The 53,972-nt window shown below is 69.0% G+C and carries 32 protein-coding genes and 1 tRNA gene; 16 read left to right on the top strand and 17 right to left on the bottom strand.

Annotated features, from left to right (window positions below):
- Window positions 1–202: 202 nt before the first annotated feature.
- Window positions 203–562, bottom strand: coding sequence for a GntR family transcriptional regulator (locus AB0F41_RS22505; RefSeq protein WP_357426809.1), 360 nt, complete (start codon window positions 560–562; stop codon window positions 203–205).
- Between the two features lie 29 nt (window positions 563–591).
- Complete coding sequence (locus AB0F41_RS22500) at window positions 592–1,863, bottom strand: arginine deiminase (protein WP_357426807.1); 1,272 nt, start codon at window positions 1,861–1,863, stop codon at window positions 592–594.
- 129 nt (window positions 1,864–1,992) lie between these two features.
- Here AB0F41_RS22500 and soxR point away from each other — a divergent pair, with 129 nt between their 5' ends.
- Complete coding sequence (soxR, locus tag AB0F41_RS22495) at window positions 1,993–2,565, top strand: redox-sensitive transcriptional activator SoxR (RefSeq protein ID WP_357426805.1); 573 nt, start codon at window positions 1,993–1,995, stop codon at window positions 2,563–2,565.
- Here soxR and AB0F41_RS22490 read toward each other — a convergent pair.
- Window positions 2,489–3,400 carry an SDR family oxidoreductase gene (locus tag AB0F41_RS22490; RefSeq protein WP_357426803.1) on the bottom strand — a complete coding sequence of 304 codons (912 nt, stop codon included), beginning with the start codon at window positions 3,398–3,400 and terminating at the stop codon, window positions 2,489–2,491. The genes soxR and AB0F41_RS22490 overlap by 77 nt on opposite strands.
- Window positions 3,401–3,518: 118 nt before the next feature.
- Window positions 3,519–5,684 carry a hypothetical protein gene (locus AB0F41_RS22485; RefSeq protein ID WP_357426801.1) on the bottom strand — a complete coding sequence of 722 codons (2,166 nt, stop codon included), beginning with the start codon at window positions 5,682–5,684 and terminating at the stop codon, window positions 3,519–3,521.
- A 504-nt stretch (window positions 5,685–6,188) separates the two neighbouring features.
- Here AB0F41_RS22485 and AB0F41_RS22480 point away from each other — a divergent pair.
- The 12 genes from AB0F41_RS22480 (at window position 6,189) to AB0F41_RS22425 (ending at window position 40,053) form a co-directional block, all read left to right on the top strand.
- Window positions 6,189–6,632 (top strand): GyrI-like domain-containing protein, encoded by a 444-nt coding sequence (locus AB0F41_RS22480; protein WP_357426799.1) that lies wholly within the window; start codon window positions 6,189–6,191, stop codon window positions 6,630–6,632.
- Window positions 6,629–7,084: an AraC family transcriptional regulator gene (locus AB0F41_RS22475; RefSeq protein WP_357426797.1), complete on the top strand. Its 456-nt coding sequence runs from the start codon at window positions 6,629–6,631 to the stop codon at window positions 7,082–7,084. Before AB0F41_RS22480 ends, AB0F41_RS22475 begins: the two co-directional genes overlap by 4 nt.
- Window positions 7,085–7,350: 266 nt before the next feature.
- Window positions 7,351–8,124: a hypothetical protein gene (locus tag AB0F41_RS22470; RefSeq protein WP_357426796.1), complete on the top strand. Its 774-nt coding sequence runs from the start codon at window positions 7,351–7,353 to the stop codon at window positions 8,122–8,124.
- A complete protein-coding gene (locus AB0F41_RS22465) occupies window positions 8,114–10,264 on the top strand; it encodes an Rv1355c family protein (RefSeq protein ID WP_357426795.1) in 2,151 nt (716 codons plus the stop codon). The genes AB0F41_RS22470 and AB0F41_RS22465 overlap by 11 nt, the downstream gene beginning before the upstream one ends.
- Before the next feature lie 16 nt (window positions 10,265–10,280).
- Entirely contained in the window at window positions 10,281–12,143 is a 1,863-nt protein-coding gene (locus AB0F41_RS22460; RefSeq protein WP_357426793.1) for an EAL domain-containing protein, read from the top strand.
- Window positions 12,144–12,232: 89 nt separating this feature from the next.
- Window positions 12,233–13,360, top strand: coding sequence for a glycosyltransferase (locus AB0F41_RS22455; RefSeq protein ID WP_357426791.1), 1,128 nt, complete (start codon window positions 12,233–12,235; stop codon window positions 13,358–13,360).
- Window positions 13,361–13,477: 117 nt separating this feature from the next.
- Window positions 13,478–15,133 (top strand): hypothetical protein, encoded by a 1,656-nt coding sequence (locus AB0F41_RS22450; protein ID WP_357426789.1) that lies wholly within the window; start codon window positions 13,478–13,480, stop codon window positions 15,131–15,133.
- Between the two features lie 2 nt (window positions 15,134–15,135).
- Complete coding sequence (locus tag AB0F41_RS22445; protein ID WP_357426787.1) at window positions 15,136–20,982, top strand: hypothetical protein; 5,847 nt, start codon at window positions 15,136–15,138, stop codon at window positions 20,980–20,982.
- 226 nt (window positions 20,983–21,208) lie between these two features.
- The gene (locus AB0F41_RS22440; RefSeq protein WP_357426785.1) at window positions 21,209–22,603 is read left to right on the top strand and encodes a hypothetical protein; all 1,395 of its coding nucleotides are present in this window, start codon (window positions 21,209–21,211) and stop codon (window positions 22,601–22,603) included.
- Window positions 22,604–22,749: 146 nt separating this feature from the next.
- Complete coding sequence (locus AB0F41_RS22435; RefSeq protein WP_357426783.1) at window positions 22,750–24,408, top strand: hypothetical protein; 1,659 nt, start codon at window positions 22,750–22,752, stop codon at window positions 24,406–24,408.
- On the top strand, window positions 24,408–38,528 hold the full coding sequence (locus tag AB0F41_RS22430) for a Fic family protein (protein ID WP_357426781.1): 14,121 nt from the start codon (window positions 24,408–24,410) through the stop codon (window positions 38,526–38,528). The genes AB0F41_RS22435 and AB0F41_RS22430 overlap by 1 nt, the downstream gene beginning before the upstream one ends.
- A gap of 127 nt (window positions 38,529–38,655) precedes the next feature.
- Complete coding sequence (locus AB0F41_RS22425) at window positions 38,656–40,053, top strand: hypothetical protein (protein ID WP_357426779.1); 1,398 nt, start codon at window positions 38,656–38,658, stop codon at window positions 40,051–40,053.
- Window positions 40,054–40,105: 52 nt separating this feature from the next.
- Here the strand turns inward: AB0F41_RS22425 and AB0F41_RS22420 are convergent, their stop codons facing one another.
- From AB0F41_RS22420 to AB0F41_RS22395, 6 genes are all read right to left on the bottom strand, one after another.
- A complete protein-coding gene (locus tag AB0F41_RS22420; RefSeq protein WP_357426777.1) occupies window positions 40,106–40,549 on the bottom strand; it encodes a DUF4254 domain-containing protein in 444 nt (147 codons plus the stop codon).
- A gap of 719 nt (window positions 40,550–41,268) precedes the next feature.
- Window positions 41,269–41,341: transfer RNA gene (locus AB0F41_RS22415), tRNA-Ala, on the bottom strand.
- 87 nt (window positions 41,342–41,428) lie between these two features.
- On the bottom strand, window positions 41,429–42,514 hold the full coding sequence (gene glpR / locus AB0F41_RS22410; protein ID WP_357426775.1) for a gephyrin-like molybdotransferase receptor GlpR: 1,086 nt from the start codon (window positions 42,512–42,514) through the stop codon (window positions 41,429–41,431).
- 263 nt (window positions 42,515–42,777) lie between these two features.
- Window positions 42,778–43,428, bottom strand: a complete 651-nt coding sequence (locus tag AB0F41_RS22405; RefSeq protein ID WP_357426773.1) for a GNAT family protein — start codon at window positions 43,426–43,428, stop codon at window positions 42,778–42,780.
- An 11-nt stretch (window positions 43,429–43,439) separates the two neighbouring features.
- Window positions 43,440–44,699, bottom strand: coding sequence for a gephyrin-like molybdotransferase Glp (gene glp / locus AB0F41_RS22400; protein WP_357426771.1), 1,260 nt, complete (start codon window positions 44,697–44,699; stop codon window positions 43,440–43,442).
- A 33-nt stretch (window positions 44,700–44,732) separates the two neighbouring features.
- Window positions 44,733–45,698, bottom strand: coding sequence for a UTP--glucose-1-phosphate uridylyltransferase (locus AB0F41_RS22395; protein WP_357426769.1), 966 nt, complete (start codon window positions 45,696–45,698; stop codon window positions 44,733–44,735).
- Window positions 45,699–45,808: 110 nt separating this feature from the next.
- Between AB0F41_RS22395 and AB0F41_RS22390 the strand changes: the two genes are divergently transcribed.
- The 3 genes from AB0F41_RS22390 to AB0F41_RS22380 all read left to right on the top strand — a co-directional run bounded on the left by AB0F41_RS22390 (window position 45,809) and on the right by AB0F41_RS22380 (window position 47,658).
- On the top strand, window positions 45,809–46,393 hold the full coding sequence (locus tag AB0F41_RS22390) for a 5-formyltetrahydrofolate cyclo-ligase (RefSeq protein WP_357426811.1): 585 nt from the start codon (window positions 45,809–45,811) through the stop codon (window positions 46,391–46,393).
- A 115-nt stretch (window positions 46,394–46,508) separates the two neighbouring features.
- A complete protein-coding gene (locus tag AB0F41_RS22385) occupies window positions 46,509–46,850 on the top strand; it encodes an FmdB family zinc ribbon protein (protein ID WP_357426767.1) in 342 nt (113 codons plus the stop codon).
- Window positions 46,851–46,962: 112 nt separating this feature from the next.
- A complete protein-coding gene (locus AB0F41_RS22380; RefSeq protein WP_357426766.1) occupies window positions 46,963–47,658 on the top strand; it encodes an SAF domain-containing protein in 696 nt (231 codons plus the stop codon).
- A gap of 153 nt (window positions 47,659–47,811) precedes the next feature.
- On the opposite strand, the gene AB0F41_RS22375 is transcribed toward AB0F41_RS22380, so the two are convergent.
- The 7 genes from AB0F41_RS22375 to AB0F41_RS22345 all read right to left on the bottom strand — a co-directional run bounded on the left by AB0F41_RS22375 (window position 47,812) and on the right by AB0F41_RS22345 (window position 53,764).
- Complete coding sequence (locus AB0F41_RS22375) at window positions 47,812–48,486, bottom strand: MspA family porin (RefSeq protein ID WP_357426764.1); 675 nt, start codon at window positions 48,484–48,486, stop codon at window positions 47,812–47,814.
- 71 nt (window positions 48,487–48,557) lie between these two features.
- A complete protein-coding gene (locus AB0F41_RS22370; protein ID WP_357426762.1) occupies window positions 48,558–49,232 on the bottom strand; it encodes an MspA family porin in 675 nt (224 codons plus the stop codon).
- A gap of 318 nt (window positions 49,233–49,550) precedes the next feature.
- Complete coding sequence (locus AB0F41_RS22365; protein ID WP_357426760.1) at window positions 49,551–50,225, bottom strand: MspA family porin; 675 nt, start codon at window positions 50,223–50,225, stop codon at window positions 49,551–49,553.
- An 80-nt stretch (window positions 50,226–50,305) separates the two neighbouring features.
- Entirely contained in the window at window positions 50,306–50,980 is a 675-nt protein-coding gene (locus tag AB0F41_RS22360; RefSeq protein WP_357426758.1) for an MspA family porin, read from the bottom strand.
- Window positions 50,981–51,593: 613 nt separating this feature from the next.
- Complete coding sequence (locus AB0F41_RS22355) at window positions 51,594–51,791, bottom strand: hypothetical protein (RefSeq protein WP_357426756.1); 198 nt, start codon at window positions 51,789–51,791, stop codon at window positions 51,594–51,596.
- Window positions 51,792–51,806: 15 nt separating this feature from the next.
- The gene (locus tag AB0F41_RS22350) at window positions 51,807–52,361 is read right to left on the bottom strand and encodes a MogA/MoaB family molybdenum cofactor biosynthesis protein (protein ID WP_357426754.1); all 555 of its coding nucleotides are present in this window, start codon (window positions 52,359–52,361) and stop codon (window positions 51,807–51,809) included.
- Entirely contained in the window at window positions 52,361–53,764 is a 1,404-nt protein-coding gene (locus tag AB0F41_RS22345; protein ID WP_357426752.1) for a trypsin-like peptidase domain-containing protein, read from the bottom strand. Before AB0F41_RS22345 ends, AB0F41_RS22350 begins: the two co-directional genes overlap by 1 nt.
- Window positions 53,765–53,972: the final 208 nt, after the last annotated feature.

Below are 53,972 nucleotides of genomic sequence, written 5' to 3'. Positions count from 1 at the left end.
ACGCACCTACCCCACCTTGGCAAGCAACGCCACCTACCCCACCTTCGCGAGCAACGCCACCTACCCCACCTTGGCAAGCAACGCCACCTACCCCACCTTCGCGAGCAACGCCACCTACCCCACCTTGGCAAGCAACGCCACCTACCCCACCTCGGCAAGCAAGCCCGCTCAAACAGTTTCCCCCGCGAACCCCGCCGACTGTTCAAGTGGCGAGGGCGGCCTCCACGTAGCGGATCGCGGCAGCGTCGTCCAACCCCAGGCGACGGATCGTGGCGACATAGTCGGAGGCCGCCCGGCCCGCGGCGTCGGCCGTGGGGTCGCCCGAGGAGGCGATGAACGAACCCAGGCGGCCCCGGGTTTCCAGCACCCCGTCCTGTTCCAGCTCCCGGTAGGCGCGGGCGACCGTATTGGGGGCCAGGCCCAGCTGGGTAGCCAGGGCGCGCACCGTCGGGATCTTCGTGCCCGCGGTCAGTTCCCCGGCCCGGACCCGCGCGATAACGGCGAGCCGTAGCTGTTCGTAGGGTGGGACGCCCGAATCGTGCGACACCGTGATCTCGAGCATGGCTCGTTCTTACCGCATCCGGTCGGTTTTCATAGCGGATCCCGGGCAAGCGGGCAGGACAGGCAGCGTGGCCCGCCGCGCCCCGACCCCAGCTCCGAGCCGGGAATGCGCAGCACCTCGACGCCGGAGTCCTCCAGCCGGGCATTGGTCATCTCGTTGCGCTCGTAGGCCACGACCACACCGGGGGCCAGGGCGAGGGTGTTGTTGCCGTCGTCCCACTGTTCGCGTTCCGCGGTGACCCCGTCCAGCCCGGTGTCGATCACCCGCAGTTTCCCGATCCCCATGGCCGCCGCCGCGGCGGGCAGGAAGGGCTCGGGACCGGTCACCACGCAACTGCCGGAGTCGTCGTCACTGCGCAGTGTGTAGGCGGTGAGGCTTTCGCGCACACCCGGGTACATCACCACCGCGTCGGTATCGACCATGGTGCATAGGGTGTCCAGATGCATGGTGGCGCGGTTCTGCGCGATCGGCACCACCAGCACGGTATGGGCCAGCCGGTCGTCGAAGAGGCTGCGCGCCAGGGCTTCCGCGCCGGCCGGGGAGGTACGCTCGCCTACTCCCACCGCTACCACGCCCGGGGCCAGCAGCAACACATCGCCGCCCTCGATCGGGGCGGTATGTGATTCGTAGGCCCGCCGCACACCGAGGAAGCGCGGATGGAATGCGTAGATCAGATCGGTCAGCGAGGTCTCCCGGGCCCGGGCGGGTAGCGCCAGCGCGGTGATGGCCACCTTCGGGCCGATCCAGAACGAGGAGTCCCGGGTGAACAGCAGATTGGGCAGCGGGTCGATCACGAAATCGCCGCCGTGGTGCATCCGGCGCACCAGGGAGGTGTTGTCGGCGGCGAAGGGTAATTCGTCGAAGGTCATACCCGCCATCAGGACCCGGGCCAGTTCGGGTGCGGGGATCCCGCGCAGATGGGCGGCGAGATCACCGGCGAGGGCATGCCCGAGCCGGCGGGTGTGCACCGCGGCCGAAATACCCTGGATACGCGCGGCGCCGCTGACCGCGAGGGTTTCGGTGAGTACATCGGCGAGCAGCACCACCTCGACTCCGTGCTCGCGCAGCACCCCGGCGAAGGTGTCGTGTTCCTGCTGGGCACGCTCCACCCAGGGAATTCCGTCGAACAGCAACTGGTCGTTGTTGCGCGGGGTCAGCCGGCGCAGTTCGTCGCCGGGGCGGTGCAGCAGAACCGCGCGCAGCCGGCCGACTTCGCTCGTGACCCCGTAGGCGGCGGAGGCGTGGTTCTCGTTCCGAGTTCGGGCGGCGGCGACCGGATCGGGAGCGGCATCAGATCCCATGACCCGAGATTAGTGCGCGCACGTACCGCGGGCACGGCGGCGCCGCGAGATGTTCGCGGCGCAGTTGCCCCGATTCCGCCCGCGCCCCCGGCAACCTGAAGTATTGTTCAGGATGAAGGAGGAGTATCGATGCCGACACCGGATTGGACCACGAAGGAACTGACGCCAGGTCAGCTTTCCGAGCGTAGCGGAGTCGCCGTGTCCGCGTTGCATTTCTACGAACGCGAAGGCCTCATCTCCAGTCGCCGGACCAGCGGAAACCAGCGTCGCTACACGCGCGAGACACTGCGCCGGGTGGCATTCATCCGGATCTCCCAGCGCGTCGGGATCCCACTCAGTGATATCCGCGCCGCGCTGGATCGTTTGCCGGAAGGTCGCACGCCCACCCGGCGCGATTGGGAGACGCTGTCCACGGCCTGGCGGGTCGACCTCGACGAGCGGATAACCCAGCTGGTCCGGCTGCGCGACAACCTCACCGGCTGTATCGGTTGCGGATGCCTGTCACTCGGTAGCTGCAAACTCGTCAACGAATACGACCGGCTGGGCGCCGAGGGACCCGGCGCCCGCGTCCTCGACGTTCATCTGAACTGCCCGGACACCGGCCTGCCGGACGCCTGCGATCCGCTCACTGCGGCTGCGGCGTCTCCGGATCCGCAGCTGTGCGCGCCCGATCCTGATTCACCGACCGCTTCAGCGTGCTGAACTGCTGGTTGGCCTGTCGCATGAGCAGTTCGTAGGGGAACGCGAATTTTCGCTTCCACCAGTAGCCGAACCGGATATCGAATGAGCTGTACACCAGGAATCGGTTGCGCTCGATACCCTTCAGAATGGCGGCGGCGACCTTCTCCGGCGCCACCGCGTGCCGGGTGAACAGCGAGGTCACCTTCTGTACCCGTGGATGCTCCTTGTCCACCCCGACCAGGTCGAAGGTCCGCACCAGCGGTGTCGCCACGGCGCCCGGCGTCACCACGTGCACCGAGATTCCGTGCTCGGCGAGCTCGAACCGCAGCACCTCGGAGAGTCCGCGCAGGCCGTACTTGCTCGCGCTGTAGGCGGCGTGCCACGGCAGCGCCAGCAGCCCGGCCGCCGAGGAGACGTTCACCAGCGCACCGGGCCGGCCCGCGCGCACCATCGGCGGGACGAATCGCTCGATTACGTTGATCGGTCCCATCAGGTTGATATCGACCATCCGCTGCCAGTGCCGGATCTCCAGGCTGTCGACAGTGCCCCAGATCGACGTACCCGCCACGTTCATCACCACATCGAGGCTGCCGAATCCCTCGTGCACGGCCGCGGCGAACTCGGCGACGGCGTCGTAATCGGAGATATCGAGTGCCCTGGCGAGCAGTACCGTCCCGCCGCCGCGTTCCACCTCGGCGACGGTCGCGGCCAGGCCCTCGGCGTCGATATCGGTGAGTACCAGCTGCGCCCCGCGAGCGGCGCAGGCCAGCGCGCTGGCCTTGCCGATCCCACTGGCGGCGCCCGTGATCAGCGTTTTCGCGTCCTGCACCGATTTCCTGCGGTCGACCCGCCCCATGCTGATACTCCCGATCGTCGGACTGCGCTGTCGGCTGCAGCGTACCGATCCGGAGGCGGCGCGGCACCACAGAAGCTGCCGCGCTTCCTCGGCCGGCGGATCCGCCGCACCATGCCGGTCACAGGCTCCAGGGTCCCAACCCGAGTTCGGGCGCGGCGTGCTCCAGATTCACCAGTCGCCTGACCGAGGCAGCAAGGGCGCCCAGATTCTCCGCGGACGGAACACTCTCGAACGCTCGCGTCAACGCGTAGTGATCGGTGGCCAGCTCGAAGGCGATCGCGGTGCGGGTGTCGCGGCCCACCGAACTCCATTCCTCGGCAGAGATGTTGACCCGCAGTTCCCGATCGGAATGCCAGTGCCGGCGCACCCGGGCGATGAACTCCTCGTTCAGCGCCGCTCCGGGAACCGGTGCCAAGGTATGGCGAGCCAGGCTGTCGCCGTCGCTGACCGCCTGCGCGGCGAAGGCCGGCTGGGCGTCTGTGCCGGCATGGTTCAACACAGCGTTTCCGGAGGCGATCGCCGACTGCAGTGGCGTGAAGCTGTTGAGATCGCGCGAGCGGGTGTTGTCGCGTACCGAACGGGCGCGCAGCGCCCCGTTCACCCGGTCATCGGTTGCACCGGCGTCCAACAGGACCGCGGACAGATGCCGGTTGGGCACCCGATTGTTGATGAGATAGCTGAGTGCGCGGGCCAGCCCGAGATCGGTTTCGATCCCACCCCACGCGTCGGCCTCCCGTCGTGCCAGCAGCCGCCAGTTCTGCCGGGCCATTGTCTGCCACTGGTGCCCTTGCAGCCGGCTGGCAGCGGTGGTGATACTGACCCGATCGTTGAGCATCCGAACGGCGGACAGCGGACTCAGCGGGTTCAGGGTGCGACCCGCCGCCCAGGCGGTCAGTGGGGAAGCGTTCACCGTGTTGAGCGCGGCCAGGCCGGCCACGGTCCCGGCCACCCCACCACCGCCGGAGCCGCGCCCTCCGGTGCCGCCCATTCCGAGCGCGGTCCCGGCCGGCCCACCGGGCGCACCCTGCAGGGTTCGCGCGATCCGATTCGCCACGAATCCGGAGCCCCGGGTCATAGCCCCGGCCAGTCTCCGCAGCTGGAGGATCGCGACGACCTGAACGACCGCCGCGACCACCAGGACCGCGATCACCTGGCCGCGGGCCTGCTGGAAGAGGTTGCCCAGGAACAACAGATAGACACCGATGAACACCGTGTAGGCGCACATCCGGGCCGCCGAGATCCCCGCGTTCACCAGATTGCGGACCAGCAGCGTCTGAGTGGGGCCGAAGACGAAACCGCCCGCGGCGAACCCGAATATCGCGAGGAAGCATTGATAGATCGCGTCCAGCGCCGCCCGTATCAGCCGCACCGACAGCACCACCGCGAACAGCAGCAGAACCGCGGCCGAGACCAGGAGCAGCAGACCGGTGCCGATCTGCCCGACCCGCGGATGGGTGGCAGCGTGCGCCGCCGCGGCGTCGCCGCAGTCGTCCAGCGCGCGCCGCGTCCCGTCGGTATCGCCCGCGGTAACCCCCGCCGACCACGCGTCCGCGCAGGCGGAGCGGTTGTCGACGATATGCCCGAAATTCCAGACCTGCACCGGGCGGCGCACGAAATTGTCGGCCATATCGCCCTGCAGGTCGGTCAGCATGAGATCGGGGTCGCGGGTACCGGACCCGTCGAGTCCCGCGGTGACCGCCATCCCCACATCCCGGCCCTGCGAGAGCAGACCGTCGGAGTCCAGCACCGCTCCCAGCGGCGCGGACAGGAACAGCGGGCCCAAGATCGCCACCGCCAGCAAGGTCAGTGTCTGTACGACCGCGCGGGCGGGGAACCCGCGCACGATGAACCAGGCGACGAAGAAGGCGCCGATACTCGCCGCGGTCACCAGCATCATCGGCGTGGCGATCTGCGCGGCGAGGGCGTTCGCGGTGCCGCGTAGCGCGTCCGCGAACAGATCGAGCCAGGTGAAGCTCAGCGCGAATCCGATGAACCAGATCGCGGTGGTCACGATGACCATGTATCCGACGAATTCCACGCCCAGGACCGTCCACACGACGGTGGCGCCGGGGTCGAGCAGCCCGCCGTCGTCACCGACGAACATGTAATCGGCCAGCGAGACCCCGGCGGAATCCCGAATATTCATCCAGGCGACCCCGTCCATCCGGCTCGGCGCGGCGGCACCCGAACCGTCCTGGGCGACGGCCACGGCCCCGAGCACGCCGGGGAACCCGACCGCCAGCAGGAAAACGACGAGACAGCGCCTGAGACGCCGCCGGACCACTGCCGTCCGTGGCGTTTCCGCACCGCGCGTGCCGAACGAGCGCACAGCCGCCGGTCCGGATTACCGGGCCGCGCGCGCTGCGCGTACGGGCCGGGCGGGCGTTGCCCACCGAACTATTCTGCCGATCATGCTGGCATTGGTATCGACGCCGGATGAAGTTCCGCTGAACGATCAATGGCGGATCACGCCCACACCGATGAACTGCGGAACAATATCCGGTGCGCCATCCAGTCCTGGGAATAGCGGTAAAATGCGCGAATCACCTTGTGGAATGCGACTACTCGACCGCCTCGCCGAATTCGATCGGCGGAGATCGGCGGGTGGCGCGAATATTGCCGGGAAGCCATGCTGGTCGGCTGGGCACCGTACCGCCGCCGGCAGACCACCCGCCACGCGCGCGGCCTGCGCGCGCACCGGCCGCGGCGCGGCCGGTTGATAGCATGGCGAGCCGGCCGACCAATCGGTCGGCTTGTCGGCCAGGAGACATCTCGAAAGAGTCTTTCCATGCAGTTTGAAATCGTCGAGCGGGACGAGACGTGGGTCGCCGGACTCCCGGTACGCAGCCCCAAGCGAGCGCTCGGTGAGCTGCGCGACCGGGACCTCGAGGGCGCATGGTCCTCGGTCCTGCATCACGAGCTCGGCGGTCCGCTGGCGACGGCCTATACGGACTACTCACCTGATCTGAGCACCTACAACACCCAGATCGTCGGCTATCAGTGCAGCTCGTTCGACGACGTCACCCGCGGACATCTGGTCGCGCGACTTCCGCGTGGCAGCTACGCGAAGTTCAGCTCGGTGGGTAACTTTCCGCAGATCATGATCAGCTTGTGGACGCAGATCGCGTACGCCGAGGAAAACAACCAGATCAAACGGACCTTCTCCGGCGATTTCGAGTTCTATCCGCACGCGTACAAGATCGACCTTTACCTGGCGGTAGAACCTCGATGAGTTACACGATCGTGGTACGCGGCGAGTCCGTGTACGCGGGCCTGGTATTTCCCAAGGTCCGGCCCAGTTTCAAGGTGAGCAACAGCGAACTCATCGAGTTTCTCAAGGACCGGTTGCGCGAACGCGCCGCCGACAGCACCGAACCGGCCGATTCCGGGCGTCCCATGTACACGGTGTACGTGCGCACCCCCACCGGGACCTACAACGCGCTGGTGTGTTTCGAATACGCCGAACCCGGCGCGGCCCAGGTCGGCGATGTACTGGTCCGGGTCCCGCGGGGTGTCTTCGCCCGGTTCGTACCCAACGGCGACTATCACGACCCGGTCGAGGACGTGTGGGCGCAGGTCGACGATGCCACGGCCTCGGCGGAGATCACCCGCGCCTATCGCGAGGAGATCGAGATCTGGCACGGCTCGGAGTCGGTCGAGTTGTTCATCTCGATCACTGCCTGACCAATTCGGCAACCTATCGTTGCCAACCGGTAACCAACCCAGAACCAACCGGTCTGGTGGTAACTCCACATTCTGGAATCGACCGGGCTGACCTGCGATAACAAATCGGGCGCGGATCAGTTTTCGGAAGAGTAACCAGAGTTCTGGTCAATTGTGTTCCGATGACGGATACTGCACAGGGCACGTCGACGAGCCGGGGCGTCCGACGAGCTGCTGAACGAATAATCCGCGCAGCACCGCGTGCGCGGCGAAAGAGTAGGAACTGCATGACTGTCGAAACAATCGCAGTCGGCCTGGAAGACCCGTGCCGCGGCCGCACTGCGGGATTTCGCGATAACGCATCCGGTTACGAAATCTGCGTTACCACCCCGCACCGCTCCCCCGAACTCTGGCGAAAATACTTGAACGGCGCGCGGGAATCCTACCGCCACTTCGGCAACGAATCCGCACTGGAATACGACACCGTCCGCGACGGCTCCTCCACCGCGCTGTTCTTCGCCGCCACCGACGCCGCCGGCGAGGTGGTCGGCGGAGTGCGGGTCCAGGGCCCCTACACCTGGGTCTCCGATGCGGCCTCACTCACCCCCTGGGCCGGCCGTCCGGGCGCCTCCGAACTGAGTCTCATGATGGCCCGGCGGATCCCACACGGAGTGGTCGAATCGCGAGCCGCCTGGGTGGCCCGGGACGCGCCCCGGCGCCACGATCTGGCCGCCGCGATATCGCGCTGCATGGCGCACGCACCCCACCTGCTCGACGCCCGCTACGGGTTCGCCACCGTCGCCTCGTTCACCACCGATCGGCACCGCGCCAGCGGCGGAGTGGTCGCACAGTTGATCGCGCCGGTGCCGTACCCGGACGAGCGGTACCGCACCCTGCCGATCTGGTGGGATATCCGGACATATCGCATATTTGCTGATAAGTTGCAGTATCTGCTCATGCGTGGTGAACTTCGCGCTATGGGATTAGCTGAGCCGCGGACGAGGCGGTCGGATCGACCTTTCGGCCACGGTGGGGAGGAATGCTACGCATATGGTCGGTGAGGCAGATCTCGGGGTGGAATACCGTCCACTGATCCTGAATCCGGGGGATCCCGAAGACGAACGGGCACTGGCGGGGCTGCGCGGCACCCCGCATATCGAAACCAATGATCTACGGGGGCTGCTGGCCGCCGAATTCGACCGTCTCAACGACCCGCCGGATACCGGGGAAACCGCCGACGACGATCGCTGGATCTACTACCCCTGGCGGCGCAGCGTCCTCGTGCTGCCGGGGCCCCGCACCTTCCGGACGATCCGGCTGGACCGCAACCGCAACAAGCTCACCCGGGCCGAACAGGAGCGTCTGGCCACTCTGACGGTCGGGGTCCTCGGCCAGAGCGTGGGCCATGCCATCGCCTACACCCTGGCGCAGGAAGGGGTCTGCGGCGCACTGCGACTGGCCGATTTCGACGAACTCGAACTCTCCAACCTCAACCGCGTACCCGCCACCCTGTTCGATATCGCCGTGAACAAGGCGATCGTCACGGCCCGGCGGATCGCCGAACTCGACCCCTATCTCCCGGTGGAGGTACGCGGCGCCGGCGTCGACGCCGATTCCGCCGACGAATTCCTCGACGGGCTGGGAGTCGTTGTGGAGGAATGCGACTCCCTCGATATCAAACTGCTCATCCGGGAAGCGGCCCGGCGCCGGCGGCTCCCGCTGATCATGGAGACCAGCGATCGCGGGCTCCTCGATGTGGAGCGGTTCGACCTCGAACCCGAGCGCCGCCCATTCCACGGTCTGCTGGGCGAGACCGCGGCCGAACAACTACGCGGGCTGTCCACCCGCGACAAGGCTCCCTACGTCGTGGGCCTGCTCGGCGCCCGGGACCTGTCGGCGCGGATGGCGGGCAGCCTGGTGGAGGTCGGCGAGACCTTGAACAGCTGGCCGCAACTGGGCGGCGATGTGGCGCTCGGCGCGGCCAGTGTCGCGACGGCCGTCCGCCGGATCGGTCTGGGCCGGCCGTTACGGTCGGGTCGCACCCGGCTCGATATGGAACAGGCGCTGGACGGCCTCGCCGACCCCGAGATCGATATCGAGATATGCGACGCCGACGGCGAGCCCGAACCGCTCCCGGCCGCGACGACCGACCGCATCCTGGCCTGCGCCCAGCGAGCGCCCTCCGGCGGCAATATCCAGCCCTGGTCGCTGCGGGCCTCCGACGACGAGATCCGGATCCGGCTCGACACCCGGTACACGACCGCGATGGATATCGGCTACCGCGGCAGTGCGGTGGCCCTGGGCGCCGCGCTGTACAACGCCCGCGTCGCGGCCGCCGCGCACAATGTGCTCGGCCCGTACGAATTCCTCGAGGACTCCCACGCCGATATTCCGCTGGCCGCGATCCTGCGGCCCGGAACCGGCACCGATCCGGTACTCGCGGCCGACTACACCTACACGATGTCCCGCGAGACCAACCGCAGGCTCGGTTACGGCGGGCAGATTCCCGCCGCGGTTATCGACGGTCTGAGCACGGCCGCGGCGGCCGAGGGAGCGCGAATACGGATGGTCAGCGATTCGGCGGGGCTCCGGAAGACGGCCGCGGTACTGGCCGAATCCGACCGCATCCGCTATCTCACGCCGCGGCTGCACCAGGAGATGTTCGCGGAGATGCGGCACCCCGGCGACGACCTGGCCGACGGTATCGACACCCGTTCGCTCGAACTGGCCCCCGATGAGCGGGTCGCCCTGCAGATCGGCCGACGCGCCGATGTGATGGCCCAGTTGCACAGCTGGTCGGCCGGGGCCGCGCTGGGTGACTACGCCCGGGACAGAGTGCGCTCCAGCTCCGCGGTGGTGGCGGTGACCTTCGACGACCGAGCGGCGGCAGAGTCCGTCGTATTGACCGGTTATGCCCGCGCCGGCGCCGCCGTCCAGCGCGTCTGGATCCATGCGCAGCGGTCGGGGCTGGCGGTGCAGCCCATGTCCCCGGTCTTCTTGTTTTCCCGAACCCGTACCGAACTGGATGCGCTTTCGGCGGCATACGCGGATAGACTGTCCACACTTCAGGGTCGTTTCCTGGACATACTGGACGTGCCGGAAAATGAAAGCGTGGCGCTGGTATTACGCCTGAGTTACGCGGCTGCTGCCAGCGTGCGGAGCAGACGCCGCCCGGTAACGGGCGGGGATATCCGCGGATAGTGTGATCGGAGATCAGGTGCCTCGGCGGACACTCGACTCGCTGGTGACCGAAGTCGCCGCGGAGCTGATGGGCGTCGATTCGGCGACGATGGTATCGGCCACCGAGCAGGTTCTGGCGATGCTCATCGACTATTTCGATGTCGATTTCAGCTACCTCCGCCACAACGATCCCAAGAACCGGGCCACCGTGCTGGTCGCCGAATGGCCCCCGCGTCAGGACGTCCCCGAACCCGATCCGCTCAAGGTCGTGTACTTCGACCAGGCCGATTCGGTGTTCAAATCGCTCGAGCACGCCACCGAGCCCTTCCTGATCCCGGCCAGCGCCGCCGACTACCAGCAGACCATCCACTCGGCATCCGGGCTGGGTGAGATCAGCTCCGCGGCGGTCCCCCTGGTTTCCCGGGGCCGCGCGACCGGGCTGCTCGGGTTCGTGAAGGTCGGCGACCGCGACTGGAGTACCCGCGAGCTCAATGTCCTCAAGGCCATCGCCACGCTCTTCGCGCAGTTGCAGGCACGTGTGGAGGCCGAGGAGCAGTTGCGTTTCATCGCCCTGCACGATGATCTGACCGGCCTGGCCAACCGCCGCGCCCTGCTCGAACATATGGAGCAGCGCCTGCGGCCGGGCAGTCCCGGGCCGGTCGCCGCCTTCTTCCTGGACCTGGACCGTCTCAAGGCGCTGAACGATTTTCTCGGCCATACCGCCGGCGACAAGTTCATCCGGACCCTGTCCGAACGGCTGCGCGAGAATCTCGACCCCCACGATATGATCGCCCGCCTCGGCGGCGACGAGTTCGTGATCGTACCCGCCAAACCCATCGATACCGTCGCCGCCGAACACGAGGCGACCCGGATCCAGGAGCTGATCAGCCGCCGCGTCACCGTGGGCGGGGAATCGGTCAGCCGCGGGGCCAGCGTAGGGGTCGCGGTCGGTATCCCGGGTGAGACCACGGTCGCCGACATCATGCGCCGGGCCGATCATGCCCTGCTGTCGGCCAAATCCGGCGGCGGCAACGGTGTCGCCCTGTTCACCGACGCCATGCGCGCCCAGTTCGAACTCCAGGACGATGTGGAGCTCAACCTGCGCGGCGCGGTATCCGACGGCTCACTGATCCTGCACTACCAGCCCGAGGTGGATCTGCGCACCGGCCGGATCGTGGCCATGGAGGCGCTGGTGCGCTGGGAGCATCCCACCCGGGGCCTGCTGCCGCCCGGCGCGTTCGTCACCGTCGCCGAGGCCACCAATCTGGCCGGTGAACTGGGCCGGTGGGTTATCCGCACCGCATGCGCGCAATTCGCGCAGTGGCGGCGGCAGGGGCTGGCCGCGAATATGGTCATGCGGATCAACGTGTCGCCGGTGCAGCTGGTGAGCCTGGACTTCGTGGAACGTATCGAGGACGTACTGCGGCAATTCGGGATCGACGGCAGCTCGATCTGCCTGGAGATCACCGAGCACGTGGTGGTGCAGGATCTGGCCCGCACCCAGGTGACGCTGCGCGGCCTCAAACGAATGGGCGTGCAGATCGCCATCGACGATTTCGGGACCGGTTACTCCTCGCTGTCGCATCTCAAGGCGCTGCCGGTGGACGCGGTGAAGATCGACCGCGGTTTCGTGCAGCGCCTCGGTGCCAGCACCGACGATCTGGCCATCGTGAAATCGATCATCGGGCTGGCCGGATCGTTCGGTCTCGGCGTCGTCGGCGAGGGCGTGGAGACCCCGGTCGCGGCCCGCACCCTGGTGGGGCTGGGCTGCTACCGCGCTCAGGGTTTCCTCATCGCCCGGCCGCTGCCCGCGGACGAAGTCGAGGAGCATCTCGCCGTGGGCCGGATCCCGCTCAACCTCGATCTGCCCCGGGTCGGCCGGGGATTACCCGCCCAGTAGCGGCCGGGCGAACAAAAAACACCGTTCGTTCACCGCGCATTCAGCGGCCCGGTTCCACCGGTCACCCGGCCCGGGTCACGATCGGCGACGTGCGCATTGTGCAACTGGCGAATTTCTACGGTCCGCGCTCGGGCGGCCTGCGGACCGCGCTGCATCATCTCGGCGAGGGATATGTGGCGGCCGGGCACGAAGTCGTGCTGATCGTGCCCGGCCCCCGGCGCGACGAAGAGGTATTGCAGACGGGAGTCCTGCGGATCACCCTGCCTGCCGTGAAGATCCCGTGGGCAGGGGGCTACCGGGCCGCGGACCCACGCCGGGTTGCCGATGTCCTGACCGGTCTGAGGCCGGATACGCTGGAGGTATCCGACCGCCTGACCCTGCGTGGTTTCGGACGCTGGGCCCGGCGCCGGAATGTGGCCGGGGTGATGATCTCCCATGAGCGCCTGGACCGGCTACTCGGCCAGATCATGCCGGACCGGGCGGCCCGCGCCTGCGCCGATATCGCCAACCGCCGGACCGCCGCCGAATACGACATGGTCGTGTGCACCACGGAATTCGCCCGAGCCGAGTTCCGGCGGATCGGAGCGCCGAATGTCGAGATGGTGCCGCTGGGGGTCGATCTGGACCTGTTCAGCCCGAACCGCCACGACCGCGGTCTCCGGGCCGATCTCGGGTTGCCCGGGCGGCCGCTGCTGGTGCACTGCGGCCGGTTGTCGGTGGAGAAACGCGTCGACCGCAGTATCGAGGCGATAGGCGAGCTACGCAACGCCGGGGTCGACGCCCGGCTGGTGGTGGCCGGCGACGGCCCCCGCCGCGACGGCCTGGAGCGACGGGCCCGGACCCTGCCTGCCCTTCCCGGTGGTATGCCCGCGGTGCATTTCACCGGTTTCATCACCGACCGCACCGCGGTGGCCACGCTGCTCGCCACCGCGGATATCTCCCTCGCCCCGGGTCCGCACGAAACGTTCGGGCTGGCCGCGCTGGAGGCTCTGGCCGCGGGTACACCGGTGGTCGCCAGCCGCTCCTCGGCCCTGGCCGATATCGTCACCGCAGATTGCGGCGCCGTCGCCGCCGACGATCCGGCGGCGTTCGCCGGCGCCGTCACCGAATTGCTGGCCCGGCCGCCGGCACTGCGGCGCGGTGCCGCACGGCAACGAGCCGAACAATTCACGTGGCCGGCGGCCGTCTCCGGCATGCTCGCGGTACTCGACCGCTGATCCGCGGCGGCCGCCGGTCCCCGGATTCCCATCGGCGAGAACGCGTCTCTGCGACAACATAATTCGGCGAGAGATGATTGCTCCTTCAGATCAGGAAATCCGCAGAAGGACGGTCGTATGGCGCAATCATTGCGAATCGATCTGGAACGGCTGCGCACATTGTCCCCGGAACTGGCTCAGATCGCCGCGGCGGCGCAGCGGGAGCTGGCCGCCCTCGAAATCGGGTTGGCCGAGGAGGGCCGGTTCTGGGGCGAAGACGAACCGGGCCGGTTGTTCGGCGAGGCCTACGCCCCCGAGCTCGACAACGGGTTGTCCGCGTTCCGGACGGTGATCGACAACCTCGGGCGGGTCGGTACGGCGGTGGGCGACGCCGGCGATACCTTCGAACGCCAGGACCAGGAGGGGAACCGCTGGATACAGGATCCCTCGTCTCCCGGAACGCCCCTCCCCGACGCTCCCGGAACCTCTCCGGGCGAGCAGTTCCCCGGCGACATCCCGCCCGGATCCGGCCCGGCGCGGTATCCGGGCCCGGCGACGACCGGAACCGAGCCGGCAGGCGCCCCCGTGGCACCGCTGGGCGAGACCGGCGGATCATCAACGCACACTTTTCCCTACAGCACCACAACGGCCGGACCCGACAACACGGCAACAACCGGGCCCGGGTCCGCCGGCACGGACGCCGGATTTCCAGGCGATATCTCCAGCGGGACCGAGTACCCGGCCGCCCGCTCGGACCCATCGGCACTCGGCGGGCAGCCTGCACCGGCATCCGCAACGAGAGCGACACCCGGACCGCCGGGCGAACGCCCCGGCGCAGTACGGCCTACCGCCGCACCCGGAACACCGGCCGCCCGAGCAGCTCCGGGTAGCCCGTGGTCGCAGCCCAAGAGTGCTACCGGCGCCGCCTCGTCGACCGCCCCGTGGAAACGGAGCGATGCCGCGGCCGGGCCGGGCCGGAATCAGATATCGGCACCGAACTCGGCGGGCCCGCCGCCGGGAAACCACCCCGCGCAACCCCCGCGCGGCGGGAAGAAGCAACAGAAGAAGACCGAGCCGATACCGGGCCGGCCGAGCGACGACGCCGTTCACACCGATCCCGCCGCGCTGGAGGCGGCACGCGCCCTGGCCGACCGGCACGGCCTGCGGCTGACCGGATTCGAAACCTCCGGCATCGGTGCCGGTTCCGTCGGGGAGATCGCGGCAGCGCTCGACGATATCCTCGGCAAATACCCGTTTCTCGCTCTCGGCGGAATCGATATCACCGACCTCCCCGCGGATGCCGTCTACCGAGTCCGATGGGACCGGCTCGCCGATGAGCCCGCCGCCGCCCGGATTCTGCTGCGGCGCTCCGCCTTCGCGACTCCCGAGGGGGCCGCCGCGACGACGACGGCCGCCACGGCGGCGGGACTGATCGCACCCCGATCCGGCGATCGGCCCGTGTACGCCACCATCGTCCATGCTCTCGGCCGAGTCGTGGCGGATACGGCCGGACCGGCCGCGCTGCGGTCGGCCGAGCAGGTGTTGATCACGGAGTACCACCGCATCAGCGGTCCGTGGAACCGTGGCGACACCCTCGCCGCCGTCGTCCGGGGATACCGGGAATGGCGGGGCAGCGCGAGCGATGCCTGTTTCACTCACGGCCGCCTCGATCCACTGGCCGCGTCGGTGGACAGTTTCGCCGAGGTCGAATTGCGGGCCGGCAGCGCGTGCGGCCCGGCGAAAGCGCTGCACCGCGTGGCGGTCGAGAGAGCCCGCGGGCGGTCGGTTCCGTAGTGGTGCAACTACCGGACGGTATTCCGCCCTGGGTCGCCGAAGTGGTCGTCGGACACCTACCGGAGGCCGTTCCCGAACAGATTCGCCGCAGCGCCGACCATCTGTCCTCGGCAGCGAACGCGCTGGACGCCCTTGCCGACAGGCTGGAGGAGCGGGCCCGCACCGACGTCGAGCTCGCAATCGACGGCGCGGCCGGCGCGGCCATTCGGAAACAGCTCGACACCATCGTGACCGATAAACGTGCCATCGCCAAAGGTCTGAACGATCTGGCCCGCAAGACCTACGAATTCGCGACGACCGTCGAATTCCAGCTGTACCTGGCGATCGGAATAATCGCGGCACTGATGCTGCAACTGGCGGTATCGGGGGCGCTGTTCTTCGCCGGTGGTTCGGTGATCGCGATCGCCCAGCGGCTCGCGGCGAAGGAAGCCGTCATGCTCGGCTGGCGCCAGATGCTCGCCCGGCTCGCCCAGATACTCGCCACCTCTGTGGTGCGGTTCCCACGCGCGTCGATGGTCCTCGGCGCGACCGTACTCGGAATGACGATCGGCGGCGGCGTGAACTGGGGCGCGCAGCAGGTTCAGGTCGCTCAGGGCCACCGCGAGAAAGTGAACTGGAAAGAGGTCGGGGTAGCCGTCGCCGCGGGCGCCGTCGGCGGCATCGCCGGCGTCTATGCCGGTCGGCTGGCCGCTTCGGCGGTCGGGCGCTACGCCGTTGATTCCGCATCCAGAGCGGCACGGATGCGGCAGCAGGTCCTGGCGACCCTGGCCGCGGGCGTCGCCGGTGGCGGCGCCGGCGGGCTGGCAGGCGGAATCACCGCCTTCGTCGTCACCGGTGGCGATCTGCGGAAGCGCGACCTGATCAACATGATCATCACCGGCGCGGGCTCCGGACTGGTCGGATCGGTGGGTTCGTCAGTGAATTCCGCCCGTGCCGCCGCCGGATCGGCAGCACGGGTCCCGAGCCCGACCGCGGAAGGGCCGGTGCCCGATATCGCCTCCGCTCCCGGCGACGGCCATGTCGCGCCGCCCGAGAGCATTACTCGCGGCAGCACCGGACAGGACGGGGCAGTCACCGGCCGGCTCGCCGGCGAAATCACGAAAATAGGCGAAAACGCCGCCGGGCGCTTCGAACCCGGAGAATTCGCGCCGGGTCCCTCACGCGAGGCCTACTACGCCTACGTCGCCGAACAGAACGGCGCTCCCCGCCGCGCCGGGCCGGAGGTGAACAACCCGGGCGGTGCGACGAAAGATGCCGGCTCACAGTCTGTTTCGCCTACCGGGAACCGTGGTCCCGGGACACCGGCGGCCCCCATGCCGGGGCAAGGCCATCCCGGGCCCGCCGGCGCCGCGGCGGCACCGGAGGCACGCCCGATTCGAGTCACCGCCTCGGTATCCGCCACACCAGACGGACCCGCCCCGCCGGTGGTGCCGGAGCGATCCGTCACCACCTCGCACCCGGCCACCGGCGCCCCGGAAGGGATCGGTGGCGACCCCGGTCCGCGCGTGACCGCGTCGGTCGCGGAGGCGCCCGCCACCACGGCACACGACCCGGCGACAGCAGGGCCGGCCGCCGACCACACTGCCGCGGGTCCGAATCCGGCGGGCGACGGCGTTGTCGCCACCGACGGCAATCCACCCGGCAACGGTCGCGGCGATACACCCGGTATCACCGACGGCGATCCGCCGCCGACCGGCGACGGCGCCTACCATCCCGGTACGGTCCACTACGATCCGAAGTCCGGCGAAATGTACTGCGCCCCCGAAGTCGCCGCACGCAGTCAGGAATGGGCCGAGCAGCGAGGCGCGCAGTGGTACGGCCGAGCCGACGCGATCGGCGACGGCGCCGCCATCGAGGGTGTCGACGCGGCATCGTTCGCGAAAGCCCTCGGCGGCGATTTCAAACCCGGCGGATGGCGCTCACCCGAAGAACTCATCGACGATATCGCCGTCAACGGCGGCCACGCCGCCGCGGTGTTCCAATTCGACTGGGGTGCGCACGCGGCCACGGTCACCCACACCAAACCCGGCCATGTCATGGTCGCCGAGCGGCTCATGGTGACCAGACCCGGCCCCGGCGGGTTGCCCGAGCGGTTCCCCATCATCCGCGAAGTCCACAGTGAGGGCATCGTCCGCGAATATCGAGTCGATCCCGCGGGTTCGCGAGTGAAGATCCGGGACGAGACAGTCCCCGGCGCACTGCACCAATGGCTCACCCAACTGCCCGAGACCCGAATCACCAACGCCGTGCAGTTCGGTGACAACGGACTCCCGCTGATCCGGATCGACGCCTCCGGCCCCGGCGGCCCCGACGGTCTCAAGGCCGGTATCGACGTCCCCTGGGACAAGATCGGTCACCTCCACGAGAACGGCACCGCCCTCCTCGACCGGGAAGCCGCACCGCCACCGACCCCGGAGCGCGTCTCCCTCGCTCCCGCCGACGAGGCGGCATTCGCCGATATCGCCCGGAATTTCGACCTGCCGGCCGAACCCGTGGCCGATCCCGGACCGGCAGGGTATGCGCAGCAGGGAGACCGGACTGCCGCTGCCCTACCGGCCCCTACGGTCGAACCGGGGCTCCTCGCCGGGATGCGCCCGGCAACCGCGGAGATCGGCCCCGTTCCGGCCGTTTCTCCGGAACCCGCGCCGAGAGCCGACCCCACAATTCGCACGGCAATGGTCCCCGAGACCGGTCTTGCCACCTCGCCGCCGAAACCCGAGGCGAATCCCGCAGCCGGTAGCACCGTGCCGGAGCCCCGAGGCCCGGTGGCCCCGGCGACGGCCGAGGCAGGCCCGGCTCCCGGGCGCCCACACACCGCTGCCCCACCGGCGACGGCCGGCATCCCGGCGGCAGCCGCGCACGCGGCGCCGGCAGACGATCCGACCCCCTGGGCAGCAGTTACGCCGGTCCAGGAGCTGCCGCCCACGGAGAACCCGGTCATGGCCGTCCGTTCGGACGATCGACCAGAGGCGCTGCCCGCCGAACCCGAGGAGTTCCACCCCCGGAACCCCGGTCCGCTGGTGGACCTGCCCAGGATCGGTCTCGTCCCGAATCCCGGTGCGCACGGCACCACGTATCCGCTGGACCTCCCGCCGCAGCACGAGCGCCCCGACGGCACCTACTTCGCGATTCCCGGTATCGCACCCGTCGAAGAGGACGGGTCGAAACGGGATTCGGTCCTGCCCCGCGAAATCGCGGACCCTCGTCCGAATCTCCCAGCGGAACGACCGCGATTCCTGCAGCCTCAGCACCCCGACCGCGATCCCGACGCCAACCCCGAAGCCGAAACCCCGGCGACCCCGTGGGTCACTCCGCCACAGCATTTCACCGCCGCGCCTCCACACCTGCCCGCCGACACGTCCACGGGCCTCACCGACCCCACGCTGCTCCCCAGCGGCTACTCCACTCGCCCGGACGAGTACACACCGGGGGCGCCCACGGATCCGTCCCGCGCCCCCGGCCACAACCCGCACGGCCTCGACGAGTTCCGGCCGCCGGGCGATATCCCGGACCATGCCGGCGTCCCCACACTCACCCCGGCCCGCCCGCCGGGCAAACCGGTGGAAGCCTTCCGCCCGATCCCCTGGGCGCGGGTCGTGCCGGAAGACGGCACCCGGGCCGGACGCCGCCGGGCGCAGGATCTCCCCGAGTCCACGGCCGCGAATACACCGCGGCCCATCGCGCAGGCCCCGACTCCCTGGTCGAAGCCACAGCAGGACCTACCGCCCACCCCGCTTTCGGTGCCCGGCCGACGGCGCGCGGGCGCACCGGGACTTCCGGCTGTGCACGCGGGCGACCCGATACCGGCGGCGCTCTGGCTCGAAGACAAACCGCTGGACAGCTGGGAGAGCCTGAAGCAGGAGAAATACAGAACGGTCCGCGAGCTCGGGATCGTCCGCCGCGACGGCGGCGGCGCGACCCGTGGCGATACTCCGCCCGAGGAAGAGCCGTCGGCGGCAACCGAACTCAAACTGAGATCGAACGGTGCGGTTATCGGCAATATCGCCAGCCTCGGTTTCGGGTCCGCCTACTCACTGGTGGCATTTCGGCACGGCGCTTCGGCCAGTGATGTCGCCGGCGTTCTGGCTGCGGGCCAGGCGGTCACCGTGCTGAGTCAAGCCGCGGCCGGGAAACTCTCCGACGCCTATGACAGCCGGGCCATACTGCGTTACAACGCCGCCGGGACCGCCGCGGTCATGACGACCAGCGGTATCTGGATCCTGGCCGATCAACCCGGATTCATGGTGGCCCTCTCGGGCGCGTACCTGGTCGGCATGGCCAGCGACGCGATCGCCCAGAATGCCAACTTCGTCTACGCCCCCAGGCTGGCCAAAACAGAGGCCGACCAAGCACTTGCCAAAAGACTGGTGCTGCGGGATCGCGCGATGTCGGCCGGGCTCGGCAAAGGCGTGGGACCCCTGACCCTTTTGGTCGGGCCGTGGGCCCCGGCCGCACTGAACGCGCTGGCCCAAGCGACGAATACGCTGATACTGGGCAAGCTCCCCCCAGGGGAGCCGGAAGCCAAAGACAAGGTCAAGTACACCGACGCGTTGAAGGTCCTCTGGGCGGACAAATGGATGCGCAACTTCACCATCATGAACATCCCCGCGGTCCTCACCACCGCGGCAGGCACGTTCATCCTGTCGGTGCGAATCGAGGAATTGGACTTCAACGGCGGTATCGCGGCAGTACTCATGTCCTCGGTCGCCGGCGGTATCCTGCTCACCCGGGCGGTACTACCGGAGAAATTCGAGCGCGTCAACCTGAAATGGACCTATCCGGTTTCGTTCGTCGGCCTGTCGGCCTCGATGGCAGTGCTTGCGACCGCGGACAGCTGGCCGGTGCTGGCCGGTGCCTATGCACTGTCGGGTGTGGCCGCCCATTTCAACAACCTGGCTTTCGGCATTCACTGGGGCAAGGTGTTTCCCGAGAAATTCAACGGCAGTCTTACAGCAGTCACCAATATCGCCGGTTCGCTGGGCGGAGCGGCCGGCCCCATAGTAGCCGCCACCGGTATGGCGATAGCCGGTCCGGAGGGAGCGGCGATGGGAGCCGCCGCGGCATTCGGCGCGCTGGTCATCGGGGCGACCATCAGTGGCCTTCGCACGCTGCGACACGCGAAGGAAGCACCGCCGGAAGGCGACGGTTCGGCCCGGCACCCGGGATCGGTCACCACGCCCGATCCCGATATCGTCGTCAAGAACACTGCGATCCAGCTCGACCGGGTATTCCGGGAATTCGACGCCAGCGGCGCATTCACACCGCGCGGCCGGAATCACCGCGCTCGCGCATACGCTCAACGCCCACGGGCCGAGTCGGCGGCGGGCGGCGATACGAGCACCGCTGCGCCGCGCCGCCGAAGATTCTCCAAAATCCCCCGCTTCCGCAGCGCCGCGCACAACGAGCCGCTCCCCGCGAACACCGGCGCACCCATCGAGGGCAACTCGAAACCTCTCGAAGCCGTTCTCGGCTCCCAGCTCCGGCCGCACGCCGTCGACAACCTGGGCGCGGTTGTCGATATCGTCCGCACCCCGGGAAACGGGGTCGACGTCGCCCTCATCGTCGCCCAGAAGGACACCGAATACCTCGGCCGGATCATCACCAATGTCGATGACACACTCCGGGTTTTCGAGATCGATATCGAGAACCCGGGCAACGCGGTACCGCGGTTACTCGACACGGGCGGCGAAAATGGCGAGGCTGTCCTGCAATTCGGAGACCAGAACGTCGACAAAGCCTCCATCGCGTACTTCAGCCACAACAGGAGCACCCCCAGCACGGGCGCTCCCGGGAACCGCTCGCGCGCACGCACGCTGCGCCCCCCCGAAAGCCGCCCGCCCGAACTCTGACCGCCCATCCGAAATCTGATCGCGCACCAGCAAACTGACTGCCCACCGGCGAGAACCGCACTACTGCCCCTGTTTCCCACGCGTGAAACCAGTCCTGCCGACTTGGTAGCCTCACCCCCGACCGGCCCCGCCCGCGTGCGTCGCGACGATCGCGAAACACAGTGACCGGGCCCGTCCGCCCACTCGTCCGGAAGCGACGAAGGCGACGGCCGCGGAAGGAGAGCCGGTGCCCGACCAACCCTACGAACCGACTCCGGACCATCCCTTGATCCGGGCGCTGGTCACCGAGGCGCCGGCCGGTTGGGAACGGATCGACGCGGTATTCGCGCTCACCGTGACGGCCCAGCATGCGGTCGTCGTCCACTCCGACGGCAGACAGGTCCTCTCGTCCCAGCCCTCCGAGACCGTGCTGGAACTCGCCCGCGAGCACCGGCGGCAGCACGCGGGTCCCGGCGGCCCGTGGTGGCGGATGCTGCTCACGCTGACCGGTTCCGGCGAGCCCGAGGTGGAATACGACTACGGCGAGGACCCGTTTCCCGAATCACAGTTGTTCCCCCCAGAGGCGTACCGCGCCGACCTCGAGGCGTTCCCGCGCTCTGAAGTGCCCGTGTGGCTCGGCGCGTATATCGGGCACGGCGACCGGCAGCGGCGCGGCGCACAGCAGGCGGCGGCGCAGGTCCGGGCGGACCGGGACAAGCGGGTGTGGCCGACGCTCGTGGAGAACGAGTTCCCGCCGTTGCCGATCCTGTGGGCCCGCTGGGCGACGATTTCGGCGGCCTTCGTCGCGGCCCGGTCCGAGTGGGGGCCCCGGATCCTGCCGTGGACCGGGGTTTTCGAGGGCGCGGCGCGCGCCGGTTCGACCCTGTACACGCTGCCCCACGGTCGCGCCGTCCTGTCCGGCGGGGTTTGGGACGCCCCCGAGCTCGACGCGGCGTACAACCACGGCGCTCCGATACCGGACCTCTACGCGGGTGCGCCGGGATGGGTCTGCGATGAGACGCTCAACACGCGCGCGGGTATGGGTCTGCTGTCGTTCTGCTATTGGTGGGACGGCGGGCGTTGGTACCGCGGCGAGTCGCCGTCCTCCATCCAGTGCGCGACCGCGTTGCCGGGCGTGTGGACCGCCGATATCGTGCGGGACCTCGTCGTCGGCCTGGCCGGCGGCGGTGGGTTCGCCGCCCATGCGGAAAAGGCCGCCGCACTCGTATCGGCCGCCGAGGCAGGCGTGGTCACGCGCACGGCGCTCGAGGACGTATTCACCGGCGACCACGATATCGACGGAGCTTTCCACCAGTACGAACTCGCCGGGCTGGCCTCCACCAGACCGGAACCCATACCGGCCGAGCAAGCGATCTCGTTCGTCCGCGACTACATCACCGGCCGGGGCCTGAACACCGCCGGTTATCCACTGACCCGGCTGACCGCCGAACGGTTCAGCGTCGGCTGGATGGTGTACGTCCCGGTCGCCGAGGGCGAGATGGCCATCGACCGAGCGGTGTTCTACGTATCGGACGACGGCACGCTCGAGCATTCGACGTCGTCGACCTCCCCGGCCGCGGCCGTCGCCGAGCAGGAGCGCGCCTTCACCGAACGTCACGGACCGGCCGTCCTCGACCCATGACGATGGGCTCCACGCGAGTCCACTGCCTGCGCTCCCCTCCTGCGCAACCCCGGAACTCCCAGGGCTGGGAATTCCGGGAACCGATCGCGCGGCACCGCACGGGACAATTGGACTCCGGATGAGGTACAGGCACTGAGGACGGTCGTATGGCGCAATCACTGCGAATCGACCTGGACGCATTGCGCGCGCTGTCTCCGGAACTCGCCCGGATCGCCGAAGACGCGCGGCGTGACCTCTCCGAACTGGAAACCTCGCTGGCCGGGGAAGGCCGCTGCTGGGGTGATGACGAGCCGGGCCGCATGTTCGGCGAGACCTACGAACCCGAACTCGACGACGGGCTGACCTCGTTCCGTACGGTCATCGAGAACCTGGGCCGGATCAGCGCCGGAACCGATCGGGCCGCGGGTGCCTTCGAACAGCAGGACCTGGATGGCGCCCGCCGGATCATGGAGACACCTCGGCCGGAAACTATCACCCGAAGTCCGGTCGTACCCGGATCGCTTCCGGTCGATCGGACACCGGTGCCGGCGAACGCGGTGCCGGATCCCCTGGCCACGGCGCCGCCGGGCACCACCGTGACACCGGCTACCGTGACCACGCCGGATCCGTCGGCCTGGCAGCCCGGGACCCCTCCCGTGGGATCGCCGGCCTTCCCGGACTCCACCGGCGCCTCGGCACCGACCGGCGGAAACCCCACCGGCTCCGACCCCGGCCCCTCGGACGCGAACACCGTCCCGGGCACCTCGGACGCCACCACACCGGCGGTGGGTTCACCACCCGCTACCACGCCGAACCCCGGCGCCCGCCCCGATACCGCGACCTCCGCGCGGCCCGCCGCCCCGTCGAACCCCACGCCCGCCCGCGCCGCACCGGAGACACCGTGGTCGCGGGCCCCGGGTGCGACCGGAGCCGACCGGCCCGCGACACCGTGGAAACGAGACGGTATCCCGGTCGGTGCGCCCCGCGGCCAGGTCTTCTCCCCCACCGGCGGTTCCCCGCCGCCGCCGCCCGCCCGGCAGCAACCCGCCGCGCAGCGACCGGGCACACCGCAGCCCGGCGCGAAGAAACGCGAACGGAAGAAAGACAAACCCGTGGCGGCCCGGCCGGGCGCCGAATCCACGGGAACCGATCCCGCGGCGCTGGAGGCGGCGCGCGCGCTGGCCCGCCGGCACGGCCTGCGCCTCACCGGCTTCGAATCCTCCGGTATCGACCCGCACTCGGTCGCCGAGATCGCCGCCGCGCTCGACGACCTCCTGGCCAGGTATCCGTTCCTCGCGCTCGGCGGTCTCGAGGTGGCCGAACTTCGTTCCGGTCTCACGGCGGTGCGATGGGAGCGACCGGCGGATGGGCAGCCCACGGCACGGATCGTGCTGCAGCGCCGGGCCTTCGCCGAACCCGGCATCATCGCCGAGAAGCTGAGGGCGGCGGCGCTGTCGGCGCGGATCGCTCCCGGCTCCGGCGAACGCCCCGGCTACGCGGTCATCGTGCATGCTCTCGCCCGGATCATGGCCGATACCGCCGGTGCGCCGGTGCGGCGGTGGGCGGAGCAGGCGCTGATCACCGAATACCACCGGATCAGCGGTCCCTGGACACACGGGGACACCCTGGCCTCGGTGGTGCGCGGATACCGGGACTGGCGGGAGCAGCTGAGCGGGGCATGTTTCCGGCGCGGCCGCCTCGCCCCCGGCGCCGCCCTCATCGACGGATTCGCCGAGGTCGAGTTGCTCGGTGATCGGGCTTGCGGGCCGGCGAAGGTGTTGCATCGGCTGGTGGTCGAGAACGCGCGTGGGCGGTCGGATCCGTAGTGGCGTTCCAGCTTCCGGACGGTATCCCGCCCTGGGTCACCGACCTCGTCATCGGTCATATCCCGGTCGGTGACCCGGAGGCGATGCGCCGCTGCGCCGATTATCTGTCGGCGGCCGCGGACAGGCTGGTCCGCCGATCACAGGAACTCGACGACTTCACCCTCGACACCGTCCGCGCGTCCATGGACTCCGAAACCGGTGCGGCGCTGCAAGAACTACTGAACAGCAACGCCGCCGACATGCGCGCGGTCTCCGAAGGACTCGACACCCTCGCCCGCAAAATCTATGAAGCCGCCAACGCCCTCGAATTCCAGCAATACCTGGCCAAAGGTATCGCCATCGCACTCACCATCCAGCTCACCGCGTCGCTGGTGATGTTCGCCGCCGGCGGGTCGGTGATCGGACTGGCGCAGCGGCTGGCAGCCAAAGAAGCCGTCGTCCTGGGCTGGCGCAACATGCTCACCTGGATGGCCCAGATCCTCGCGAAATGGATCGTGCGGTTCCCCCGGTTGTCGATGACCCTCGGCGCGGCCGCGCTCGGCATGGGCATCGGCGGCGGCGTCAACTACGGAGCCCAGCGCCTGCAGGTCGCCGAAGGCCACCGCGACAACATCGAATGGGGCGAGGTCGGGGTCGCCGTGCTCGCCGGCGGTGTCGGTGGCGTGGTAGGCGCCTCGGCCGGACGCGCGGCCGCGGCGGCGGTGACCCGCCGCGGCCTGCAAACCGCGTCCAGAGCAGCACGCATGCGCCGGCAGGTCTTGGCGACCCTCGCCGCCGGCGCTTTCGGCGGTATCTCCGGTGGCCTGGCCGGCGGGATCGCGGCGTGGGCGGTCACCGGCGGGGAACTCCGCGGCCGGGACCTGATGAACATGGTGATGACCGGGTTCGGGTCCGGACTCGTCACGTCGCTGAGTTCCTCCCTACACGCCGCCCGCGCCGCCGGACGCGCCACACCGCCGACCCCCGGCGCCGCGATAACCGGCGTTCCCGGCCGGCGCCCGGGACCGGTGAACCGGGTAGCGGCCGCTTCCGGCGCCCTGGACGGCCCACTCAGGCCGGTCACCTCGACCGGTGACGGCCACGCGCGCCCACCACGGAACCTGTCCAGCACGGATATGGCGCGAGGCCAAGAAGTTCCCCGCGACCTCGCCGGCGGGGTCGACGAAGTGTTCCGCACTATCGATATCGACCCGGCCGCGTTCCCCGACGGCCCGGCCCGCAACGCCGCCGACGCCTTCGTCGCCGAACAACGCGGCGCCACCCGCCCTCCCAGCCCCAGCACGGAAGGCAACGGCGTTGCCGCACCGAAAGACTCCGGTGCACAACCGGCCACACCCACCACACACCGAGGCCCGGGAACAGCCACCGGACCAACACCAGGATCGGCTCACCCCCCACCCGCACCCGGATCGGCTCACCCCGCACCCGCCGGTGGCGTATCCGCGCCGGAAGCAAGGCCGGTTCGCGTTGCCGCGCCCGTGGCCGCGACCCCCGACTCCGCCCCGCCACGGATCTCGCTGGACTCCTCGACCACACCGTCGCGCCCCGCGGTCGGTTCCGAAGGCGGTGCGGAGTCCGGGGTGCGCCCGGCGATGGCGGCCGCCGACGCACCGGCAGCACCGGTGAACGACGGCGGAACCCCGCCCGCCGCACCCGAACAGTCCACCTCCGCACCACGCGACGGCGGCGGGGAACCGAACCTCGCGGCCGCGGACTCCGACGCCAACCCACCCACCGCGAAAACAGACGGCGACGCACCCACCGGATACCGCGGTGACGACGGGCCCGCGGGTTATCCCGAAACCCCACCACCGGACTCCGGCGACGGCGCCTGGAACGCCGCCCCCGCACCCGATACCTACACCCCCGGCGAAATGTATTGCGCCCCCGAATCCGTCGCCGACACATACCGCAAAACCGGCTACAACGGCATCAACCCCTCCGCCCTACCCGACACCGCGGGCACCCGCGGCGTCGACGTGGTGAGCTACATGAAAGCACTCAACGGCGATATGAAACCCGGCGGCTGGGACACACCCCGCGCCCTCGTCGAGGACATCCGCACCGGCGCCAACGGCCGCCACGTCGCCGGCGCCATCCAGATGAAACACGGCGCACACGCCTTCACCGTCACCAAAACCGAGGCCGGGCACACCGTCATCCACGAACGCACCGGCGATATCGTCCGCGACATCTCCTCCGAAGGCTGGAAACGCGAATACCTGGTCGACAATGAGGGCCGGCAGATCAGCCCCGAATTCGTGACGGACGACCCGAACGCCCTCGGCACCTGGCTCTCCGAGCTACCCGACGTCCTCATCACCAACGGTGTCGAATTCGCCGACGGACTGCCGCTGCTCCCGCTCGACGGCGCGGAACCCGGCGGCTCCGACGGTCTCGGCCGGCCGGACCTGCCCTGGGATCCGCTGGGCAATCGCCCGGAGGGCGGTGCCGCACTCCTGGAACGAGACGCCGCCCCACCCCCGGACCCGGAATCGGCACCACTGGACCCGGCAGCCGAGGCGGCGTTCGCGGACCTGGCCAGGATGTTCGACCAACCCGCGGCGCCGGTCTCGGCGGACCCCGCCCCACGCACCGTCCCGGAAGCCACCGCGAATCAGGCCGTCGAGCCGACGAATCAGGCGACCGAAGCCCGAACGAACGAGGCGGTCGAGACCGCCGCGAGCCCGGTCACCGAACCGACTGCGAATCGCGTGACCGAGTCGGGCGGGCGGGCCACCGAGCCGAAGGCAACCGACGTTACCGAGCCGCAGGCGAACAAGGTTACCGAGACACCGGCGGGCCGAGCCACCGAAACACCGAACCGCCCCACCGAGCCGCCGCCGGTGAAAGGCGCGCAGGACGACGCCGGGTCCGCCACCAAGACCACCGAATCGCCCTCCACGCCACCCCCGAACGCCGAAAATCCCACCGCACGACCCGAACCGAATCAGGTCGCCGCACGGCAGGGCACGCCTCTCGGTGACGTGCCCTCCGCCCGCACCAACCCCGCTCCGGACGCCGCGCCGACGCCCACAGCCCGGCCCGCTGCACCCGAACCCACCTCGATTCCTCCGGTGGCTGGCGCACACGTCACCCCCGCGGAACCGTTCTCCGCGACCACCGCACCACCGGCGCATACGACAACGCCCGCCCCGCACCCGATATCCGGCAGCCCGGAGCCCTCACTTCCCACCCCGAAATCCGGAATACCCGCCGAGCCGTCCCCCGGCTCCGTCCCGCCCACCACCACCACCGCCGCCGCCGCCACGAACCCTGCGGATTCCGCACGGACCCCCACCCCCGGCCCCACCATGAGTACCGCCGGACCGGACGAGCAGCCCCCCGAACCCGAAGAGTTCCGCCCCCAACTCCCCGGCCCACTGGTGACCATGCCCCGCCCGAGCCTCATCCCCGACCCCGGCGAATACGGCACCACCTACCCGATGGAACGCCCCCCGGAATACGAGCGCGCCCAAGGCGACTACATCACGATCCCCGGCGTCCCCCACGCCGAGGAGGACGAATCCAACCGGGAACCGGTCCTCCCCCGCGAACTATCCGAGTCACGCCCGAAGATCCCCGCCGAACGTCTCCGCTTCCAGCCCCACGACCCCGACCAGGAACCCTCGGATACCGACCCCCACGCCGAACCCCCGCCGATCCCCTGGGTCACCCCGCCACAACGGTTCTCGGCCGCGCCACCGGCCCACCTTCCGGCGACCCCGCCCACTGCACCCGAAGTCTCCCCACTACCGGGCCATTACGCGAAACGTCCGGACGAGACCACGCCGGGCGCACCCACCGACCCTTCCCAGCGGCCCGGACTCAATCCGCACAGCCTCGAATACGCCCCTCCCCTCGGCGGTATCCCGAACTACACCACCGGACCGGGGGCGGCACCCGCCCCGCCACCGGAGAAGCCGGTGGAAACCGTCCGCCCGGTGCCGTGGGCGCAGGCCGGTATCGGCGGCCCGCCGCCCGGTAAGAAGCGGCGCAAAACACCACCCGGCGAGCAACAGGAGGTTCCGGCTCCGCCACCGCCGGCTCTCCAGCAGTCCGGCGACACAGACGAGACCGGCGGCGCCGGCCAGGGCCGCCCCGGCAGCCCGTCACGCAAACAACCGGCAGCAACGTCCGCGGACCGCGACCAAGGCCGTGATACCCCGCTGGCAGCTGCCCCGGGCCGGATGCCATCCGTCCAGGACCTCGCGACCGACCCGGCTCGTGTGGCGGCGTTGCGCACCGAACGCGATGCGTTGCGTGCGGAACTGATCGCGCTGGGCGGCAGAGCGATGCAACCGTTCACTCCCCGGCGGGTCGAGGAAACCCTGATCGGCTTGCTCGCCCGGCAACGTAACGGCACTCTGACGCCCCGGCAGCAACGCGGACTCGAAGTGATCCAGCAGTTCAAGATCGCCGACGCACTCATCGCCGACGTCGACGAAATCCTTACCGCCGTGCCCGGGCCGGAGCCGAAACCCGCGACAGTCCCTGCCGAGAAATCCGACCCGTCCGATCGCCCCGCGGTCCGAGAGCCCGGTCCTCGCGCGGCCACCGACCATCCGCCCGAGCGTGATTACGAGCTCGCGCGCGCGACGAAACCCGATGTAGTGGCAATCGGTTCCACGAGGGTGCCCTTCCAGCGCGTGACGATCCGCGACGGCAAGGTCTACGACGCGGACGACAACCTCTACACCTCCGCCCCGGACGGGGACAGCTTCCTGATCGGCGCGGATCCGGACGATATCCGAACCGGACCGGCTTCGGTGGTGACGCACGCCAGGTTGTACGAAACCTACGAGCCGGGAGCCGACGGGGTCATCGGATGGGGCCTGTGGTTCGTGGTCGACGGCGTGGTGGTCCCCGATCCCGCAGAACCCGATTACAAGCTGGCGTTGGGGGGCTACCCATTCGGAGACCAGCGCTACGATCTCCGGTTCATCGTGCAGACACTGGATGTCATGCGCACCCGGGGGGTCGATATCACGGCCGCGGATGTCGCCCTGGGCCGTACTCAGGGACGGCTGTGGGATCCCGAGAGCATCAAGTCGACGATCGCGAACATCATCAGTCGGGTGGCTCACGACACCGCGGTGATGTTCAACGGCTTCGGCAACGATTACTGGATCTCGGTGAGCGGCACCGCGCCCGGCCTGAACAGCTACTCGATCACCCTGACCGTGCACCCCGTGCGCGGGCACCCCGGGCAGGTCACGGTGGACCTCCGCCGCGAAGACGGTGCGTACACCGCACGGTACAGCGATCTCCAGCCGGGCCGATCCCCGCACCACGTACTGTCCGCTCTCGACCGATTCCACGAGCAGCTGGCACCGTGGCTCGCGGAGAACAACGCCACCCTGGTCCGCCATTTCCGCGACGGGTTGTCCGAGGCCGAACAAACAGGCGCCCCCCGTCCGAACCGGTCCGAGCCGGGCCGGGGAGGCGGTCCCCAGCCGTCGCCCGGCCCCATCGCCCACCACGAAATCGACCGTGCCGAAGCACTCGACCTCCCGGGTAAGAAGCCCGGCAAGCCTTTCCCGGGCGGCCCGAACCTCGATATGGCGTTGGGCTTCCATCACGACGAACACGGGCGGGAGTGGGATGGCAGCAATCCGAACGAGCAGCCCGCACAGCCGGATAGCCCTCCGCCTGCACCCACCCGGCCCGCCGCCACACCACGGGGTCATGCCCCGGGCTCCGGCCTCGATACCGGGCGGCTGGTGCCGGCCGCACGTGAAGGTGACATCGCCGCCTTCGACGAGTTACGTGGCCGGTACCACGACGATGTGGCCCGGATCGTCGAATCGGTGGTCCGCGACAGGAACGTGACTGCCGAACTCACCAGGGAGATATTCGCGCACGCCGCGGGGCAACACGACCGGATACCGGCTGCCTCCCCGGGCCGGTGGTTCGAGATGCTTGCCCGGCAACATGCCCGTGGCTACCGCGAGTTCGCGGATTTTCGAGCCCGCGTCGCCGCCGAATACGGCGATCTGGACGACGTGACCCCGTCGAATCCGAACATCTCGGGGATCGAGGCGGCCGACCGGACACGGTTCCGGGATGCCATCCGACAGCTCGACGAAGCGCAACGCCGGGCCGTGCTGATGCGGGTCCGAGACCTTCAGCGGGCCGGGCCGGTCGCAACGGCGATGGGGATTCCGGTCGAGCAGGTGAACACACTGCTCGAGTCGGGTCTACGGAATATCGCCACACACCTGGGTCCGGAGACGGGCCCGCCGGAAGCCCGACCGGACAGTCCCCCCGTGACGACTGTTCCGCCGCTCCCGAAAGACTCGCCGGCCGGGCCGGCTCCCGACGATGCGCGCCGGGTTGCCATCGGTGCGGTCGCCGCGGAGGTCGGCGTCGAACCCCGATTGGTCGAGATGGTGCTCCAGGGCAGGTCGGCCGTCGCCGATGATGTCGTCGCGTTGGTGAACCAAGCAGCCGAGAGGCTCGGATTCTGGAATCCGGCCACACACCGGGTCACTCGCGCCATGGTCGCGCGTGAGTCCGGTGTGGGGGTGGCCACGGTGTCGAAGGTGCTTCGGGAGGGACCTCTGCTGACCTCCGGAGCAGCTGCCGTGATCCGCGAAGCCGCCTATCGTCACGGGCTCTTGCGGCCACCGGCGGAACGGGTCGTTCCCCCTGCCCAGCGGGTCGCCGCGGAAATCACCGCAGGTGATGTCGCCGCGCAAGCGGGAGTCCCGGTCCAGAAGGTGTACCGGGTGCTGCGCGGTGAAGGCAGCCGAGATCCTGAAGTCGCGGCCCGCATTCTTCAAGCCGCCGATGAACTCGGGTTCCGGACCAGGCCCGCAGGGGCGCCGCCGTTGCGGGTCATCACTCGTTCCGCCCTGCAGAACTCCTTGGCCGAACTGGATCCGGATGTGGCACGCTACGTCGAAGCAAAGTACCTGGACAGGCTTGCGTCGGCCGAGATCGTGGCCGCGCTCGGGCCCGATGCCGATATAGATCTACTGCACAGGACCGCCCTGGCTTCCCTGGCCGCCCATTTCTCGCGGGCACTGGCGGAAGACTCGGTGGTACAGCGATTTTCCTCGGCGGTCGGTGCACCCGTCGACATCGACGGTCTGGTGCGACCGGCCAACACCGCAGATGCCGCGTGGCTGGCGGGGGTCGACACCGAGACGGCCACGCGGGCTCTCGCGGGTGAGAGTGTGCCGGAATCGGTCGCCACACGCGTGCCCGAGGCCGCGAACCGGCTCGGATTGCGGCAGAACCCAGCCTCGGAATCGGGTCCCGGCGCACCCACCGGCCTGGTGTTCGACAGGGAGCCCGAATCCGGTGTCGGACTGCCCGGCGCCGAAGTGATGCAGAATGCGGACGCTCGCCCGCGGGTACCGGCCGCGGATCACCGGACCCTCCGCTTGGCCGATATCGCGCAGGCGGCCGGGGTGGATGTGGCAGCCGCACACTGGATCCTCCTCGGCGGGGGCGGGCACCCGGAGGATGTTGTACAACAAGTGCTCGACGCTGCCGCCCGGGGCGTTCACGACCTGCCGCTGATCCGAGCGGCCGGAGGCGCCCCCGGTCGTACAGCGGCGACGTTGTCGGATATCGCAACACAGGCGGAAGCGACCGACACCCAGGTACGCCGAGTGCTGGCAGGGCAAGTCGAAACACCAGCCGTCGCACGGCGGGTATGGGACGCTGTCCGCAACCTGCTCCCACAGGTCCTCCCCGATCGCGGCCCGGCGGCGATCCCGGTGCCCCGGGCCGCCTTGGCACGCGCCATCGGCAAGATGCCCGAGCTGCTGGCGGGTTTGGCGGAACGGCGTTACCTTCGGGGGTACTCACCTGCTGAAGCTGCCGCGGAGATGGGCGTACATCCCCAGAATTCGACGCGGTTGGGCGTATTGGTCCACAAGCAGCTGTCCCGTAAATTGGCCGCCCAATTCAGACCCGAGAAACCTTCCCCGTACATCCTCAGGCGCGCGCGACTCGAGGATGTCGCCGTAGCGGCGGGAGTGAGCACAGCCGAGGCCCGTCGAGTCCTGACCGGGACCACGGTGCTCGATCCGCTCGCAGCACACGGCGTGTGGGATGCCGTGGCGCGCCTCGGCTTCCGCCCGATGCGTGGTGCCTCCGACCCCGTGCACGATGCCGACGATGCGTTGACCGGATTGGTGATCTTCGCGCGGAGCCGGGCAGAGCAGGCGGGTCCGGGAGGCACACGCACCGAACCCGCTGCGGAACCTGTCCGAACCCTCACCACGGAAGGCGCCCAGGCCGTGTCGGCGACCCGGGCAGTGCTGGCAGGTACATCACTGGAACCACAGATACCGGCCGCCACCGAGCTGATCACCGCACTGGTGACCACAGCCCAGAGCCCCGCCGTTATCCATATCACCCGCGGAGACGACCAGTGGGTGGTGGTCGAGGTGGTGGATCAGAGCCGAACCGCCCCGACCCGGGACACTCCCGACCGCACGACCGGCGCCATCACACCGACCGAAACCGGACAGACCCTGCGGTTGCTGGACGAGAAGTCCCACAGTTGGGGAATCGAACTACACAAGAACGGCGAGCGGACACGCCGATTCACCCTCGTCGCCCCCGAGACATCCGACCGGCAACCACAGGCCCCGCACCCGGCCGATCCGCTGATCGATATGGCCTTCGCGCAGGGTGAAGTCGGCCCGGGCGGTAGCGCCGTCCGACGCCAGGTGGTCGGCCTCTTGGAGCAAAACAACTGGCCCGATGACCAGATCGAAATGATCAGGCTGGCGGTCTCCGAATTCTTCGGCAACGTGGACACTTACGCCTCCGAAGGAGGCGCCCGGGTCAGGGCAGGTTTCAGCGGACCCGGCAACGATGAGTTCGTCTTGACGATCTCCGATGAGTCCCGTGTTGTCCCAGGTTGGAATTTCGCGCGCGTCCCAGCGCAGGCCGAGCCCGCTTTCCCTTCCGGCGAGGACTCCGACTCCACCGGCGGCTACGATCCCGCCGCGCAGAAAGCACTGCTGGACAGTATCGACCTGGATGCGCTGATCGCCAACGAGAGCAACGGCCCCCGGCTCGGCGCCGATCGTACCGAGGGCACCCACGGCCTCGGCGGGGGAATCGTCATGCGGACCGTGGACTCACTCGGTTACGAACTCGCGCCCGCCGGCGCCGCCGGCAAAACGGTGACCATGCGTTTCCGCCGCGAAGAATCCGAGGCGCAACCCACACCGCCCGCCCCGGCCCCGCCACGTCCCGGTGGTTCGCCCCAGCCGCCGGGTGTTCCACCGGCCTTCGCACCCGAGAACATCGACCCGTTCGGTGATCCCGTACGTCCACGGCATCGGCCCGGCCTCCGGCATCCCATCGATCGGGCCGTCTGGAACGCCGTGGGAAACGGCCCGGACGCCGACGCCGCCGGACCCGACGCCCGCAACCCCGACAAGCCCCGCATCCAGGCCGGCGAACCCACGCCCGCGCCAACAGATCTGCGCGCAGCAGTGGACGAGAACCGGCTGGACGCGGTCCGCGCGGCGGTGGACGCCGAAGCCGGCGCCGCACGCCGGAACAGGCATGCCACCCCCGAAGATCTGGCCCGGGTGACGCGGGCCGGCACCTACCTCGACGAACTGCACGCCGACCTGTCCCGTCCGTCCGCGGACCCACAGCGGCTCCGGCTGCTGGTCCACCAGTTCCACGCCCTCGACGAGCGCTTGGCCGCGCAATCGGATGTCGCCCGTGCGCAGAGTGGCCGACCGGGGCCCGGGCTCGACGAAGCACTGGATCGATATAGCGCGGCCGACGAGCGTGTCCGGGCACTCGGCGACCGGCTGGACCAGACCCCTGGCACGCCGGGCACCCCCGCACGCGAACCCGGCACCACACCGTGGTCGAAACAGCGTGGTCCGTGGTACGTCGCACCGCAGGCTCCGGAGCCGGCCGAAGACAACCCGTACGCACAATCGCCGAGCCGCAATGCGGTACCGGCGGAAACCGCGACCGGCGCACCCGGCCCCGGCAGCGCGGTCCTTACGGGCGGGCAGGCCCGGGATACACCGAAACCCATGGCAATAGCCGAACAGAAAGAGAACTCTCCCGAGACGAACGCCGCGCCTGTCTCACTCGCGGACGTGGACCTCGGAAAGCTCTACCGGACCGCAGAAAACACCTTCGCCGAGTTGGTCCGGGTGGGTGAAGTCGCGGACAAGGCGGCCGAGCACAACGAAACGGCCGCTGATGCGCTGGCCGCGAAGTACGACGCCCTCCAGCGTTCCTACGATCTCCTGGACGAGTTGGTACGGATGGCCGAGCTACCACCTCGGACGCTCGATGAGACTTACCTGCGGACTCTGCTCGAGCACTACCGCGACGTGGCAACCAACCCCTCCCGGATGACCGCGAACCTCGGATCCATCGCCGGGTCCAGCGATATCGGTATCGGGAAGGCAGGCGGGGACCATCACAACAACCAGGATTCCTTCGCAATCGCGAAGCTGGTAGTCGGCGGCAAGGTCGTTCAGATCGCGGTAGCCGCCGACGGTACGTCGAGCTCGAAATCGAGCGAACTGGCCTCCGCCGAGGCCACGGCCGCGGCGCGCGATCACCTGATCGAAAAACTGCGAGACGTCGGACCCGACGGTGGTTTCGACCCGATTGCGCTGGTCGAGGGCGCGACGGCAGCCGCCGCGGCGGCCGTCGAGGCGCTGGCGCAACTTCCCGGAATCGCGGGTCACCCCACACCTCCGGCCGCCGCGGTGGTGATCGCGCTGGTGGAGCCGCACCAGATCACCGTGGACTGGCGAGGCGACAGCCGGGCCTACTGGCTCAGCCCGGATATCACCGGTTCACAGCGGATCACCGAAGACGATTCGATCGTCCCGCGGCTCATGCGGGGCGACAGCAGGAATCCGCCGATGAGCGAAGCCGAGGCGCTCGACCTCGACTTCGCTCATACGCTGTCGCGCTTCCTCGGGAATCCGGCCGGTGACACCGGAGAGTCACACGCTCACACCGTCCCGATTAAAGGTCCGGGCCTGCTGTTCCTGGGCACCGACGGCGCGTGGGGCAAGAACTTCGCGGCGCAGACACTGGCGGCGACCGTCTTCGAAGGTCTGGCGCCGGACCCGGGCAACCTGCCCGCCGGACTCGCCGCGGTCGAACAGCACGCCATCAACTCCGGGGAGCGCGACAACATCACCGGTGTCCTGGTCGACCCGGCAGCACCGGCTCCACCTCGACCCGGACCGGAACCCGCCCCGCACAACTCGACCCGCCCCGCTCCCGGCAACCATCCCCGCCCCGCCGGAGGCCCCGGCCCCGTCCCCGGCCCGATCGCCTTCCAGGAATTCGATCCCGCCGAAGCCCTCGACCTCCCCGTCCGGAAACACGGCAAACCGTTCGCCCAAGCACCGAACCTCGACGCGGCGGTGGCCTTCCACCACGACGAGCACGGGCAGGAGTGGCACGGCGGCGCTCCGAACCGTACCGGCGCGACCGCAGCCCGGCGCGGCAAGCAGCCCGACCCCGCAGACACTGTCGACGCACCTCGAACACCGTGGTCGCCCGACCCGCCCGATGAGGCGGGTACCGACCACACGCGACCGGCGACGCCGACCGAGGTGGTTCCGTCCGACACCGGAAATCGTGTGGACCCGTCCGACGGCGCTCAGGTGGTGCGGGCGATCCTCGACGGCCCCACGGCGCCGGTGCGCTGGCGCCGTGAGGCCGCTCGACTGCCGGATGATGTCCTGCTCGCGTCGGCCGCCGATACGGGCATCGACCTCGATGCGATCCGCGGGCGATGGGAAACGCTCGAGACCGACTATGTCCGAGCGGGCTGGCGTATCGGGGGAGGTCTGCTGTTTCGTGGTGATACGCGTCCCGGCCCCGAACTGTGGGAAGAAGGATTTCTTCCGGGTGCGCAGCGCGACGGGAGTGTCGTCTACACGACGGTGCGGGTGAACCGGGCCGCCGACTACGGCGAATCGATGAACGTGGACCACCCGCCGTTCGGGGCGACGATGGTACGCCGTATCCACGTCGTCGACGCGCCCGGCGGCTTCGGGGTGGTGGAGGCCAACGGTGGCATCGTCTCCGTGCACTGGCCGGGCGGGCTGCGCGGTGACCGCATCATGGGCACCTTCGAAATTCCCGCGGAAGTCTGGCACGGCGATTTCGCCGCCCTCGCCCGCGAACTGCCGCGGTACTGGCAACCCAATCCGGGATACCGGCCAAATACCGGAGTTCCCGCTGTCTCCGTCCCGGAGGACGCCCCCGAGGTTCCTGTGCAGCCGGCACCGAAATCGCAGCTGTTCATATCAGGGCCGGAGGCGGTGACAGAGGCCCGTGCACAGGTCCGGGAGCATTTGCGGGGCTGGCGGTCCGAACAGTCCGATAACGCCGAACTGCTCGTATCGGAGCTGGGTGCCCGGCTGTTGGACGCTGGTGACCTGGGCCTGCTGTTCATCGAGGTGACCGGCGGCCGGGGCGCGCGGACGCTGCGTGTCGAGTCGGCCGGCCTCGCGGTCGAGTCCGAATCGGTGATCCGCGCGGGCGAGACGGTGCGCCGTGAGTGGGCGCTCGAGTTGCTGGCGGCCCGGTCCCAGCGATCCGGCAGATACGGTGACGCCAATTACGAGGTGCTCTGGTTCGAACTCGATGAGGCCGCGCCCGCGGACGAGGTGAACTCATACGGGGCGACCGATCTCGGCAACCCGGCACCGCACCGGACAGTCGACAACGGCACGCACCGGGCGGTCCGGGCGGTGAACGAGCGGTACGAACGCGTCGTCCTCGAGGCCGACCGGCTGATCGAAGACCAGCAGTATCTGTGCCGGACCGCAGCTCAGGTACGCGCTCTGCTGGAGCCGTTGCCGGGTGGGGCGACCGCACTGATGAGAGTGACATGGCGGGCAGGTGCCGACCCGACATCCGAGGTCTGGGTGAAGAACGCCGATGGAACCGTCGCGACTCATCCGGTCGCGGGACTCGATACAACACGCGACCTCGCCACGGCGAAGATCCACTCCGTCCAGGACATCAAGGTGACGTTGCTCGACGAGACGGGCACGGTGCTGCCGTTCGACCGGGCAGCCGACGATGCCGCGGTCGACGCGGAGATCCACTCGGCATTCGGGCGCCTGGGCGCCCGTTCCGAGATCGAGCGGCTGCTGCTCGCCAAAGAGTTCATCGACCACCACTTCTGGGTCGTGGGCCTGATCGCCGGAGGGCAGCCCGTCTGGGAGATCTTCGGGAAGCGTGAATTCCTCGGCTGGCTCGGTGGAAAGGTCGTGGCACTCGAACACGGCGAGCAGCCGATGACGGTCGACTTCATCCGGGATGTGCACCGGGCGGTGGCCGCGCCCGTCGTCGCAGACCAGGGCGGGGTGCTGCGGTTCGCGATGGGAGGTATGGGCGGTTTCGAGGCCCCGCTGAACGCGGACGGACTGGCGGCGATCGACGAGGAACCTCTGATGAACTTCTCCGGAGCTCCGTTCGAGACCGGTGTACACGGATCTGTCCTGGAACCCGCGGTGCCCGGGCGAAGCGGCGCCGCGGTGGTCCGTCACCTCGACGTCCCGCTGACCGAGGAGCAGCGGTCCGCCGTGGACGCGGATCCGCTGGCGTCCTACATGAAGCCGGGGTCGAAATACCCCCATGGTGGGCTGATCTATCCGGTGTACGCGGACGAGGCCGAGGTCGTCGCGGCGCTACAGGAGGTATGTGACTGGTTCGAGGGGGTCACGAGGGCTCCGCACAACCCCTACGAGATCGCCGCGCTCATGCAGAAGAAGCTGATCGTCATCCATCCCTTCGCGTTCGACTACAACGGACGGGTCACCCGGATCCTGATGAACTGGTCGCTGCAGCGTGCGGGACTCCATCCGGCGATTCTCGGCACCTACGAGGATATGACCGAGACCGCGCAGCGGTACACGGCACGCGTCCGGTCCGGGAGCGAGCAGAACGCCGAATGGCACGCCCGCCTCACCTCGTCGGACGCCACCGACCCGATCACGTTCTTCGGCCTGGGGAAGCTGCGGGAGCTGTTCCGGCAGCACGGCGGCGACCTTCCCCCGCTGGCTCCCGGCGAAACACATCGGCCGGACGATTACATTCGCCTGCTGGCGACCCTGGCCGCGATCGACGGGTGAAGCGAGCCTCGGCGCCCACGCCGTCCGTGTGGCTCCGGGCTCTCATCGCTGGAGTGCGGGTCATGGGATTGATAATCTCCCTGAACCGATCCCTCGCAGGAACGGCCGGACAGCGCGGAAGGAGAGGGTGCTGAGCGATACGCCCGCTCTGTTGACCACCGACCACCCATTGATCCGGTCGCTGACGGCGGAGGCACCCGCGGGATGGCAGCGACTCGATGCCGCCTTCGCCCTCACTGTCGCGACCGGTGTCGCGACAGTGGTGTGTTCCGACGGCCGCAACGCGGTGTCACTGCAGCCCTCCGAATCCGTCCTGGAACTGGCCCGCGAGCACCGTACGCAGTCGGTGTCGCCGGACGGTCCGTGGTGGCGCCTGCTGTTCACGGTCACCGCCGCGGGTGAGTTGGAGGTCGAATACGACCACGGTGCCGAGCCCTTCCCGGAATCCCAATTGCTGAGCCCGGAGGCGTACCGCGCCGATCTCGAGGCCTTCCCACGCGACCGGATCCCGGTCTGGCTCGGCGCGTATATCGAACACGGGGACCGCCAGCGGCGCGGGGCCCGGCAGGCCGCGGAAGAGACCCGCGCGGACCTGGCGAAGGGAGTGTGGCCGGTACTCGCGGAGAACGAATTCCCGCCCTTCCCGATCGTCTGGGCGCGCTGGGCCACCCTCGCCGCCGCCTTCGTCGCGATCGGTTCCGATTGGGGTCCCCGGGTCCTGCCCTGGACCGGAGTATTCGAAGGCGCGGCGCGGTCCGGTTCGACGCTGTCGGTGCTCCCGCACGGGCGGGCGGTGCTCTCCGGCGGCGTCTGGAACGCTCCCGAACTGGACGCCGTGTACAACGGGAACGCGCCGATGCCGGAGTTCTATGCGGGCGCGCCGGAGTGGGTCACCGACGAAGTGCTGAATCCGCGGGCCGGCGCCGGTCTGCTGTCCTTCTGCTATTGGTGGGACGCGGGCCGGTGGTATCGCGGCGGATCCTCGGCGGCCCGGGAGTGCGCGACCGCACTCCCGGGCATGTGGACGGCCGAAATCGTGCGGGATATCGTCGCCGGCCTCATCGGTGACAGCGGTGGTGCCGCCGCTCCGGAGCAGATCACCGCACTCGTCGACGCCGCCGAATCCGGAGCCGTCACCCGCGATCTGCTCGGCCGGGTCTTCGCCGGTGACCATGATCTCGACGGCGCACTGCACCAGTACGCCCTGGCCGGACTGGCTTCCACCGGCCCCGGCCCGATGCCGGCGGACCGGGCCATCGCCCATGTCCGCGACTACATCACCGGCCGCGGCCTGGACACCACGGGTTACCCGCTGACCGAGCTGACCGCCGAACGGTTCAGTGTCGGCTGGATGGTGTACGTGCCGGTGTCCGGCAGCGAGATGGCGATCGGCCGCGCGGTGTTCTACGTCGCCGACGACGGCACCCTGGAACATTCGAGTTCTTCCGTCCCGCCGGCCACCGCCATCGCTCGGCACGAGCAGTCCTTCGCCGCACGCCACGGCCTCGGTGGTGCGGCGGAATGACCGTCCGGCAGGAGATCGAGCCGGGCCGACCCGGAGATGCCGCGATCGAACTTCACACGCGCACGGGTAGTCGGCGGCGGCCGCCGAGGATCTCCCCTATCAATTCCGTGTAGCCGTCGATCAGTTCGGCCAGCCGATGCCATCGCTTCCTGGCATGATGATCGCGGCGGCCGTCGATTTCGACCACCTGGTTGGCGTCGACCCAGCCCCAGGCCAGCCGGTCGATCACCGCGCCCAGGGTTTCGGCATGGATCAGGCCCTCGGCGCCGCGCGGTACCGAGCGCGCGCTGATCCACTCATCGATATCCTCGACCAGTTCCCGGCGGCGGTTGTCCATTTCGGCGACGAGTCCGGCGTCCCGCATGGTCAGCCGGTGCGTATGCAACGCGGCGAGTGCGTGGGCCGAGCGGAGCAGGACATGATCCTCGAACCTGGTCCCCTGGAAGCTGCACAGCAGCTGGGTTGCCGTGGGCAGGATTCGGGGAGACGCCGTCACCCCCATTCCCGCTCGAACGTCACCCGGCACCATCACACTCTGTTCAAACATGATCGGCTCTCGATTCGCTCGTACCGCACATCGGACAGGCTTTGTTCAGTGGCTGACGATAGCGGACCGACATCGGTCTTTGCCGGAAGAAACGCACTATTGCGTTCGCGAATTTGAGCTGATAGCCCGAAGATTGGCGAAGCGTAGTCGAACCACGTTGTCGCACGGCATTTTCGGGTCTGCCGGTCGCGGACGACACACCGGCCGCGGCCCGGCTACCGCGGCCGGGTATCCCGCGTCCCGGCCACGATGCCTCGGCCTCGTCTCGACGGCTCGTGAGGTCCTCGATCAAGGCGGAGTATGTGGACGCATGCCTGGTCACGCCCCCGGAGGAGATTCCCGGATACGGTGCCCGCGACCCATCGGCCCCGGCGGTGGGATAGGTGACCGAACGCGGGACCCGGGGCTGCCACGGATCGGGCCGATCGTCGACCAGCCGCAGTTCCACCGCGCCGACCGCCCGTCCGCCGACTCCGGGGGTAACCGGCGCCGCCACCGCCGCGGCCGCACCAGGCCGATCGCCACAGCGGCCACCAACGCGGCGGCGGCCCATCCGCGGACTATCGGCCACCGGGGACGACGTCCACCCCGGAGCGGGGGCAGCGCCCCGAGAAGCGACAGAAACGAGAATCCCGGCCGCCGAACCGGCGACCGGGATTCCCTGAAAGTGGAGCTAGGGAGAATCGAACTCCCGACCTTCTCGATGCGAACGAGACGCGCTACCAACTGCGCTATAGCCCCGTGCGGCTCGGTGAACCGCGCTGTGCCACTCTAGCAAACCGGGTTGCCGGACACCGAATCGAGGGTATGAACTGCGGTTTTTCCTGGTCAGGCGCCCGCCGCCCGGCGGACATCGCCGCCGGTGGCCCGGTTGCGGACGGTCCGGGCGATGCTGGCGTCGTAGGCGTCCAGATGCTCGAACACCGGATCCTCGTCATCGGGTTCGAGCAGGTGGGAGCGGCGCCGCAGGGCACGCGCGGTATCGCGGTCCATACCGGGGCGAGCCGCCCGCGCGGACCTCTCGCCACCGGCGAGCGAGCCGCGCTCCGCCGGATCCTGGACCTGCCCCGGCAGCCGGGAGCTGCGCCGCCGCCGGATCTCCTGCTCGACCCGCACCTGCTTGCGCAGATATCCGAGATAGGTCACCAGGGACAGCGCCGCGCCGCCGCACCCCCACCACAGGAGCGGGGATACGGCCACCGCGAGACCACCGCAGAGCACGGCGGCCAGAACCAGCCCGACCACGGCACGCTGACGGAAGGTGTAGCGGGCCGCGCGCGCGATGGCGTCGGCTTCGGGGTCATAGCCGCCGCGTCCACGCCGGGTGGGTACGAACTCCGGATCGTGTTCGTCGAACTCCGGTGCCACGGGCGGGCGCGGCGCGGCGGTCCGGACCGGCGGAATCCGCGCGGGCGCGACATCGGCCACCGGCCCGGCCGGTTCCAGTTCTCCGGTTTCCACAGCGGAGTCGGCGAAGTCGTCCTCGCCCGGGTCCCGGTCGGGTTCGAATACCGAATCGCTGTCGAAATCCGTCTCTCCGGATTCCGGCTCACCGGCGTCGCTCTCGTCCCCGGCCGTTTCGTCGTCGTGGTCGAGGTAGTCGGCGGCCATATCGTATTCGGCGCTGCCGCCGGGGTGTTCCTCCTCCGCCTCTGTGCCGGCCCCCTCGGCCGCTGTACTCATCGGATCCTCCGCATCGTTGCCGTGGTGACGCTTCCGGGAGGTTCGGGCGGACCGCTTCTTGCGGGTGCGCCCACTTCCTTTGCGCCGTTTGGAATCTCCACGGTGAAGAACTCGCGTGGCCAGGGCGGTATCGGTGGTCCGGCGGATCCGGGGATGCCGGTCGGCAAGGATTGGAAACAGGACGAAGACCCACAGCACGACCAGGCCGATCCACAGGATCGAGTTCGGCATCGTCGTCAGCACCTCCGTCCCGCCTGGTCGTCGTCCGAGCCCACGCCATGAACCGTGTGCGCCCCGGCGCCGGAGTTCTTCCCCGCGGGTACGTCTCGCAGATCGTGGTACGAGCTTCCGGCCGGTGGCGCACGACGCACCACCGACGTCCGTAGGTTAATTCCGAGTAGGGGGAGAACACGGCAGGCGCGCCGTGCACATACGCCACATGAGTCACATTTCCACCATCGCCGGTCCGGACAGGCCCGTTCCCGGCCACCCGGTCACCGCAGCGTCAACCGCCCTTCCCCGGCCAGCCGGTCGACAACCCTGCCGCGCAACTCTTCCAGGGTCATCCCGACCAGCAGATGATCGCGCCAATCACCGTCGACGTCGAGATACCTTCGCAGCAGCCCTTCTTCGCGGAACCCGACATTGCGCAGCACCGCCTGGCTGGCCAGGTTCTCGGGCCGCACCGTCGCCTCCACCCGGTGCAGACCCACGGGACCGAAACAATGGTCGAGGCCCAATGCCAATGCGGCGGTCGCGACTCCCTGTCCGCCGCGATCACTGGCGACCCAGTATCCGATCCACGCCGAGCGCAACGCGCCGCGCACGATATTGCCGACGGTGAGCTGACCGCTGAACGACCCGTCGACCTCGATCACCAACGGAATCATCGATCCTCGGCGCGCCTCGGCCTTCAGGCTCGACCACAGCGGCGGCCAGTTCGAGGCGTGATTGCGGGCATCCCAGCCACCACGCCCGGTGGGCTCCCACGGTTCCAGATGATCTTGATCGCGCAGCCGGATCCGGCTCCATGCCGCGGCGTCCCGCAACCGCACCGGACGCAGCGTAACCTCACCGGCCGGCACCCGGACCGGCCCCAGACGCGCAGGCCACCCGGGGTGCTGGGTGGCCCGGAACACATTCATGGACTCCACTTCTAGCCGCGCTGGGCCAAGAACGCGACCCGAACCTTGTCACCGGTGCGAATTTCGGTGTCGTCGGGTTCCACCACGATCAGACTGTTGGCCTCCGACATGGCCGCCAGCAGATGCGACGACGCGCCCGCGCTGTTGCCCAGCGGCTGCACCAGGTACTCCCCGGTGGCCTCGTCGCGCATCAACTGGGCGCGCAGATAGCCCTTACGACCGGCCATGGACTGGATGGGCGTGATGGTGCGGGCCCGTACGATCCGCCGCATCGGCTGCCGCCGCCCCAGCGCGATCCGGATCAGCGGCCGGACCATCACCTCGAAAACCACCAGCGCCCCCACCGGATTGGAGGGCAGCAGGAAGGTCGGCACCTCGTCACGACCGAGCCGGCCGAAACCCTGCACCGACCCGGGGTGCATGGCGATCCGCGCGATCTCCAGTTCCCCCAGTCCCTCCAGGGCCTCGCACACCTGGTCGGAGGCCCAGCCGCCGACCGCACCCGCGATCACCACGACCTCCGCGCGCACCAGTTGTCCCTCGACCACATCACGTAGCCGGCGCGGGTCGGCGTCGACGATGCCCACCCGGTTCACATCCGCGCCCGCGTCGCGAGCGGCCGCGGCCAGCGCGTAGGAGTTCACGTCGTAGACCTGGCCCGGCCCCGGAGCGCGATCGATATCGACCAGCTCCTCACCGATGGAGATCACCGAGAGCCGCGGCCGCGGGTGTATCAGCACCTTGTCCTGTCCCACGGCGGCCAGCAGACCCACCTGGGCGGGTCCGATGATCGTGCCGGCCTGCACCGCCACATCACCGGGCTGCACATCGTCGCCGGCACGGCGCACATAGTCGCCGGAACGCACGGGTTCGTACACCTTCAGCCGGCCGCGACCGCCGTCGGTGAAGTCCAGCGGCAGTACCGCGTCCGCGAGGGTGGGGAGGGGCGCGCCGGTGGCCACCCGGACCGTCTGCCGCGGCTGCAACCGGATCGGCTGCCGGGACCCGGCGAGCACCTCCCCGACCACCGGCAACGTCAGGTCGACCAGCTCGCCGTCCTCGTCGCGGATATCGGCGCCCGCGGACGCGACGTCCACACTGCGCACGGCGTATCCGTCGATGGCGGCCTGGTCGAATCCGGGTAGCGGTCGTTCGGTGACCACATCCTCGGCGCACAACAGCCCTTGGGCCTCGGAGATCGCGACCCGCACCGGTCGCGGCGCGACGGCCGCGGCCGTCACTTTGATCTGCTGATCCTCAACAGAGCGCATCCAGCCCTTCCCGATGTCCTCGCCGCAGCGATCTCATTCGTCCGCGGTGAGTTGCGGGTTCCAGTCCGGACTCAGCCGGTGCTGGAGCCACTCGCGCAGCGCGGGACCGTACTCCTCGCGCTCCAACGCGAAATCCACCGCAGCACGAAGATAGCCGCCCGGGTTGCCCAGGTCGTGGCGCGACCCACGGTGGACAACGACATGGACCGGATGCCCTTCCTCGATCAGCAGTGAAATCGCATCCGTCAGTTGCAGTTCCCCGCCCGCGCCCGGTCCGATCCGGCGCAGCGCGTCGAAAATCGCGCGATCGAGCAGGTAGCGTCCGGCCGCGGCGTAGGTCGACGGGGCCTCGTCCAGACCCGGCTTCTCGACCATTCCCTTGACGCGGAGCACATTCGGGTTCACCGCATCCGGAACCGGCGCCACATCGAACACCCCGTACGCGCTCACCAGTTCTTTGGGAACGTCGATGGCGCACAGCACCGAACCGCCGCGTTTGCGGCGCACCCGGTTCATCACATCCAGCACTCCGACCGGCAGAACCAGGTCGTCGGGCAGCAGGACGGCGAGCACGTCCTCGTCCTCGTCGATGACGGCCTCGGCCTGGGCGACCGCATGCCCCAGCCCGAGCGGCTCCTCCTGCACCACCGAGGTGACGTCCAGCAGTCCGGGGGCCTTGCGCACCTTCTCGAGCAACTGGAACTTCCCGCGCTCGGCCAGGGTGCCCTCCAGCACCAGGTCTTCCACGAAATGCGCGACCACACCGTCCTTGCCGGGGGAGGTCACGATCACGAGCCGCTCGGCGCCGGACGCCGCCGCTTCGCTGGCGACCAGTTCGATACCCGGGGTGTCGACGACGGGCAGCAGTTCCTTGGGGACCGTCTTGGTCGCGGGCAGGAACCTCGTCCCGAGCCCGGCCGCGGGTACGACGGCTGTCCGGAATCCCGTACCCGTTGCCCGGACGTCTCCGTTGCCCTGTTCTGCGGCCACTTCTGTCATATACACACCCTATCCATCTGCGGTGCCGTCCAAACGGCTGTCCACCGGCCCGCCGCGGACTTTCCGGACGAAATCGGCGCCGTTGAGAGCCTATGGTTGTCGCCGTGCCGATGCCCGATCAGATCGATAAACAGGCCTGGCGCGCGACGATCCGCGCCCACCGGGCCGCCGTGCCCGATTCCGTGCGCACCGCGGAGGCCGCGGCACTGGCCGAAGCGGCGGGCCGGCTCGAACCCACCGAATGGGTCTGCGCGTATGTGCCGGTCCGCGGTGAGCCCGGTTCGGTCGCCCTGCCCCAGGCGCTGCGGGCGGCCGGCAGCCGGGTGCTGCTGCCGGTCACCGAAGCTCCCGGACCACTGTGCTGGGCCGAGTTCACCGAGGTAGAGGCCCTGCGACCGGCGCGGTACGGCCTGCTGGAACCCACCGGGCCACTCCTTGCTCCCGAAACCGTGGCCAGTGCCGGACTCATCCTGGTCCCGGCCCTCGCGGTGGATCGCCGCGGTGTCCGGCTCGGCCAGGGGGCCGGCTATTACGACCGCACACTCGGCCTGGCCGATCCCGCGGCGCGGCGGGTGGTGGTGGTGCGCGACGACGAGGTGGTGGAACGGCTACCGGAGGAACCGCACGATATCCGGATGGGCTGGTCGCTGACTCCCGGCGGCGGCATCCGGCGGCTCGGTCCCGATCCGCTCTGAGCCGTGGACGGGTGGCGTTCGGCACAGCCGACCCACCAGCGGAATCAACCGGCGATTGGCGGTGTTGGCACTGTGGCCTGTAGAGTGCTAATTCACGAATACTGCGGAGGACCCTGTGCCAACCTATTCATACGCGTGCACCCAGTGCGACAACCGCTTCGATATCGTCCAGTCCTTTACCGACGAGGCGCTCACGGTCTGCTCGGAGTGCTCCGGAAAGCTGCGCAAGCTCTTCAATTCGGTGGGCATCGTGTTCAAGGGCAGTGGTTTCTACCGGACGGACAGCCGTAGCGGTGCCGGCACCGCCAGTGAACCTGCCGCCAAATCCGATACCTCCGGTTCGTCTTCTTCCGGGTCGGAGTCGTCCGGATCGAAGTCGTCCGAATCCAAGTCGTCCGGTTCCGCCGGCAGCGGTTCCTCCGGCACCACCTCCACCCCCGCGGCCGCCGCCAGCTGATCTCCCGCGGCGAGCCGCCCGCGGGCGGACTCGCCTATCCACAGCCCGGCAGTTGTCCACAGGCGACCACCGAGCCGGGTTTCCTACGGGTCCGCACCCATACGCTCGGACCATGAGCCGCATACGCACCCGCCGGGGCACCGCACCCGGGCGGGCCCGGCTGGGGTCCGGGGACAACTGGCGCGAGGCCTTCGACAACCGCCCACCCTGGATGGACGCGACGCTCATACGACGGGTGCTCGCGGCACTGTTCGCCTTCGCCGCCGTGACGCTGTTGCTCCGCGGTGATCCCGGTGGGGCGCGGGTGCCGGTGGTCGTCGCCGCCCGCGACCTGGCGCCCGGTCATCTGCTGACCGCCGCCGATCTGCGACAGGCGTCCCATCCTCCCGACGCAGTTCCCGAGGCCGCCGTCCGCGACCCTTCCGCCCTCGTCGGTGCGGTACTCACGGCCGCGCTGCGGTCGGGGGAAACGCTCACCGATGTGCGGGTGGTCGGCCCGCGGCTGGCCGAGGTCGCCACCGGAGCGCCCGACGCCCGGATCGTGCCGGTCCGGCTGGCCGATACCGCGATCGCCGATATCCTGCGCGCCGGGGATCGGGTCGACGTGGTCGCCGCTGGCACCGAGAACCCCGAACTCGCACACACTCTCGCCACCGATGCCGCCGTGGTGCTGGTATCCGGTGGCGCCGGCGATACCGCGGCGAACCGGCGGGCCGAACGGGTGGTTCTGGTCGCGATGGACGCCCGGCGGGCCGCGGCCGTGGCGGCCGCCTCGCTCAACAGCGCGCTCACCGTGATCTTCCACTGAAGCGGGCAGACGCTCATCGGCCGCAGCGCGTGGAACGGGACCACGCGAGACCCTCGACAGCAGAAGGGACCTACCGCGACACCTGCGGCAGGTCCCTTCCGTCGAGCGTGCCCGGCGCGGGCGCCGGGCCGTCGGGATTCAGCGTGAACCGGTTCAGCCGAGGCTGAACGGCTGACCCCACAGGGTCACCACGGACATCACGTTGTCGGTTTCGACCTTGACTTTGACGAAGGCCCGGGCCTGGGCGTAGCCACCACAGCCGCTGAGGCCGATGGTCTGATCCGACCAGGTGACCGAGCCGCTGTTGCCCTTGAACTTGTTGTTGGTGGCGTGATCCTCGTTGCCGTAGTCGTCCGGCTTCTCGATATCGAGGACGTAGAACGCCTTCGCCTGGCCGGGGCCCAGGGTCAGGTTGCCGCCGCCCTCACCACTGGGGCTGACGTCGACGGTATCGCCCTCGACGCTCACATCGGCGCTGGCACCGGCCTCGGCGCCACCGCCGTCGATGTTGACCTGGCAGCCCACGACGTAGCCGGGGTAGATCTTGCCGCCGACGTCCTCGCCACCGGCGATTTCGACCTGGGCGCTACCGGAGGTCCACGCGTTGCGGTGGACCGGGGTGGAACCCATGGACGGGCTGATGTTGGCGGACTCGCCGACCAGCCGCACGGTCACCGAGGTGCCGTCGGACAGGGTCCGGACGATTTCGCCGCCGGGCAGCGGGATGAAGGTATCGGCATTGGCAGCGCCGGTGGAGAACAGGCCCAGCGCCACCGAGGCAGCCGCGCCGACGCCGGCAAGGCGCGCCAGATTCTTACGGTTGAACATGTGTTTGTGCCCCTCTGGGGTTGAATTCGCTACAGCGAGAGATGTGGTGGGTGAATTCGACCGGTGCCGGATCAGCCGATGCTGAACGGCTGCCCGTAGAGGGTGGTCTTCGAGTAGTGGTCACCGATGATCTCGACCACGGTGTACGCACGGGCCTGTGCGTAACCCGCGCAGCCCTGGATCTCCATCTCGACGTCCTGGTACTCGACGGAGTAGACGCCGGGCTTCTCGATGTCCTTGAACTCGATCTGGACGAACTTGACCTCGCCCGGTCCCAGTTCCACACCGACCGAGCCGCCGACGCTGCCGCCGCCGACCTCGATGCCGACCGAGCCGCCCAGGCCGATGGCGTCGTCGGCGATGCTCACCTGGCAGCCGACGATGTAGCCGGTGTTGAGCTGCGAAGCGCCGTGGGTGGACGAGTTGTTGGTGCCGTCCTCGCCGGTCGGGCCGTTGTTCGGGCCTGCTTCGCCCTCGGGCGTCACCGAGACGTCCGCGGTGGCGTTACCCGAGACCCATACGGTCCGGCCCGCACCGTTGGCCGCCATCGACGGCGAGATGAGCGCGCTCTCGTGCGTGCGGTTGATCTTGACACCGGGGCCCATCTTCTCACCGTCCGGCAGCGGAACGAAGGTATCCGCGTTGGCGGCACCGGTGGAGAACAGACCCATGGCCACAGCAGCGACAGCGCCGACGCCGAGAGCGCGCGCGCCGCAGCGCAGACCGGTGGTGCGGTTCTTGCTCATATTTCCCCTCATCAAGGTTTACAGCGACACCCGGCATCTCAGCGAAAGAGGCCGGGGCGGCCCAAGAACAGGCTTCATAGAGCTTGGGTTACGGCTGTAGCCACCAGATGAACCCGAAACCACACAACCGGTGAACACTTGGCTACCGTGCCACCGACGTAGTGTGGCGGCCGCATGATTCTCAGGTTGCGGGAAGGTGACGCGTGCTGGGGAAACGCAACCCCAGCACCGGCTACCGCGGAATGCGCGGGCACGAGACAGGCCCGCCGCTGCTGCGACGGGCCTGTTTCCGTGCCAGTATGGCAGTTTGACCAGCGATCAGCCGAGGCTGAAGGGCTGACCCCACAGGGTGACGTAGCTGATCACATTCTCGGTCTCCACCTCGACGCTGATGAAGGACCGGGCCTGGGCGTAGCCACCACAGCCGTTCAGGCCGATGGTCTGATCCGACCAGGTCACCGAGCCGCTGTTGCCCGAGAACTTGTTGTTGGTGGCGTGATCCTCGCTGCCGTAGTCGTCCGGGCCCTCGATATCGAGCACATAGAACGACTTGGCCTGGCCGGGTCCGATGGTGAGGTTGCCGCCGCCTTCACCGCTGGGGGTGACGGTGACGGTATCGCCTTCGATGGCCGCGTCGGCGCTGGCGCCGCCCTCGACCCCGCCGCCGGCGATATTGACCTGGCAACCCACCACGTAGCCCGGGTAGATCTTGCCGCCGACGTCCTCGCCACCGGCGATCTCGACCTGAGCGCTACCGGACGCCCACGCGTTGCGGTGGACCGGCGTGGAGCCCATGGACGGGCTGATGTTCGCCGATTCACCGACCATGCGCACGGTCACCACCGTGCCGTCGGACAGGGTCTTGACGAGTTCCCCGCCGGGCAGCGGGATGAAGGTATCGGCATTGGCGGCCCCGGTGGAGAACAGGCCCATGGCGATGGTGGCGGCGGCGCCGACACCGGCAAGGCGCGCCAGTTTCTTACGGTTGATCATGGTTACACCCTTCGAGGGGAATACTCGCGGAACACGCGAGCTGAGGTTCGTTTCGATGCGACGTGGACAGGCCCGCGGACTCAGCCGATGCTGAACGGCTGGCCGTACAGGGTGGTCTTCGAGTAGTGGTCACCGATGATTTCGACAACGGTGTACGACCGGGCCTGCGCGTAACCGGCGCAACCCTGGATCTCGATTTCCGCATCCTGATACTCGACCGAGTACCGGCCGGGCTTGGTGATGTCCTTGTAGTCGATCTGCACGAACTTGACCTCGCCCGGGCCCAGTTCCACACCGACGGAGCCGCCGATGCTGCCGCCGTCGACCGAGAGGCCCAGCGAACCACCGAGACCGATCGCGTCGTCGCCGATGCTCACCTGGCATCCGACGATATAGCCGGTGTTCAGCTGCGACGCGCCGTGGGTGGAGGAGTTGTTGGTGCCGTCCGCGCCGGTCGGACCGTTGTTCGGGCCCGCTTCACCTTCGGGGGTCACCGTGACATCGGCGATGGCGTTCCCGGAGACCCAGACGACGCGGCCCGCGCCGTTGGCCGCCATGGAGGGCGAAATGGTGGCATGTTCACCGGTCCGGGAGATGGTGACTCCCGGTCCGGCCTTGTGGCCGTCGGGCAAAGGCACAAAGGTATCGGCGTTGGCAGCGCCCACCGACAGTAGGCCCACGGCGACAGCGGCCGCGGCACCGACACCCGCGATCCTGGCGCCACTACGTACCCCGTCGGTGCGGTTCTCGCTCATATTTCCCCTCATCATGTCGGACAAACAGCAGGCCTTCGAGACTCGGACACACAGGGCTCTCCGGCTCCGATCAGTGTTTCGCTCGTTTGTTACCTACAGGTGACCTGTTGTTATTTCGGTGCAACACCCCAAATCGGACATTGCACACCGTGTGACCGGCGAGATCCGAATTGGCCCGGGCCCGCCGGACCGCCATTGCGGCGGTCGACGCACAAATTTTAAGTGGTCGATAACAGATTGGACAAAGGTTCGTTTCGCTATACATTGATGTGATCCATATCACATCAATGTATAGCAGCGCGTGCACGTGCACGTAGGAGCAGGTCAGAAGGGCCCCGACAAGGACATCCGAGGTGAATTAGGCGCATGGAAAGCGCTAACGGAATGCACCGCACAGCAAACCGGCAACCGCGGGCGGCGTGATTATAAATCTCCATGAACGGAGAACTGGACAATTCCGGAAAATCGCCGAACCACGTTATCGGCCCGAAATATCCGGTTAATGTGGAATTCAACCGGAAGATGTTGAGCGCCAACATCTTCCGTTCACCTTCGGACCACGGCACAGCCGGGACCGCCGTATACCGCCCTGGGTCGGGGCCGGCCGGGAAGCTCAGCCTCCGTCGCCGTGATGCGGCGGAACCTGCGAACGCAGCCACTCGTCGCCGTCGCGGTCCGACGGCGGCCGCTCATCCCATTCGTCACGCGTTGTGGAGGGGAGCACCTCCCCGAATACCCGGTCCACACGCGCGAGGTCCCCCGCCCGGCGTCGCGCCCGGCGGGGGACCTCGGGGGTCTCACCCTCACTCATACCGCTCGCACCGGCTCACTCCAGGAGACCGGACAGCTCGCCGATCACCCGGCTCGCCAGCGGGCCCAGCGTCGCCATCCCGTCCCGGACCGCGGCCCGGGTCCCGGGCAGGTTCACCACCAGAGTGCTCCCCGAGATACCGGCCAGCCCCCGGGAGAGACCGGCGTCCAGCGAGCCCGCCACCCGGCCCGAGGCGCGCAGCGCCTCGCTGATTCCGGGCAGATCACGGTCCAGCACCTCGGCCGTCGCCTCGGGGGTCACATCGCGCGGCGACATCCCCGTACCGCCCACCGAGATCACCAGATCCACACCACCGATCACCGCGGTGTTCAACGCGTTCCGGATCGCGACCTCATCCGCCTCGACCGACACCGACGCGTCGACCAGGAAGCCCGCCTCGGTGAGCAGTTCGGTCACCAGCGGGCCCAGCGAATCCTCGCCGCCGTGGGCCGTTCGATCGTCCACGACAACGACCAATGCGCGCCCCGCCACAGGAGCATCGATTTCCATACCGCTCACCGTAGCGCCGACCTCGATCGAGTCGTCCCTGCCCCCGGTCACCAGCTGCATCACCGGCCTCCTTCCACCGTCGCGGCAACGAGGGTCACCTCGACCGTCTTGGAATTGCCGCCCTGCCCATCGGTATACGTCACCTTCACCTTGTCGCCCGGCTGCTTCGACCGCACCCCGGCGACCAGTGCGTCACCCGAATCTATCGTGCGATCATCGAGCCTGGTGACGATCGACCCCGACGGGATACCCGCCTCGGCCGCCGGACCGTTGGGCGCGACATCGAGAACCCGCGCCCCGTGCACGGATTCATCGCGCTGCACCGTCATACCGATCTGAGCATAGGTGGCCTTGCCGGTCTCGATCAGCTCGTCGGCCACCCGCCGCGCCTGATCGACCGGGATCGCGAACCCGAGCCCGATGGAACCGCTCTGCTGACCGGCCGCCCCCGACGAACCCAGGCTCGCGATGGCGGTATTGATACCGACCAACCGCCCCGCGCCGTCCACCAGCGCACCGCCGGAATTACCGGGATTGATCGCGGCATCGGTCTGAATCGCGTCGATCACCGGGTTCGGCACCGTGGGATCGTTGCCGCCCTCCCCGGTGGTCGACACCGGGCGGTTCAGCGCCGACACGATCCCGGTGGTCACCGTTCCCGCGAGGCCCAGCGGAGACCCGATCGCGACCACCGGCTGACCCACCTGCAAACCGCCGGAACTACCCAACTCGATCGGTTTGAGATCGGTCTTACCGCGCACCTGGATCACCGCCAGATCCGAAACCGGATCGGCGCCCACCAGGGTCGCCGGAGCGGTGCTGCCGTCGGCGAAGGACACCTGCATACCGCTGCCGGCGCCGCCCCCGGACGCCACATGGTTATTGGTCAGAATCAGCCCGTCCGAGGACAACACCACCCCGGACCCCTCCCCCTGCCCCCGGTTACTGGCCACCTCGATCATGACCACCGACGGCAGCACCTCCTGGGCCACGGACTGCACCGAACCGGCAGGGGCGTTCGCCGCGCCACGGATATCCGGCGCGGGCGCATCCAGCGCGTTCGTCACGGCGGGCCCCTCACCGGAATCGGAGACCAGGGCACCCACCACACCCCCGATACCGCCACTCACCAGAGCCAACGCGAGACCACCGGCCACCAGACCGGTACGCAACGAACTCTTACGCGGGGCGGGCGCCGGTGGCACGGCCGCATAGAACTGCCCGGAATCTCCGGGCGGCACACCACCGCCGAAACCCGGCCCGGACGCCGGGTATCCGGGCGGCGCCGTCCCCGGGAACGGCGCGGCACCGGGAAACTGCTGCCCCGGGACCGTAGGCGGACCGGGCACCGGCGCACCACCCCCGGGCCCGGCGCCGGGCGGGGAACCCGCCGGCGGCGGAGGCGAGGGCGGCACCGAACCCGATTCCGGACGATCCGGACGATTGGTGGAATCCTCGGTCATAGTTTCTCGTTTCTGCTGCTCATATCCGCTGTCCAGCGTGCCGACAAGGACTGAGAACGAACTGAGAGGGGGCTGTGTTTATTGGCGGCGCCTTCGGCGCCGCGGGGGTGCGGCCCCTGGTGTCCCGTGGTTCCGGCCTCGAGACTCGCGGCTTCGCCGCATTGCTTCGAGGCCGGAGATCGGAAGAGGGAGGGGGGGGGGGAGAGGG

Source organism: Nocardia sp. NPDC024068 (assembly GCF_040638875.1).
GTDB lineage: Bacteria > Actinomycetota > Actinomycetes > Mycobacteriales > Mycobacteriaceae > Nocardia.
This window is presented reverse-complemented; position numbering and strand designations above follow the sequence as displayed.

Excerpts from the sequence above, each read along its gene's own strand:
- AB0F41_RS22505 (WP_357426809.1), bottom strand. The coding sequence starts at position 562 with ATGCTCGAGATCACGGTGTCGCACGATTCGGGCGTCCCACCCTACGAA.
- AB0F41_RS22500 (WP_357426807.1), bottom strand. The coding sequence starts at position 1,863 with ATGGGATCTGATGCCGCTCCCGATCCGGTCGCCGCCGCCCGAACTCGG.
- soxR (WP_357426805.1), top strand. The coding sequence starts at position 1,993 with ATGCCGACACCGGATTGGACCACGAAGGAACTGACGCCAGGTCAGCTT.
- AB0F41_RS22490 (WP_357426803.1), bottom strand. The coding sequence starts at position 3,400 with ATGGGGCGGGTCGACCGCAGGAAATCGGTGCAGGACGCGAAAACGCTG.
- AB0F41_RS22480 (WP_357426799.1), top strand. The coding sequence starts at position 6,189 with ATGCAGTTTGAAATCGTCGAGCGGGACGAGACGTGGGTCGCCGGACTC.
- AB0F41_RS22475 (WP_357426797.1), top strand. The coding sequence starts at position 6,629 with ATGAGTTACACGATCGTGGTACGCGGCGAGTCCGTGTACGCGGGCCTG.
- AB0F41_RS22470 (WP_357426796.1), top strand. The coding sequence starts at position 7,351 with ATGACTGTCGAAACAATCGCAGTCGGCCTGGAAGACCCGTGCCGCGGC.
- AB0F41_RS22465 (WP_357426795.1), top strand. The coding sequence starts at position 8,114 with ATGGTCGGTGAGGCAGATCTCGGGGTGGAATACCGTCCACTGATCCTG.
- AB0F41_RS22450 (WP_357426789.1), top strand. The coding sequence starts at position 13,478 with ATGGCGCAATCATTGCGAATCGATCTGGAACGGCTGCGCACATTGTCC.
- AB0F41_RS22435 (WP_357426783.1), top strand. The coding sequence starts at position 22,750 with ATGGCGCAATCACTGCGAATCGACCTGGACGCATTGCGCGCGCTGTCT.
- glpR (WP_357426775.1), bottom strand. The coding sequence starts at position 42,514 with ATGCCGAACTCGATCCTGTGGATCGGCCTGGTCGTGCTGTGGGTCTTC.
- AB0F41_RS22405 (WP_357426773.1), bottom strand. The coding sequence starts at position 43,428 with ATGAATGTGTTCCGGGCCACCCAGCACCCCGGGTGGCCTGCGCGTCTG.
- glp (WP_357426771.1), bottom strand. The coding sequence starts at position 44,699 with ATGCGCTCTGTTGAGGATCAGCAGATCAAAGTGACGGCCGCGGCCGTC.
- AB0F41_RS22395 (WP_357426769.1), bottom strand. The coding sequence starts at position 45,698 with ATGACAGAAGTGGCCGCAGAACAGGGCAACGGAGACGTCCGGGCAACG.
- AB0F41_RS22390 (WP_357426811.1), top strand. The coding sequence starts at position 45,809 with ATGCCCGATCAGATCGATAAACAGGCCTGGCGCGCGACGATCCGCGCC.
- AB0F41_RS22380 (WP_357426766.1), top strand. The coding sequence starts at position 46,963 with ATGAGCCGCATACGCACCCGCCGGGGCACCGCACCCGGGCGGGCCCGG.
- AB0F41_RS22375 (WP_357426764.1), bottom strand. The coding sequence starts at position 48,486 with ATGTTCAACCGTAAGAATCTGGCGCGCCTTGCCGGCGTCGGCGCGGCT.
- AB0F41_RS22370 (WP_357426762.1), bottom strand. The coding sequence starts at position 49,232 with ATGAGCAAGAACCGCACCACCGGTCTGCGCTGCGGCGCGCGCGCTCTC.
- AB0F41_RS22365 (WP_357426760.1), bottom strand. The coding sequence starts at position 50,225 with ATGATCAACCGTAAGAAACTGGCGCGCCTTGCCGGTGTCGGCGCCGCC.
- AB0F41_RS22360 (WP_357426758.1), bottom strand. The coding sequence starts at position 50,980 with ATGAGCGAGAACCGCACCGACGGGGTACGTAGTGGCGCCAGGATCGCG.
- AB0F41_RS22355 (WP_357426756.1), bottom strand. The coding sequence starts at position 51,791 with ATGAGTGAGGGTGAGACCCCCGAGGTCCCCCGCCGGGCGCGACGCCGG.
- AB0F41_RS22350 (WP_357426754.1), bottom strand. The coding sequence starts at position 52,361 with ATGCAGCTGGTGACCGGGGGCAGGGACGACTCGATCGAGGTCGGCGCT.
- AB0F41_RS22345 (WP_357426752.1), bottom strand. The coding sequence starts at position 53,764 with ATGACCGAGGATTCCACCAATCGTCCGGATCGTCCGGAATCGGGTTCG.